The following is a 57005-nucleotide window of genomic DNA, read 5'->3' as shown; positions in this document are numbered from 1 at the left end:
ATCATCGGCGGTGGGCCGTCCGGGCTGCTGCTGTCCCAGCTGCTGCACCTCAAGGGCATCGACACCATCCTGCTGGAGAAATACAGCCGCGACCACGTGCTGGCCCGGATCCGCGCCGGCGTGCTCGAGCACGGCTTTGCGAAGCTGATGCGCGAGGCGCAGTGCGGCGAGCGGATGGACCGCGAGGGCGAGATCCACAACGGCTTCGAGATCGCCCATGACGGCGTGCTGTCCCATATCGACCTGCACAAGCATTCCGGCGGCAATTCGGTGCTGGTCTACGGCCAGACCGAGCTGACGCGCGACCTCTACGAGGCGCGCGACCGGGTCGGCGGCAAGGTCGTGCACAATGCCGAGGACGTCACGCCGCACGATCTGACGTCGGATCGGCCCTATGTGACGTATCGCTCGAACGGGCAGACGATCCGCGTCGATTGCGACTACGTCGTCGGCGCCGACGGTTTCCATGGCGTCAGCCGCAAGTCGATCCCGAAGGACGTGCTGCGCGAATATGAGAAGGTCTATCCGTTCGGCTGGCTCGGCGTGCTGTCGCGCACGAAGCCGGTATCGCCCGAGCTGATCTACGTGAAGCACGAGCGCGGCTTTGCGCTATGCTCGCTGCGCTCGCAGGTGCTGAGCCGCTATTACATCCAGGTGCCACTGACGGACAAGGTGGAGGACTGGAGCGACGATGCGTTCTGGGCCGAGCTGAAACGCCGCCTGCCGGACGAGGTCGCCGGCCGCCTGATCACCGGGCCGTCGATCGAGAAGAGCATCGCACCCCTGCGCAGCTTCGTCGCCGAGCCGATGAGCTATGGCCGCCTGTTCCTCGCCGGCGATGCCGCGCACATCGTGCCGCCGACCGGTGCGCGCGGGCTGAACAGCGCCGCGTCCGACATCTATTATCTCTATCACGCGCTGCTCGCGCATTATCAGAGCGGCGACGATGCCGGTCTAAAGGGCTATTCCGCTAGGGCGCTCGCGCGGATATGGAAGGCACAACGCTTCTCCTGGTGGATGACGATGATGCTGCACCGCTTCCCCGATCGCATCGAATACGAGGATCGGCTGCAGCAGACCGAGCTCGACTATCTGCTCTCGTCCGAGACGGCGCAGCGGCTGCTTGCGGAGAACTACACGGGGCTGCCGTTTTAAGTTAGCTGCGCCAGCGCTGGTGTTTTTCCTTCTCCCCTTGTGGGAGAAGGTGGCGCGAAGCGCCGGATGAGGGGTTGCTTCGGCGAGCTCTAATGCGAGAGTTTCGCGCGCGGAAAGAGACCCCTCACCCGTCTCGCCGCTACGCGGCGAGCCACCCTCTCCCACAAGGGGAGAGGGGAAGTTCTTCGCTGCGTTACTTTCCTTCCAGCGTATTGACCGGTGTCCAGTCCGGCGGCGGCGGAGTCTCCGTCAGCACTTTCGCGCGCTTGGCGAACCGAGCTGACGCGGGATCGATCTTCGCGACGCCGTCGAACGCATCGGCCGCCTTCGCAAACTCGCGTCCCCGCCAGCACGCCAGCCCTTCCGCATATGCTGCGGCCACCTTCGCCTGCTCGGCGCTCTCCGCGCCGGTTTCCGCCAGCGGCTCGAACACCCTGATCGCCTCGCCGCGGCCCTGCACCCTGATCGCATCGAGCTCGCGCCAGGCGAAGCTATCGCCGGTCTGCGCCATCGTGGTTTCGGAGGCCATGATCGCGGTGCCGTAATATTTGTTGGCGCCCTCGAGGCGCGAGGCGACGTTCACGGTGTCGCTCATCACCGTGTAGTTGAAGCGGCGCCGCGAGCCGATATTGCCGACCACGGCCTCGCCGCTGTTGAGCCCGATGCGTTGCGACAGGCCGTGACCGGCGAAGGCGGGATGGCCGGCATTGAGCTCGGCGAGCTTGTCGTGGCACTTCAGCGCGGCACGCACCGCGTTGCGCGCGTGGGCGGGATCGTCGGCCGGTGCGCCGAACATGGCGACGATGGAATCGCCGATATATTTGTCGACGTAACCGCCATGGCCTTCGATGATGTCGGTCATGGCGGACAGATATTCGTTCATCAGCGTCACCAGCTCGCCCGGCGTCATCGTCTCGGCGATCGACGAGAATCCGCTGAGGTCGGAGAAGAACATCGTGACGTTGCGAGTCTCGCCGCCGAGCGCCGGCATCTTGCCGGAGGCGACCATGGTCTCGATCACCTCGGGCGCGAGGTAAAGGGCAAAGCTCTTGCGCAGGAAGCGCTCGTCGCGGTCGGCCAGCACGAAGCGATAGCCGATCATGATCGCGAGCGCGGCAAGGCTGGCGAGCGCCGGCTCGGTCAGCGGCAGCGCCAAGGCGTGGACGAATGCGCCGACGGCAACGACCAGGTAGACGATGGTGAGGCCGAGCCAGGCGATCAGCGCGCCACTCGGTGCGAGCACGCCGGCCGCGCAGGCGATGATGGCCGCGAATGCGATCGTGAGAAGGGTCCGCGCGGGGAAGCCGAGCTCGGTCACGGCATCGCGCTCGATCAGGTTCCGGACCGCAGCGGCGTGCACGAACACACCGGCGACGTCGCTGCGGGCCTTTTGCGCGGTGCTGGCGGGCGCGGGCAGGGCACATCGTGCCGACGGTGTGCCGTCATGGCCGCCGGACAGGCGCATCGAGGTGAGCTTGCGATCCTCGAAGTTGAGGACGGTCCCGAGCAGAACGACCTTGCCCTCGAAGGCGCGCCGGAAGAAATCGCGGTCGCCTTTTTCGACGCAGGCGCGCAGGTCGGCAAAGGAGAAGGTCGGTACGTCGCGGCTGAGGCCGCGGAAGTTGAGCGTCAGCGTGTTCGGCACGGCGCTCGGGATCGCGTAGCCGGATAGCTCGGCCGCACCGGATGGCGCAATCTCGAGCTTTGCGCCGAGCGCGCGGGCGGCGAGCTCGACCGCCATTGCGGGCACCGCTTTGCCGTCGATGTCGAAGGTGAGCGGCATCCGCCGGATGACATCGTCCGTATCGGTGTGGACATTGAGCGCACGGACGTTGTTTCGCACCGCCAGCTGCTGCGCACGGTAGGGCGGTTCTGGATGGTCGTTGCTCAGGATCTCGCCGAGCACCAGCTTGCCATTGTCCGAGATCTGCCGCAGCGCGATCAGATAGTCCCGGTCAAATCCCCTCACACGGCTGCCAAACGATGTATCGCCAAAGGGAATCTCGGACTGCTCGATCGAGTTCTTGAAGATGACGTCGAAGCCGATCACCTTGGCGCCGCCGTCGCTGATGCTGCCGAGCACCCGGCCGATCTCGCGCGTCCAGGTCTGCGTCGGCGATCCCTTGAACGGCGGAGTTTCGTAGGTTTCGCCGTCGATGGCCACGACGACAACCGGCGATGTCGCGGGATCGCGGCGCTCGCCGATGAGCTTGCCGCGCAGCGCGGTGAGGATGTCGAGCGAGAGGCCTTGCAGCGTTTGCAGCGGTCGGGACGTGAAGATCGCGCCCGCAAGGAGCGCGATCAGAATCGCCGCAACGATGTCCCGTCCCCCGATCCGCCGCATTGCCCCGTCGCTAGGTCCGCCTATTCGAGCCGCAGCAGGCGGCCGATGATCGGGGTCGGCGAGGAGGTGGCGCTGGCGTCGATCTGGAAGGTGTAGCGCTTGGCACCGAGAATGGCGAGGTAGCTGCCGCCCGGGGTCAGTGTCTTCCCGGCCTTGGCGAAATCATAGAACTTGCCGCCGACCATGGCGTCGCCCTTGAGCGGCACGCTGATCGTGGGCTCCTTGCCGTCGGTGCGCTCGATCACCAGCGTGCCGCCGGCTTTGGCTTGCACCAGTGGCGAGACGCCGTAAAGCGTCGGCAGCTTGGCCGGCCCGCCCTTGGCGTCCGAGCGCATGGTGCGGAAGGTCGTCGCGGCGCTCTGGTTCGCCTCGCGCTCCGACAGTTTTGCCGCATTGGTATCGCACGGCACCTTTTCCCGCTTGACCTCGCCCAGCTGCACGGTGCTCTGCTCAGCGCCGACCAGGACGACACCCTCGCTGATGGTCTCGCGCTGGCAGGATTTCAGGTAGCTGAGCGTGATGCTCGCCTTGGGCCCGAGCTTGATGATCTTGCCCGGCGCCACGTAGTCCATGAACGCGATGCCGTCGACCTTGCCCTGGATGTCCTCGACGATCGCAGCGGGAGTCTCCGCCAAAGCGGGGGCCGCAAGGCAGAATGCGCCGACACAGGCGCCGATCAGGCTTTTCATGGGAATTCTCATCCAATTCGACGATGCTCTGGTGCCCCGTCCTGGTTCGATGCCTAGCAGCACGGCGCCGGGGCAAGTGTGACCAGAATCACTCATAGGTCTTGGTGCCACTTTAGCAGGAACAGGTTCAAGCCGGCGACCGGAGAAACAATGTCAAGCCGCGGCAAGATGTTGGCGGATTGATCGGCTCAGGCGGTCGGGACGGCCTCGGTCGGGGTGTCCTCGTCTGAAGAGATTTCCGCCGCACTCTCCTGACTGGGAGCGAGAAGGGCCTCGGCGCTCGGCAAAGGAATCGTTCGCGGAGCGCCGGCGATCTCGACCACCTCGTCCCAGCGCGACAGGAAGGCCGCCACGCAGGCCGGATCGAACTGGCGCCCCGCGTTCTCGACCAGGTAGCCGCGCGCGACCTCGAGCGGCATCGGCTCCTTATACGGCCGCCGCGTCGTCAGGGCATCGAAGACGTCGGCGACCGCCACCACGCGCGCGGCGATCGGGATGTCATCCGCCTTCAGGCCGCTCGGATAGCCGGCGCCGTCCCAGCGCTCGTGATGGCCTGCAGCAATTTGCGCGCCGAGCCGGATCAGCTCGCAGCTGGAATCGGCCAGGATGCGCTCGCCGATCGTCGCATGCGTCCGGATCACCGCCATCTCCGCGTCGGTGAGCCTGCCCGGCTTGAGCAGGATCTTGTCGGGAATGGCGACCTTGCCGACGTCGTGCAGGGGGGCGGCGAGATAGATGTCGCGGCAGAGCCGGGCCGGCAGGCCGAGCTGCTCGGCGATGATGCGGCTGTAGCGGGCGACCCGCAGCGTGTGCTCGCCGGTGTCGTTGTCGCGGTATTCGACCGCGAGCGCGAGCCGCAGGATGATCTCCTCCTCGCGCTCGCCGAGCTTTCGTGTCGCGACCGCGACTTCGCTGGCCAGATGCGCGGCGCGGTCGTTCAGCTTGCGTACGGCTGCACCAAGCTGAACCAAATTCCGCAGCCGCACCGTCATCTCGACGCTCTGCGGCTGCTTGGGCAGAAAATCGGTTGCACCGGCCTGCAGCGCTTCCATCTTCACGTCATCGGTCTGACGCGAGGTGATCATCGCGATCGGGATGTCGGCGCGGCCGGGAAGCCTGCGGAAGGTGCGGATGAAGCTGATGCCATCCATGTGCGGCATCTCGTAATCGACCAGCACCAGATCGAAGGCGCGCTCCTGGGCGCAGGCCAGCGCCTCCACAGGATCGAGGAAGGTGGTGGCCTCGACCAGACCTTCAGCCTCGATGTGGCGTTTCAGGAAGTTGAGGACGGAGCGGCTGTCGTCAACCAGGAGCGCTTGGGTGAGCATCGGGCTCTGTTCGCTGGCAAAGGCACGAACCCGAGCCATTACCGAAGCGGATTTAACACGAAGCAAATTCGACGCGGATGTGCGTGTCCAGCCCACAATGTGGGCAGGTTGTGCACGTCTGCATGCGGTTGCGCGAATTCCGGAAGAATGTGACCCGTAGTTGTACGGATGCCCGCGTTAGGAGTTTGCTCACCGGATTCGCGTCAAACGAGTAGTGGAATTTTAGCAAAGGCGGATGCTGCGATGTCGCTCAACCCCACGGAGCCGAAGTGGTCGCTGCGGTTGCCCGCCGATTGCAGCATTGCGGCGATCCGCAATGTCTATGATCTCATTCGCGAGGCATTCGGCCGCCAGGAGCGGCTCGAGATCGACTGTTCCAGCGTCGACAAGGCCGACGTGACCTCGATCCAGCTTCTGCTGTCGACCGCCAAGACCGGCGAGGCCCAGGGCCGTCCGGTGGTCCTGACCTCCTTTTCACAATCTTTGCGCAACACCCTTCGCCGCGCCGGCTTCGCCAGCGAGGCGATGATCGATCAGCATTTCCCGCAAAAGAAAGATGGCACCTGATGGCCACGATTTTGACCGTCGATGATTCTCCCAGCATTCGGCAAATGATCAAGGTCGTGCTCGAGCCGGCCGGTCACAACGTGATCGAGGCCGGCGACGGCGCGCAAGGGCTCGCCAAGGCGCAGGCTGGCAAGCTCGACCTCGTCATCACCGACCTCAACATGCCCGTCATGAACGGGCTGGAGCTGATCCGCGCATTGCGCAAGCTGCCGAGTGCGGTCGGCATGCCCATCGTGTTCCTGACCACCGAATCCAACGACACGGTGAAGCAGGAAGCCAAGAGCGCCGGCGCCACCGGCTGGATCACCAAGCCTTTCAAGCCTGAACAATTGCTCGCCGTGGTCGGCAAGCTGGTGCGCACATGAGCGCAATGGACCCGACCGAGGTCTTTCGTCAGGAAGCTAGCGAGCTCTTCGAAGTTCTTGAAGGCGCCTTGCTCGATCTCGGCCAGCGTCCCGACGACCGCGAGCTGGTCGATTCCGCCTTCCGCGCCCTGCACACGATCAAGGGGTCGGGCGCCATGTTCGGCTTCGACAAGGTCGCCTCCTTCACCCACGAATTCGAGACCGCCTTCGACCGCGTCCGCAAGGGCGAGATCAAGCCGACGCAGGAGCTGATCTCGGTCGCGCTCGCCGCCAAGGACTACATCCGCGCATTGATCGAGGATCCTCAGTCGACCGACGACATCATCGGCGAAGCCATCCTCGACGACCTCAAGCGCTTCGTCGCGGCCGACATGCCCGTCGCCCTTGAGGTCGAGGCCCCTCCGCTGGCGCCTGCCGAGAGCAAGCAGGCCGGCTGGCACCTCTATCTGGAGTTCGAATCCCACATCCTGCGCAACGGCTCGAATCCGCTCGACCTGTTGGAAGATCTCTGCAAGCTCGGTCCCTGCTTCGTCGTGCCCGTCACCGACGGCATCCCGTTCCTCGACGAGATGGATCCGGAAGACTGCTATCTGAAGTGGGACGTCAAGCTGCACGCGGCCTGCGACAAGGATGCGATCGACGACGTCTTCATGTTCGTCCAGGACGAGATGAAGCTGACGCTCTCGCCTCTGGAGCATGTCGAAGCGCCCGCGCCGGCCCCGCTGTTCCAGCTGCTCGACGAAGATCCGGCGATCGCTGAAATGGCTGCGCCTGTGGTGGAGGCCATCGCCGAGTTGCCCGCCGCAAGGGCCGAGCCCGAGTTCGAGGCCAAGCCGGACGTCAAGCCGGACGTCAAGTCGGACGTCAAGCGCGAGACGGCACCCGCCCGCCGCGAGGACGCCAAGCAAGAGCGTAGCATCGCCACCGTTCGCGTCCAGGCCGAACGCCTCGACGAGCTGATGGACCGCGTTGGCGAGCTCGTCATCGCCCAGGCGCGGCTGACCCAGCTCGCCGCCTCCGGCTCCGACCTCTCGATCAAGATCATCGCCGAGGAGATCGAGCGCCTTGCCTCGTCCCTGCGCGACACCACGATGGGTGCGCGCATGGTGCCGATCGGCTCCTTGTTCGGCCGCTTCCGCCGCCTCGTGCACGATCTGTCGCGGGATCTGTCAAAGCCGGTCGAATTCGTCACCTCGGGCGAGGATACCGAGCTCGACAAGACCATGATCGAGGCCCTGGCCGATCCGCTGGTGCATCTGATCCGCAACGCCATCGACCACGGCGTCGAGGACACCGCCACGCGCGCCGCCAGTGGCAAGACCGAGCAGGGCCGGATCGAGCTCGCCGCCGTGCATTCCGGCGCTCAGGTGCTGGTCACCGTGAAGGACAATGGCGGTGGTCTCAATACCGCGCGCATCCGCGCGAAGGCGGAAGAGCAGGGGCTGATCGCAGCCGGTGCCGTGCTCAGCGATCACGAGATTCACCAATTCCTGTTCCACCCGGGCTTCTCGACCGCGCAGACCATCTCGGCGCTGTCGGGTCGCGGCGTCGGCATGGACGTGGTCAAGCGCACCATCGAGAACATGCGCGGCTCGATCGACCTGTCGACCCGCCCGGGCCAGGGCACCATTGTGACGCTGCGCCTGCCGCTCACGCTCGCGATCATCGAGGGCCTCCTGATCCGCGTCGGCGAAGGCCGTTACATCATTCCGCTGTCGGCGGTCGAGGAATGCGTCGAGCTGACGGCCGAGGACGAGCGTTCGCGCGGCCGCAACTTCCTCAACGTGCGCGGCAATCTCGTGCCCTTCCTGCGCCTGCGCGAGCTGATGGCCGCCTCCGGCGCGCCGGACCGGCATCAGAAGACGATCATCATCTCGACCGGCGAGACCCGCGTCGGCCTCGTCGCCGACCAGATCATCGGCAACCACCAGACCGTGATCAAGTCGCTGTCCAAGCTGCACTCCGACGTCACCATCTTCTCCGGCGCGACGATTCTGGGTGACGGCACGGCCGCGTTGATCCTCGACGTCGCGCAGCTCGTCGCAATGGCGCAGTCGAAGGTTGAGAAGCAGCATATCAGCGAGGCGGCGTGATGAACGACGGTTTGGCGGGCGAGCATCAGTCCGGCGCGATGCAGGTCGTGATGATCGGCCTCGGTGAGGAGAAGTTTGCACTCGACGCCGGTCTCGTGCGCGAGATCATCGATCCCGTCCCCGTGACCAGGGTGGCCGGCGCGCGCGCCTTCGTTCCCAGCGTGATCAACGTGCGCGGCAACGTCATTCCGCTCGCCGACCTGCGCATTCGCTTCGGCATGCCGCAGCTCGACAACTCGGCCGACACGCGCATCGTCGTCATCGAGCTCGAGCTGGACGGAGAGCCGGTTCTGGTCGGCGTCACCGCCGACAAGGTCTACGAGGTCACGGAGATCTCGCAGACCGACGTGCAGCAGACGCCGCGCGTCGGCATGCACTGGAAGCCGGAATTCATCCGCTTCATCGCGAAGTGGCGTGAAGAGTTCGTCATCGTTCCGAACATGGAACGCATTCTGAATTGAAAGCAAATCCAATCGCAAGATTGAGGGGCTGAGGGGCTGCACATGCGATTTACGGTCAAGGCTAAGCTTGCAAGCGCGTTTGGCGTCGTCCTGGTGCTGTCCATGGCCGCAGGCGGCGTTGCGTACGTGAAGCTCAACGACATGATCGTCGCCGCAGAGGGGCTGGTCTCGCGTGCTTCACGAATAGCGCATGCCGCCGACCTTGAAAAAGGCATCCTGTTCCAGGTCCGCGCGGAAAAGAACGCGATCCTTGTGCCCGAGTCGGAATCCGAGAGGTTCCTCGCGGAGATCGCCAAATTGCGCAGTGGTGTCCTCAAGACGAAGGACGAGATTTACGCGGTGGCGACGCCGGAAGGAAAGAAGCTTCTGGAACGGTTCGGCGCCGCCTACGCCCGCATGAACGTGGTGGAAGACGACACGCTCAAGGTCGCGAAGACCGACAAAGTCAAGGCGACGGAGCTGTCGATGACGTCCGTCCGCAGCGCCGTTGGGGAATCGATGGAGGCTGCCGAGGCCTATATCGCTTACGTGAAGACGGCGATGGACGAGCAGACGGCCCATGCCCGCGAGGAGAGCAGCAGAGCGCAGTTCATGCTGATCGCATTCGTTCTCGGCTCGCTCGCGATCGGCATCATCGCGGCAGTCTGGATCTCCGTCAGCATCGCCCGCGGGCTTGGCCGCGCGGTTGGTCTCGCCGGCGCGGTCGCGGCGGGAGATCTGAGCCAGACCATCAACACCGGCAGCAACGACGAAATCGGAGATCTCGTCAAATCGCTCAACCTCATGGTCGAGAAGCTTCGGCAGATCGTCTCCGAGGCGCTCACAGCCGCGCAGAACGTCTCCGCCGGCAGCCAGGAGCTCTCGGCAAGCGCCGAGCAGCTGTCGCAGGGCGCGACCGAGCAGGCCTCTTCGGCGGAAGAGGCGTCGTCCTCGATGGAGGAGATGGCGTCCAACGTCAAGCAAAACGCCGACAATGCCAACCAGACCGAGAAGATTGCGGGTCAGTCGGCGAAGGACGCGGAAGCCAGCGGCGCTGCGGTGAGCCGCGCGGTCGAGGCCATGCAGACGATCGCGGAAAAGATCACGATCGTGCAGGAGATTGCGCGGCAGACCGATTTGCTCGCTCTCAACGCCGCTGTCGAGGCCGCGCGCGCCGGCGAGCACGGCAAGGGCTTTGCCGTCGTCGCCTCCGAGGTGCGCAAGCTTGCCGAGCGCAGCCAGGCCGCGGCCGCCGAGATCGGCACGCTGTCGAGCGAGAGCGTGAAGGTCGCGCAGGAGGCGGGACAAATGCTGTCCAAGCTCGTGCCCGACATCAAGAAGACCGCGGAGCTGGTGCAGGAGATCACCGCGGCCTGCCGCGAGCAGGACGTCGGCTCGGCCCAGATCAATCAGGCGATCCAGCAGCTCGACAAGGTCGGTCAGCAGAACGCCAGCGCCTCCGAGCAGGTATCCTCGACCTCCGAGGAGCTCGCTTCGCAAGCCGAGCAGCTCCAGTCCACCATCTCGTTCTTCCGCATCGAGCATGCCGGGCGGGAAGAAGCTGCTTCGCCCGCGCCGATCGACCGCGCTGTCAGCCAGCTGCGGGCCAAAGCCGCGCACATGGCGGCGGCGGATCGCGGCACCAGGAAGCCGGCCCCCGTTCGCAAGCCGGCCCGTGCGATGAAGGTCGCCGGTGGCGGTGGCTTCGCCTTCGACATGCATGACGGCGAGGACGAGCGCGACGCCGAGTTCCAACGCTGATCAGCCGGTCCGGCTCTCATGCCGGGCCGCATTCATTTGCAACCATCGGATCCCTGGACTGCATCATGGCCGCAACCTCGCAATATCTGACGCTCGGGCTCGCCGGCGAGACGTTCGGCATCAGCATCCGCAATGTCCGTGAGATCCTCGACATGCGTCCGATCTCGCGGCTTCCGCACGCCCCGAACTTCCTGCTCGGCATGATCGACGTGCGCGGCAGCGGCTATCCGATCGTCGACCTCCGGACCAAGCTCGGCCTGCCGAGCGTGCCGGCCACCGAAGCCACCCGCATCATCATCCTCGACGTGCCGATGAAGGACCGCCTGGTCGGCGTCGGCTTCGTCGCCGATTGCGTATTCGAGGTCACCGACATCGACGAGCAGGCGATCGAGCCCATCCCCGAGGTCGGCGGCAAATGGCAATCCGATTATGCCGCCGGCATCGGCCGCAAGGGCGAAAAGTTCGTCGTCATCTTCGACCTCGCCAAGTTGATGGCGAACGACAAGATTCCGGAAGGGCGCGACGCCGGTGCGGACGCGCCTCGCGCCGCCTGAGTTTGCGAGAGTGAAGCGTGGTCAAGCGTAAGCACCCCAATTCGAACCAACGAGACTGACATGAGATTCACCGTCAAAGCCAAGCTTGCCAGCGCATTCGGCGTCGTCATCCTGTTATCCATCATCGCCGGTGCGGTCGGTTACATGAAGCTGGCCGACATGGTCGGCACCACCGAAAGTCTGGTTAGCCGCGCGGGCCGCATGGAGAAGGCCTCCGGGCTCAAGGAGGGTATCCTCTTTCAGCTTCGCGCCGAGAAGAACTCCATCCTGGCTTCGGACGCCGAATATGACCAGTTCGTCGCGGACCTCGCCAAGACCCGTGAGCAGCTGCTGAAGCTCAAGGAGGAAATCCACGCCGCGGCCTCGGAAAACGGCAAGAAGCTGATCGACGGCTTCTCTGCTGCGTATTCCAAGATGAATGCCTATCAGGATGAGACGGTCAAGCTGGCCAGGACCGACAAGGCCAAGGCGATGGATCGTTCGATGCATGACGGCCGCAAGGTGGTCGCGGACGCGCTGGACGCGGCAAACGCCTACATCCTGAACGTCAAGAAGAACATGGCTGACCAGGCCGAGCAGGCCAGACAGGACGGCTCCCGCGCGGAGATCATACTGATGAGCCTGGTTCTCGCCTCGCTCGTGATCGCTGCCGTTGCCGCGACCTGGATCGCGCTCAATATCAGCCGCTCGCTGGGGCAGGCCGTCGGGCTTGCCGATGCAGTTGCGATCGGCGATCTCAGCCGCAAGATCGAGTCCTCCAGCAATGACGAGATCGGCGACCTCATCAAGTCGCTGAATGCGATGACGGTGAACTTGAATGCCACGGCGGCGGTCGCCAACGAGATCGCACAAGGCAATCTCATGGTCGAAGCCAAGCCGCTGTCGGACAAGGACACGCTGGGCCTCGCGCTCGAGCGCATGGTCGAGAAACTCCGGCAGATCGTGTCGGAAGCGCTGACCGCGGCGCAGAACGTCTCCGCCGGCAGCCAGGAGCTCTCCGCCAGCGCCGAGCAGCTGTCGCAGGGTGCGACCGAGCAGGCCTCGTCCGCCGAGGAGGCCTCCTCCTCGATGGAGGAGATGGCCTCCAACGTGAAGCAGAATGCGGACAACGCCAACCAGACCGAGAAGATCGCCGCGCAGTCCGCCAAGGACGCGGAAGCCTCCGGCGCCGCCGTGGGCCGCGCCGTCAACGCGATGCAGACCATCGCCGAGAAGATCACGATCGTGCAGGAGATCGCGCGGCAGACCGACCTGCTCGCGCTCAACGCGGCGGTCGAAGCCGCGCGTGCCGGCGAGCACGGCAAGGGCTTTGCAGTGGTCGCCTCCGAAGTGCGCAAGCTCGCCGAACGCAGCCAGGCGGCCGCGGCCGAGATCGGCACGCTCTCGGCCGATACGGTGAAGGTCGCGCAGGATGCCGGCGCGATGCTGGCGAAGCTCGTTCCCGACATCAAGAAGACGGCCGAGCTGGTCGAGGAGATCACCGCGGCCTGCCGCGAGCAGGACGTCGGTTCGGCCCAGATCAACCAGGCGATCCAGCAGCTCGACAAGGTCGGCCAGCAGAACGCCAGCGCATCCGAGCAGGTGTCCTCGACCTCGGAGGAACTGGCCTCGCAGGCCGAGCAGCTGCAGTCGACCATCGCCTATTTCCGCATCGAGCAGGGCGCAAAGAGCCAGGCGGCCGCGCCGATCGACCGCGCGGTCAACCAGCTGCGCGCCAAGGCGGCGACCATGGCGGCGGCCGAGCGTCCGGCCAAGAAGCCGCAGGCCAAGCCGGCCCGCGCGCTGAAGGTCGCCGGCGGCGGCGGCTTTGCTTTCGACATGAACGACGGCGAGGACGACCGGGACGCCGAGTTCCAGCGCTGATTGTCTTTGTGGGATCGGCCTCCCAATTTGGGGCCGATCCGTCTTCAGTCATTGCGTAGACGTGTAGGATTCAAGATGGCCAGGATGGCCCCACATTCAGTGCAGGCGGCCGCCAGGAACCAGGATCGTCGTCCATGATGCCCGCCCTGCAGGATACGGCCGTGCATCTGTCCGACCGCCATTTCCGGACCATCGCCGAATTGATCGAGAGCCAGGTCGGCATCAAGCTGCCGCAGGGCAAGCGGCTGATGCTGGAGGGGCGGCTGCACAAGCGCGTGCGTGCGCTGAACTTCACCGGCCTCAACGAATATGTCGAGAACCTGTTCGAGGTGGATCATTTCGAGACCGAGCTGACCCATCTCATCGATGTGGTGACGACCAACAAGACCGACTTCTTCCGCGAGCCGCAGCACTTCACGTTCATGAGGGACGTCGCGGTCCCCGCTTTGCTCAGATCGCATGGACGCAAGGATGCCAACCTGAAGATCTGGAGCTCGGCGAGCTCCACCGGCATGGAGGCCTACACCACCGCGATGGTGCTGGACGACATGACGCGGAACGGCTCGCGCTTCCAGTATCGCATCCTCGGCACCGACATCTCGACCGCGGTGCTACGCCTCGCCAGGACCGCGATCTACACCCGCGACGTGCTCGCGCCGGTGCCGGAGCCGTTCGTGAAACGCTATTTCTCGTCCTCGCGCGACAAATCGCGCGGCGAAGTGCGGATCATACCCGAGCTGCGGCGCGTGACGCACTTCATGAGGATGAACCTCATGGACAAGTCCTATCCCGTCGATCGTGACGTCGACATCATCTTCTGCCGCAACGTCCTGATCTATTTCGAGCGCGAGACCCAGCGCAAGGTGGTCGAGCAATTGTGCGGCCATCTGCGTCCGGGCGGCTATCTGCTGGTCGGGCATTCGGAGTCGATGATTCACAGTGCGGTGCCCGGGCTGAAGCAGGTTCAGCCAACCATCTTCCAGGTCTAGGCGGAGCGCAACGACAATGCCAGGGGAGAAAGTTCGCGTGCTGATCGTGGACGATTCGGCGTCGGTGCGCCAAATCCTGCTGACGATCCTGTCCGAAGATCCCGAGATCGAGGTGATGGCGACGGCGTCCGACCCGTTCGTTGCAGCCAGACGGCTCGAGAAGGAGCTGCCCGACGTCATCATCCTCGATCTCGAAATGCCGCGCATGGACGGCCTGACCTTCCTGCGCAAGATCATGGCGCAGCATCCGATCCCGGTGATCATCTGCTCCTCGCTGACGGAAGAAGGCTCGAACGTGATGTTCGAGGCGTTCGAGGCCGGTGCCGTCGACATCGTGCCGAAGCCGAAGATCGACACGCGGCAGGCGCTGCTCGAATGCTCGACGCGGCTGCGCGAGGCCGTGAAGTCGGCCGCGCGCGCGCGGGTGCGTCCGCGGGCGGAGCGCCGCGCCATCGAGAAGAAGCTGACCGCCGATGCCATCATCCCGCCGCCGGTGCAGGGCAGGGTGCGGCCGACCACGGAACGCATCGTGTGCATCGGCGCCTCGACCGGCGGCACCGAAGCGCTCAACGACGTCCTCGAGATGCTGCCGCCGCATTGCCCGCCGCTTCTCATCGTCCAGCACATGCCCGCGGGCTTTACCGCCGCCTTTGCCAAGCGTCTCGACGGCATCTGCCAGATCAGGGTCAAGGAGGCCGAGGACGGTGAGCCGGTGCTGCCGGGCTGGGCCTATATCGCACCCGGCGCGCGGCACATGCTGCTGCAGCGCATCGGCCTGCGCTACCAGATCGCGATCAAGGACGGCCCGCCGGTGTCGCGGCATCGCCCTTCCGTCGACGTGCTATTCCGCTCTGCCGCCCAGCATGCCGGCGCCAACGCCCTCGGCGTCATCATGACCGGCATGGGCGATGACGGCGCGCGCGGCATGCTGGAGATGAAGAAGCTCGGCGCCGCGACGCGCGCGCAGGATGAAGACAGCTCCGTGGTATTCGGCATGCCCAAGGAAGCCATCGCCCATGGCGGTGTCGAGAAGATCGTTTCGCTGCACCAGATCCCGCGCGAGATCATGCTCTGGTACCAGGCCGGACATCCCGCGGTGGCAGGCTGACGGCAATGTCGCTCATTCCAGCCAATACGCTCACCGAGGCGATCGCAGGGATCGAGGGCGTCTCCTCGCGCATCGAGGACGTGTTCGCGCGCGTCGGCCACGAGCTCGGACGCGGCCATCTCATCTTCAAGGAGCTGAACCAGGGTCTCGCGGCGCTTTCCGCCGAGCTCTCCGGCGCAGAGATCGAGGGCGCCGCGACGGCGCTGCAGGAGATCGCTGCGCGGCTCAGCGAGCTGGCGCAGGCGCTGCCGGCCGAGACCGCCCTGCTCGAGACCATCGGCAAGAGCACGGCGGAGGCGTCTACTCTGCTCAAGCCGCTGTTCAAGCACATCCAGATGATCACCATCATCGCCCGCAGCGCGCGGATCGAGGCGGCCTCGCTCGACGGCGATCGCGAGGGCTTCCTCGCCTTCACGCAGGAGGCCTACGATCTCGGCAAGGCGGTGCAGGGCGCGATCGAGGGCTGCGCGCGCGATCAGCAGCGGCTGTCCGAGGCGGTCGCCACCGCATCCGGCCGGCAGAAGGAGTTCGAGAGCCGTTACCGCAATCAACTGGCGGCGGAGAGCGCCGAGCTCGGCTCCGCCTATGCCGGATTGCGCGATCAGCGCAGCAACAGCAGCCATCTCGCCGATCTCGCGAGCGCCAGCACCAGGAAGATCGCCGAGGCGGTCGGCAGCGCGATCATCTCCTTGCAGGCCGGCGACAGCACGCGCCAGCGCCTGGAGCATGTCGCTCACGGCCTCAGCCTCGCTTCGGGGCCCGCCCCGAGCCTCGCTCCCGAACCTGTCGCGAGCGAGGACGGCGCGCGCACGATCTGTCAATTGCAGGCGGCCCAGCTCAGGGATGCCCAGCGCGAGTTCGGCGGCGACATCGGCCAGATCGTTCGCGCGCTGACCGCCATCCTGCACGACGCGGGCAGTGTCGTCGGTCATGGCCGCACGCTGTTCGGCGGCGAGGACGGCGGCGCGTCCTCGTTCCTGGCGCGCATCAAGCAGACGCTGGCGCACGCCTCGACGCTGATTACGACCTGCGAAGGCGCCGGCCGCTCGGTCGACGAGGCGCTCGCGATCGTCGAGGACACGCTGACGAAATTCCGCCAGGCGATCGCCGGGCTCGCCGAGGCGACCGTCGACATCACGCTGATCGGCATGAATGCGGGCCTGAAGGCCAGCCATCTCGGCAGCCGCGGCAGCGCCTTCGTCGTCATCGCCAACGAGCTGAAGGCCACCGCCGACCAGGTCTCGCTGGGCGCGGGACGCTTGAGGCCCGTGCTCGACGGCATCGAGCGCTCGGCGAGGGAGCTGAAGCAGCTTCGCGTGCAGGGCGATCCCACCCGGCTCACCCAGCTCGAGCCGCAGATTCTCCAGGCGCTGCGCGAGGTCGAGGCTGGCAATGAACGGCTCGGCAAGCTGATGAGCCGGCTCGTCGATGAAGGTGCGGAATTCGAGCGGCTGATGAATTCGGCGCAAGGCCTGATGAGCACGCTCGGCGAAGGTTCCGCGGCGTTGCCCGCGGTCGCTGCGCGGCTCGAGACCGCGAGCGCGGGCGGCCAGAAGCCGCGGCCGCAAGCGCAGGACGAAGCGATGCTCGATGCGCTGTTTGCGCGCTACACGATGGAGCGCGAGCGGGACGTCCACCGCCAATTCCTGCAGACGCTCGGGCTGACCTCGGTTGCCACCGCATGCCGGGCCGAGGCTGTCGAGGCTGCCGACGACGGCATCGAATTGTTTTGACGGTGCTGCGGGCACCACCTCGCGGCGCCCTGCAGCAATTGACGGATTGGTTTTGCAGGGCATTAACCGTGGCGGAATGCTCGCCGTGTCGGTCATTGTCGCGGCTCGAGCTTCGTTGCAAATACGCGTGGAAATCACGGGTGGATGTTTCCATGCTGAAAGAGGGCAAATACGCGGCGTGGTTCAGAACCGCGCACGCGCAAGGCACGGGTATCGTGCATCTGGCCCAGGGACGAATCTCGGGCAGCGACAGCTTCTTCAACTATGGCGGCTCCTATCAGTTCGAGGACGACCGGCATTTCACGGCCGTCCTGACCACGCGGCGACATGCGGACGGGCCGCCGACCGTGTTCGGGCTCGACGAGGTCGAGGTCGAGCTCTCCGGCGTCTATAGTGGTGCGATGGCGACCTGCTCGGGAACGGCCCGCGAAGCGCCCGACGTGAGCTTCGAAGTGACGCTGATCTACAGCCAGGAAGAGGCGCCGGCTCCCGACGCCCGAGGCGCGGTCGTCAAGCTCAAGGCCGACAAGCTGCCCAAGAGGCTCGACAGCCGTTCACGGCCGCGGCATCGGTTCACGACGGGTTCGCCGAAGTAAAACCGGATCGGCAACAATTCCGCGCAATTCCATTCGCGCCTGCCGCCCGGTTAGCATCGCATTGACGTTGTTGTCCCGAATTCGCGCTGCAGCAACTCTGCCTTTAGAAGCGAGAGCTATCCAGTCCGCGATCGATCGAGTGTGGTGGAAGAACATGCCTCAAATCTGGATGACATATGACGAGCTCGGCGCGCTTTGCGGCTGCGGTGCAACGGAAGCCCGGAACCGCGCCATCCATCTGTCGCTCGATCGTCGCAAGAGCCGCGACGGCGCAACGCGTGTCAAGCTCGATCTGGCACTGACGGCCAAGTTCTTCGCGTCGGTTCGCGAGGCGGATTTCGATCTCGACTGCGCCATTGAAGCGCTGCACGACACCCACCGCCAGATGGCCGAGCTCCTGGTTCCCTCCGGGCGTCACACGAGGCGCGGGGCGGCTTGAGCCGGCGCGTGATGCGCTTGTGAAGGTCTAATTCCCGCAAGCGTTGTCCCGAATCAGCATAAGCTCTGTGGTGGAATGTCCGGCAGTCCTCGGTGTTTTCATCGCGGGACGAGCAGAATCCGCAGGAGGAAGTGCATGAGCAAAGCCGTGTGTCGACGGTCCGTGGCGCTGTTGGGAGCGCTGGCGCTGGTCGGAGGCGTCAGCGCGACGGGCGGAACGGCCGGTGCGGAGGTCGTGAAGCTGCAAGCGGAACTCAAGGGAAGCAACGAGGTGCCGCCGAACAGCTCGACCGGATCGGGCAAGGCGGAGGCGAGCTACGACACTGAAACGAAGGTCCTGACCTACGTCGTCACCTTTACCGGGCTGACGGGACCGGCGATGGGAGCGCATTTTCACGGCCCCGGCGAGGCCGGAAAGAATGCCGGCATCGCCCTGCCGTTCAAGACGGCGCAAAGCCCGATCCAAGGCAGCGCCACCCTTACCGACGCGCAGGCGGCAGATCTGTTGGGCGGAAAATGGTACGCGAACATTCACACCGCCGCGAACCCAGGCGGTGAGTTGCGCGGTCAGATGATGAAGTGAGGACCGGGGCGCCCGGTCATTGCGCGGAGGCAATGCGCGCCGCTTCAGGACGGTGGTCTGGGCAGGAACGCCAGGATCATCTGTGCGAGCATGACGCCCACGGTGCCTCCTGCCGCCTTCTGCAGCACGTCGAGAAAGCCTGGATCGCGGTCGGGTATGAACGCTTGCATCAGCTCCAGCCCCATGGCGACCGCGATGACGAGCGAGCATGCCAGGCTGAACCGTCCCGGCAGCAGGAACGACAGCAGGAAGCCGAGCAGGCCATAGGCGCTGAAGCGCTCGATCACGACGACCCAATAGGCCTCGTGGTGCCCTAGCAGCGCAGGCCGTCCCGACAGCTTCGCCAGCGTGGCATAGACGATCAGCGCCAGACAGATGCTCGCGGCTGTTATGAGGTGGCTCCTGCGCATGGCCCCAACATACAAGCTTGCTCGCCGCTCCGGTTTGAAAGCGGAAAATATCGTTAGAAAGTATCGTTAAAGCCTCGGCGGCTATGAGCGCCGGCAATCAGGCCACCAAAGCCGTCGTACCGGATGTCGCCGCGCCCGACTGCGCAACCCGGCGCGACTCGAGGAGCTCATTGAATTTTGCGGCGGGCAGGGGCGGCGCAACCAGATAGCCTTGGCCTTCCTCGACGCCGGAGGCGAGCAATGCGCGCAGCTGCTCCTCGGTCTCGATGCCTTCCGCGACCACGCTCATATTGAGGTCTTTCGCGAGCGCCACCAGCATTTCCACGATCGTGGTCGTCGATGCGTCCACCGTGATCGTGTCCACGAAGAACTTGTCGATCTTGATCGTATCGGCGCCGAGGCCCTTCAGCCGCGACAGTCCGCTATGGCCGACGCCGACGTCGTCGATGGCGACGCGGAAGCCGCGGTCTCGCAGCTCGGCCACGACCGAAGCGGCGCGCGCCAGATCATCCAATTCGTCGCGCTCGGTGATCTCGACCACGATCTGGCGCGCGGAGATTCGTGCCGTCAGAACCGTGCGCCGCAGCGTTTCGACGAAGCCCGCACTCAGGAGGTGCTTGGGCACGACGTTCAGCGACAGCTTGAAATTCTTGTCGGCCCTGAGCAATGGCCTGAGCTCGGTGAGCGCCGATCCCAGGATCTGCCAGGTCATCGCCTGGATGCGTCCGCTGGATTCGGCGAGCGGAATGAAATTCATCGGCGGGACGACCGAGCCATCGCGGCGCAGCCAGCGAACCAGAATCTCGCAACCCTTGATCCGACCGGTCCGGAGGTCGAAGATGGGTTGGTAATATGGCTTGAATTCGCCGGCCGTCAGCGCCCGGTCGAGATCGGCGACTGGTCCCTCCATGCGACGGCTGCGTGCCAGCAGGATGCCGAAGATCGCGCCAAGTCCGAGGGCCACTGCGAGCGTGGGCCAATAGGCCTCGTTATTCCAGCTCGACAGCACCGCGTGCTCGAGCTGGATCGTGGCATGAAGCGGCAGCCGAGCGGACGTCCGCTCGAAGCTGATCGGCGCCGGCAGAGACTTGCCGGCGTCGGTCTGGAATTCGCCGAGCTTCTCGCCATTGCTCAAGGCGAGGATCACCTGGCTGTGCGCGCGCAGCTCGGCCGGCATGATATCGAACAGGCTGGCATTGATGCCGACAATGGCGACCAGAGCGGAGCTGCCATCGACGTCCCTGAGCACGCCCAAGGCGTCGCCGCCGAACTGCTCGACGCGGAACAGCGAAAGCGTCTTGTCGCGCGAAGGCAGCATGTCGCGGCGGTCCACCCATCCCTTGTCGAATTCGAGCGTCTCGGAATAGGCCGAGCAGATCACCGAGCCGTTCGGCTTGACCAGGCGGACGTCCTTGATCGCCGAGCGCTGGTAGACGTGCAGACGGATGGCTTGCAGCGCCGCCGGCTCGCAGCTGGCGAAATTGCGCCGCGCGAGTTCGTCCAGGCTGCCCGCGGCAAAATCGACGGCAAGCTCCGATCGGCGCAGAACGACCTCGGTCAGCTCGTTGAGCTGATGCGCCTGTTGATGGCGGATGACGGCCTCCGCGGCGAAATGGCCCGCCAGCCCAAACGCCAACATGCTCGCAAGCACGAGCGCCGCAAACGGAAGGCTTGGTCGCAGCAATCTCATCCGGTTTCAGGCGAATTAGGGCAAGGCGAAAATACGAGCAGGCTTGGAGATTGATCCTAGCCAGCGGGGGCTAAGATAGGGTTTAACGGAGGGACCAGCCCGAACGGGCGGCCGCGCAATGCCCTGGCCAATGGTCAGGCGGCTCAGGGCTAGAAACAAGCAGGGAAAGTTGAGCAGTATGATCAGGACGTTAAGCCTCGTCGTGGCGTTGACAATCGGAAGCTCCGTGGCCTCGGCGCAAGGAACCAAGGACCAGCCATCGGGTACTCAGCCCACGTCCGCGACCCGCAGCGGCACGGGCACCAACTCCGGATCGGATCCGATGGGCGGAGCCTTCAAGGGAACGGGGACGCCCAGCTACGGAACCAGTCCCGGGATGGGGTCCCAGAAGCGGACGCAGAATTAGGTTGCGGCGGCTGGGCGGGCCACCGCAGGCAACCCGCTCAATCGACCCTCACTGTCCGAGACGATGGCGGACGGGAACGACCCAGGGGATAGGAGCAGGGCTACCGCATATGACTTGTGGCGGCGGTCTGCGCGCACGCCTCGTCCTTCGAGACGGCGCTGACGCGCCTCCTCAGGATGAGGCTAATCAGGTCAGTGCCCGTTGAAACTGCTGCCGCGCACTCCGACCTCATCCTGAGGAGCCCGCCTCAAGCGGGCGTCTCGAAGGATGGCCGCAGGGAAAAACTCTCAAATGCGATAGCCCTGGGGATAGGGGCGGCTGGGCCTGTCGATGCGGGGCGTTGCGGACTCGCAGGCGGCCCGCAGCCGGAGCACCACGAAGGCGATGTTGAGCGCCAGCCAGACCAAGACTGCGGAAATGGCAAAGTGGAGCACTGCCAGACCTCGCTGTGAGAGCCGGACCAACATCCCAAGGTTGATTTGGTTCCTCCCACCGAGGCGACGGCTTTGCCGCGCTGCCTGACGCAAAGTCCGAAAGTTCTGTCTTGGCCGGCGGGCTGAAGAAAGCTCAGTGCAGGAATTTGCGAAGCCGCTTTTGCGCTTTGGCCTCCATGACGGCCCGTTGTCTCATCGGCGACGTCACTGGACGTTCACTGCAGCGGCCGGCCACGAAGCCGAGGCGAGCGCCGCTGCACTGCTACGATCAGCTCTTCTTAGCCGCCTTCGACTTCAACGAAAGACCAAGCCGCAACGCCATGCGCTTGACCGCATCAGGCGAGCGCCCGAGAGCTTTTGCTGCCTGCTCCAGCGAGGCTGCAGACTTGGCCAGCTCCATGAGCCGGCGATCTTCCTTGAACGACCAGGGCCTGCGCGCCATAACCGAAATGATCCTCTCGTCGACACAACGACAAAGCCGCCAAGCGGACCCATGTTCGCTCGACGGCTTTGCTTGGGTGGGGCCGAGCTTGGGGGAGCCCGGTACGAGAGATGGATAAGCAATCGCTGAGAGTTCGCAACAAACAACGCGGGTTAAGCTAACCTCTCAACCTTACCGCGACGAAGTTGCCGCATGACGCTCCGTAGAACAACGGATGCTGCGTCGGCACTGGCTTCGCGATGGCGGCCAGATGCCCTTGACGAGGTGTCAGTGCCTGTTCTGCAGATCGCGGCATTGCCCGAGTACCGCGCATTCCACCGTTTCGTTCGAGGCTGCTGCCGCAGTGAACACGGGTTAACATCGTGGGCTGGATATCTCCCTCGAACGATGAGAGATTTCGTCATCCCCTGGGGCTCGTGGTTCTTGCAACGACCAAACTTCAAGCATCACGTTGCACAAACTTCATGTTCCTCTGACAAAACTTTCAGCGCCGATGATCTTGAAGTCGTCACAACATCACGTTGAAATGAGCCGGGAGGAGCGTTCCGATCATTGGGAACATTCCAAATGTTTGCAATTCTGGTTTTGATTTCGATCTTTGCAGCCGGCTTTTGCTGCGGCTATGGCGTGCGGGCGTGGCGCTCCCGCAAGCGGTCGGCACGATATCGTCTCTATGCGCCCTACACGCCGGCAGCGACGGGCGCCAAGCAGAGCGAGCATCCATCGTAGTGGCTCGGCCATGGGCGGATGTGAGCGCAAGCTGATCTCGCCGTGCGGCCCGGTCGGATAACCATGCGCAGTTAGGTTAACGTGATGCGGTTCTTGAGAGCTTCGGAAAGGCAACCTAGAACGTAGCAATTCATGGCGAGACTTTACTTTAGCCGCCTCCATATTTTCGCGGCTCGCATAGGTGGGCGTGAATGGCGTATTTGATTGCGTTGCTGGGCGCGACCTGCGTCCTCGTTTTGATCGCGTTTGTTCGTAGCTTTGAGCGGCGGCTGAAGGATCGCCCAGGGCCATGGATCATGAATGAGGGCCCTGCGCATGACTGATCCAAGGCACAACGCGCCGCGCAGATATTTCGTCGACGCCCAAGGGCATCGTGTGCTGATCGGCCTGTCTCCGGAGGAGACGGCGGAGTTCGAAGCACTGGACCTCGCATCGAACGAGACAGGACAATTCACATCCGAGGTCCGCGCACGGGTAGGCGCCGCTGCGGACGGCGAAGTCCGCTGGCTCGAGCTCTATGCCAGGCACGAGGGAGCTTGGCGGGCATGGATCGCACAAAGCCAGACCGGACGGGCGCCGGATTCAGGATTTGTTAACTACGTCTGACCGATGGTACCCGCCTGGATCTCGTATGTGGGATGGCCCGGATGTTTCAGCTGTTCCTGAGAGCGCGCGCACACAATCTCCTCGGCTCCCGCCGCGAGGACAAAACCTTCAAGGCCCGCTCGGCCGAGCGCGATGCGGAGACCGACCGCGTGCGGATCGGAGCTGTTTTGGCGGCGATCGAAACCGCCTTGCAGGAGGCGGAGAGGGAGCAGGCCGGGCTCAACCGGCGTGTCGACGATGCCCTTGCGCGTGCTTCCGTGACCTTCGGAAACGGCACCGATGAATATCTCGAGCGGGAGGCGCTCGATAATTATCATCAGGATCTCTTCGCGGCCGACATCTCGAACGGCCAGCGCCGGCTCAAGGAATTGGCGAGTACCATTGCTCACTTGAAGTTCGTCAAGACCGCAATGCTCACGCGCTTTCCGGATTTCAAGCCGCCGCAGCTCAACAGCTAGGAGCGCGTCCGAGACGCCCGCTTTCAGCGGGCTCCTCAGGATGAGGACGGAGCGCGCGGCAGCGACAGTTTCAACGGGCACCGTCGCCGATCAGCCTCATCCTGAGGAGGCGCGTTAGCGCCGTCTCGAAGGATGAGGCGCGCGCTCGGAGATGGTGCACAGCCCTGCCGGCACGCAGGGCAAACGCATGACAATTCGGCACCGCTTTGCCGTTTGGCGCCTCGTTCCTTTTTGGTATGGTTCGGCAAGCATTCACCGACTGAAGGAGCGACGAGGTGCCGGTCAAGAATTTGCGGACATTGGTTGGGCTGGCATGCGCTTTGACCCTGGCGGTGCCGGCGACGGCCTCGGCCATTACCGTCGAAGTGGCGCGGGCATGCGATGCGGCGGTAGCCAAGGCCTTTCCGCCCAGACAAATAGGCAACCCCGCAGCGGGGAGCACCAAGGGAACGGGCAAGGACCAGCGCGAGTACTTCCGGAAATGCGTCGCCAACAACGGCAAGGTCGACGACATGCCGGCGGATGCGCCAAAGGACAACAAGCCGGCCAAGTAAAACGGGAAGGCTGCGTTATCGTCGCGGCGGCGGGCAGGGCGAATAGAACGCGCCGTTGATCGCATTGATGCGCTCGACGCATTGGTTGGGATCGGTGATCGTCCCCGCGACCGTGAAGTCGTAGCCCATGCCCTTGACCAAGACGATGTAGCGGCCGGGCGCGAGCGTGAAGCCGTCCTGCTCCGGTTGCAGCAACAGCATTCTCGACTGGTCGTCGATCGGTCCTACCTTGTAGGGGTAGGACATGCTGCGGATGACCCAGGAATCGCCGGCGCTGACCATGGCCGCTTTCCCGGTCGCATCGACGCCCATGGCGCGGGAGACTTTCGCGATCACCCGAACTTCGGTCCCGCCGGCCTCGACACCCCCATCGGGCCTGAACACGATGAATTTGACATCACCGTCCGGCACTGTGGTCACGCTCGGCGTGTTGATGGCGGCCGAGATCGCGACGCGCCGGTCCGGAATCTTTCCGGGTACCGGCTTCAGCTCATGGAGCTGGCCCTCGCTCAAGGCGTAGACGCCGAACGTCGTCGGCAAAGGCATCGAGGGGTGCGCCGCCGGCGCCGGGCTCTCCGGCGTCCGTTCCGGGGTCTCGCCCGCCGCGGGAGTCGGGGTCGCGGTCGGTTGAGGCTCGGGACTTCCAGGCGTGCGCTCGGAGAGCGGCGCCACCTGCGACAATGCGCTCAGTTGGGTCTTCAGCCGTGGCCAATAGACGATCGCGGTGCCGGCCCCGGCGATCAGCAGCAGGATGGCGCTCAATCGCACCAGCGAATTGAAGGCTCTGTTCCGTTTGGGCTGGTCAAGCGAACGTGGCGGTGCGGCAGGATGGCCCGGCGTCTCGGGAGCCGTCGGAATGGGCGGAGGAACAGGGACGTCGACCAGCGGAGAATTCGCCGCGGAAACTGCGGCAGCCTTTGGCGGTGAAGATATTCCGCTTCGCTCAAAGGACCGTTCGACCTCCCGGATGGCGCGTTCGAGGACTTGCTGGAGCTCTCGCGCTTCCCGCGCATCGGCGTGGGTGAATTGTTCCAGAAGCTTGACGCGAGCCAGCTCGTAGACGACATCCCGCATCTGCCTGGGGTCGCCCGAGACTTCGCGGATCCGCTCCGATAACAGGCGGACGAGTCCGGCCTTGATCTCTTGCGCCTGCGAGGCGTTGGCTGCGGTGTCGCCGGTCTCGGTCATCAAGACCGATCAACTAGCCCGGATAGTGCCGTTCCGCTAGGCTTTTTCACCCCGGACCCCGTCGGTCGCGGTGAAACGCGCTGATGCTCCGGCCCCGCAAAGGTCCTGTGCGATCGTCTCGTAGAGCTTGCTTTTGGGCAGAAACCTGTGACATTTCGACCAGCTCCTTCATCCGGTGTGTGACCATGCGCGGCATTTTGACAGCAATCATGTTTTCGGCCTTTCTGGTTCAGTCTGCTTCGGCACAAGGGACCAAGGACCAGGCCAACACCACGAGCTCCAGCATCGTGACGACACCTGAGAAAAAGAAGCAGACCACTCAGGCTGCCTCTCGACCTACCGCCGTCCGGAACGTGGGGAGCCTTCCCACCGGAAAGGCGGCCCAAGGTGTCTGGAGAGATGGCAAGCTGATTGCCGTGCGCCGATGAGGTCGCGCAAGGAACCGTGATGCCGCCGTGAAGGAACGGTGTTCGCCTCCCTGACGTTCTTGCCCGGGAGATCTGGTATGAAACGCTTAGTCTTGATCACACTCGCGCTTGTGGTGCCTGCCGGCGCCTGGGCCCAGGGCGTCAATGACCCCTCGAGCCCCAATCGCAACGTGATCATCGTCAACCCGTCGCAGCCCGCGCCGCCCAACGCGACGCCGAATATTCCGAGCCGGATCGAGCCGCCTGTGACGAGGGGCGGATACGCCCGTCCCTATTACGGGAATAGAACCCGGGGCAGCGGGTCGAGCCGCCGTTAGTCGCGCTGAACATCCGCCACGAGGCGGAGCGGGCTATTGCGGATTGACCTCGACCTCCAGGGTCGATGTCCCCGGAGCGTGACGGTTCTTGCCCGAGATCAGCAGCGTGAAATTGTCGCTGCCGCGCGCCCCGGCTTCTGCCGAATAGCGGAAGCCGGACCCGACCACCGCCAATTGCCCCCGTGATGGCCCGCTCACGACCGATACCTTGAAGATCTGCATGTACGACCAACGCAGTCCCTGGATGCAGTCGGCTCCAGGCGCGATCGACATCGTCCATTTCACGGTGTCTTGCGACAATTCAAACGGTGTACGCTCCTTGACGCAGGCGGGACTGGCGTGAGCCGTAAGGGCAGGCATGGCGGACATCGCAACGGTAACACTCAACAGCAATACCGGTCCTGCATGCATGCACGGCAACTCCATCAGCGAATGCCGAAATCTAGCAGCGATGACCTAACGAGGCCTTGGGACCGAGTTATTGTCTTTGAGGCGCTCATCCGAGGCTGATCGCAAATAGGCCGATTATCGGTCGGCCTCTCTCCAGATCAATGCCATCCTACCCCCGTTTTGCCCGACGGACCAAGTCGGATTTCGGGAAATTCGTAACCCATTGATTTGGCTGGGGTCGGCTACTGTGCATGGGGTTGTTTTTTCGCTTTTTTGATGGGACGGCCGCGGCGTTCCGAAAATGTTGCAATTGGCGTCCGTATCGGCTGAAGTCGCGGCGCCCTCTGGCTGCCGCTCGGCCCGCTTTGGAGTCATCGGAGTGCGCTCCCTTCGCTGCAAGTCCCTGTCAGACCGCCGGACACTGGCGCGCGCGCCGGTTCGGGCGGCCATGGCGGTTGCGGTCGGATTGGCTCTCTATGCCTCACCGCTGTCATGCCGTGCCCAGACCGAGCCGGAGCCGTCCATCAACGACTATCTTCCGTCGAGCGAGCCGGAAGTCTCGCGCGGCGAATGGCGGCAGCGCATCGAGGATGCGCGGCGCCGTGCCAAGGAGGTTGCGCGCGAGCGGCGCGATCATCCGGAGCTCTACAAGCCGATTCCGGAAGATCCGGACCTCGTCGCGACCGAACGCCTGCTTCGCGACGACAGCCTGCAGCGAGGCGACATCGTCGCCACCAAGAAGGGCATGTTCGTGTACCAGGGGCGATCCGACCAGCCGCGCCGCGACCAGGATTTCGTGCCGGTCACCCCGAAATCGGTGCGCTGAGTTAGTACCGCCGCAAGATCTCGTTGAATTTGGGATCGGTCACTTTGGTCGTCTCCAGCAGCAGCGACTTGCCTTGCGGAGTTGCCTGCACATAGGCCGCGATCAGCAGCGGCTCGTAACGCGAGCGGTTGGCCAGCGCCGACCGGATGTCGGATTGCGCCAGCAGCTTGATCTCTTCGTCGGTTGCAGCGGCGCTCGAAGTCACGGTGCGGACGCGTGAGAAGGCAACATCGATCGGCACCGACCCGGTCAAATAGGACATCTTCACCGCGGGCGTGACCGCTTCGCCGGCCTGGGCCTGGAGCGTGCCGAGCGTGAGCCAGAGCGCCGGCCTGATCGGCGAGACTTTCAAGGCCGCGACGACAGCGGCTTGGACCGCCTTGCTCTCGCTGGCCCTTCCGCTTGCGTCGGTCGACGGACGGTGCAGAACGTCGGCGGCCATCGCCGCTGCATAATTTGCCAGGAGGTCGCCATCCCACGAGAAAGACGCCAGGCTACCTGCGGCCTTAAGCTTGGTCTTGTCCGGCGGAATCTCGCCCGAGAACAAGTCGCGGGCGCGAAAGTCCGGCCGTACCAGATCGCCATAGAACGTCATGCCGGCGTGGAGCGCCAGCGCGATCGCGGTCAGGATACCAATGGCGCGAAGCGTCATCACCGAAGTTGCGGCCCAAGCTTTCAAATTGCGAGAAGACTATCGCCTTGGATCGTCAACAGCGTCAAGTTGCCGGTCGCATACGCGCCGGTGTCGATGTTGATGCGGTTCGGTCGGATATCGGGCGCGCTGACCGGCGTGTGACCGTGAACGATGTATTTGCCGAACCGCTCCTCGGACGCCAGGAATTCCTCGCGGATCCAGAGCAGGTCCTCATCCTTCTGGCGATCGAGCGCGACGCCAGGCTTGACGCCGGCATGGACGAAGAAGAAGTCGCCGCAGGTAAAGGACGAGGGCAATTGCTGCAGGAAGGCGAGGTGCTCGGGCGGGATCGCGCGCCTCAGTCCTTCGATCAGCTCGACCTGCTGTTCCGCGGACGGATTCATGGTCGGCGTGACGCCGTAGGAGACCAGGGTCAGGAGGCCGCCATAGTGGCGCCACTCCTGCAGGCGGGCGGGGTCCTTGAGCACCTCGAGCAGGAAGACCTCGTGATTGCCCTTCAGACACACGGTCTCGTGCGACTTCGAGCGTTCGATCAAGAGATCAAGAACGCCGCGCGAGTCCGGGCCGCGGTCGACAAAGTCGCCGAGAAAGACCTGAATGGCGCGTTGGGGGGCCGAGCGGGCCAAGTCGGCGTCGATCACGGTTAACAGCGATTGAAGCAAGTCGGCGCGGCCATGCACGTCGCCGATCGCATAGACGCGAACGCCGTCGGGAAGCCGCGGCTTGGTCTTCTTGCGAAAGCGTGAGGAAAGGCCCATCAGGTCGGTCGAATCGCATCCAGCGTCACGAGCGGAACGTCGTGACCGCTCTTAGCAGAACAAGTCACGCATCGGTATTCTTAATTGTCCCTGACCGAGGCGCCCGCATTTTGATTAAAGCACCGCGCGGCCTTTGAGCCGTATTTCAAGAGGTCTCGCGTAGCGTCTCCCCAACAAGAACGGGGAGCGCGACATGCGCAAAGTTGCAAAGTTCCTGGCGGCCGTCGCCGCCATCGTCGTCACTGCGGGGATGCAGCGGAGCGCGGAAGCCGCCTTTGTCGGCGCGCCCCTGGGGCTGCGCGGTGCCATCCAGTACATCAAGTTCGACCAGCCGACGCTGGCGCCGATGGCGTTCACGCTGTTTTGCCTGAAGTACAAGGACGAGTGCAAGCCGCGGCCGCAGCAGATCGTGTTCCGCGGCGGCCGCCTGAAGCTCACCGCCGAGCGCGTGGCGCAGATGCAAGAGGTCAACCAGCGGGTCAATGCCGCGATCCGTCCCGAGCCCAACCTGGAAGGCCTGCGCGGCGAAAAATGGCTGCTGCATCCGGCAAGCGGCGACTGCAACGACTATGCCGTGACAAAACGCCACGATTTGATCGCCAAGGGCTTTCCGGCGCGCTCGGTCCTGCTGAGCGAGGTCGTCACCACCTGGGGCGAGCATCATCTCGTGGTCGTGGTGCGCACCTTCTCCGGCGATCTCGTGCTGGACAATCTCTCCGGCCACATCATGCCCTGGTCGAAGAAGCCCTATCGCTGGGTCCGCATCCAGTCGCCCAAGAACCCGACCTACTGGGCCTCGCTCGGCGACCGCGCGGTCTAATCAACCGCGCGCTATCGTGATCCGGATTGGCTGACGCTCTGCGACAGTCCGAGGCCCACGATCACCGAAAGACAGAGGATTGCTGCCGGGTGCAGCAATCCGGGACCTGCAAAGCTCTGAACCAGTGCGAAGAGGACGCAGGCCGCGGCCGAAGCGGGAAAGAACGAGTCGCGTCCGCGCTGCAGGGCGCCGAAGAACAGGCGAACCAAAGCCAATAGGCTCACCGCGATCATGGCGATCAAGCCGACCCACCCCATCCCTGCGAACACGGAAATGGCCGCCGAGGGCGTGGTCAGGACGGCGCTGGCATCGCTCTGATAAATCCTGCCCACCGCAACAAAAGTCCCGGCGCCGGCACCGAACCAGCGTGTGTCGGCCAACATCCGCTCGAGCGCAGCCTTCGTCTCGGCCCCCATCTCCGGGACGAGCCGCAGGAGGATCGGTCCGGAGCTCTTCTCGAACAGGAAGGTCAGCACGATCGCCGCGCCGGCCAGAGCTGCTATCGACAACGCGCTCGCGGCCAATGGCGACAGATCCAGTCTGCGGATGACGAGAATCAGCAGGATCAGCACGACGCCAAAGGCCGCTGCGATCGCGCTGTTCGTCCCTGATAACCCGAAGATCGCAGCGGCACTGACCAAGGCTCCGACGAGACCGCAAAGTCCGATCGCGACCGAGCGAACCACCGAATGATGCGTCTCCGCCCGTTCGGCGGCGAGTTGCATCACCGCCAGATTGAGCATGAGGCCGAGCCCGGCCAGGCTCGCCGTGAGGTGGTCATGGGGGACGGTCGCAGCAAGCGCCGGCGAGAGCCGATGTAGGTCCAACATCAAGGCGGAGATCGCGGTGACCCCGCTCAGCACGAACAGAACGAGCTCGGCACGGATGCGGTTGCGGACAACCAGGATCGCGACGCCGAGCAACGAGATTGCGGCAAGCGCCAGCAGCAGCGCATTCACCGTCAAGCCGATATCGGCCGTGATCGGTCCGAGCGAGAGGCCACCGATCACCTCGTGGGCGCTGGTCCAGATCGGATGAGCAAAGCGCAGCGGAAGCGGAGCAAGCTGGGCCGCGATGCACAGCGCAATGGCGATAAGGATCCAGCGGCCCCAGGAGGTGGCACGGACATAATGCTCGTAGTCGGCCTTTCGCGCGCTGAGGGCGGCCGCCAGCAAGCCGAGCGCAGCGGCCAGCGTCCCGAGCTGCGCCCCGAACGTGGCGCCGGCGATGTCGAGAGCGGAAGCGGAAACGACGGAGACGATGAGGGCAAAATAAGCGAGGGACAAACGGCGCGCTCGACAAGGAATCCTGAAACGGTCAGGTCACCATACAAGCGGGCGGTGCGTTTTCAAACAGAGGCCTGCGCCGTGATCAGCGGGTGGCCTTCACCGCTCGACCGAAGACGCGGGTGGCGCGTGCGGCGGCAAGGGCAAAGCGCGCCCCCGAACCGAAGAGGTAACCGCCCTGGAGGGCGATGGCGGCGAACGCCGCAGCCTTCATGCCTTCGAGGAAGCCAAGGCTGGTCATCATGCTGACCGGCAGCATGGTGAGCACCAGTGCAAATGTGACCGGCAGGAGCACGAACACGCGAAAGCGCTGGCCCAGCACGGCACCTACCAGAAAGCTGAAAATCAAAAAGGCGGTCATCCGAAACACTCCCCGTGCTTCGGACCCTAGGTTCCCCACCTTAAAAAGACCCTTAAGTTGTATGGCTAAATTTGGCCTATTGGCCGCAATTTGCCAGCAGCGAATTGTAGGCTTCGCGCAAGCCATTCAGCGCCACCAGTCCCTTGATCTCGCTGTCGCTTTCCCTGACCACCACGGACAGTGAGGCCGTGGTCTGCCACTTGCCCGCGGCAAAGGCCGAGACCTCGTCCGGCAACAGCACGGCGGCGCCCGCGGCCGCCATGCTGCCCTCGAAGCTCAAGGTGCCGCCGCCGCTCGCGGCGATGGTCACCTTGGGGCGGCTGCGGGGCGGGAAGGGCCGGATCAAGGCCACCAGCACATCGACCTTGCCCTTCGGCGCGCAGCGGACGATCAGGCCGGCGAAGTCCGGGTCCGATTGGGTCGTGTCCGCGGTCTTCATGATCGCGGCGAAGCTCTCGCCGTCCTTGGTCCCCTGGGTCCGGGTAAATTTCCAAACGGAAGTGGACGCAGACCCGGCGACCTCAACCACCGCCGCGCCGCGACACCACCCCACGGCGCTGGCAGAGCAGGCGACAGTGGGGCCGGATATGCGATCGGCGGCGCCAAGGAGGGAGCCCGCCAACAGCGGGATCAGAAGGAGGCCAGACACGGGGAGTTCCTATCTTCAACACCCCAGAGTTAGCAGAGGGCGGAGCGGTCAAGAAGCCTTGCGCTCGACACACCGCCCCCACGACTGGGGCGATCTGCTCTCGAACCGAGCACACGAAATACAACAAATGGTCACAAAGGCTTAAACTAAGCCTCAAAGAGTGGCCCGCACGCAACACTGGCCGACGGATTGGTCCGTTAACCACCGGGAACACTTGTCGCACCACCCCCTAGGCCGTACCAATTTACATCAATTGGGGACCCTCGGGCGCGATTCATGTCATCTATTGTCAAGACCTATGCGTTGAAGCCTGTGTTGCTGGCCGCCGCTTTGGCGCTCGGGGCCTGCTCGACCAATCCCGGCTCGGGGCCGCTCACCGACGACGTCAACAACAAGATCCAGACCGAAAACGCGCCGGCCTACGAGCTGGTGCCGCTCAATCCGGCCACCGTGAAGATCCTGCACACCCATGAGCCCAAGGGGCTCGCCGGAGTGTTCACCGATCGTCGTCCGCCCGCCAGCATCGTGTTCGGCATCGGCGACGTCGTCAGCGTCACCATCTTCGAAGCCGCGGCAGGCGGTCTGTTCATTCCGGCCGAAGCCGGCGTCCGTCCGGGTAATTATGTGACCATCCCGGATCAGTCGGTCGACAATGACGGCTTCATCACCGTGCCCTATGCCGGGCAGATCAAGGCCGCGGGCCTGACGGCGGTCCAAATCCAGCGCGCCATCGTCGAGAGGATCGGCAACCGCGCCATCGAGCCGCAGGCGGTCGTGGCGATGTCCTCGCAGCGCACCCAGCTGATCAGCGTGCTCGGCGAGGTCAATTCGCCGGCGCGTTATCCGGCGAGCGCGGCGGGTGCGAAGGATCGCGTACTCGATGCGATCACCCGCGCCGGCGGCATCAAGGGCCAGGGCTTCGAGACCTGGGTCATGCTGGAGCGTGGCGGACGGCGGGCCACCGTGCCGTTCGAGAATCTCGTGATGGCGCCCGAGAACAACGTCTATGTGCGCCCCGACGACAGCATCTACGTCTATCGCGAGCAGCAGAAGTTCATGGCGTTCGGCGCCAGCGGCCAGAGCGGCGAGTTCAACTTCGACGCCTGGCGCATCAACCTCGGCGAAGCCGTCGGCAAGGCCGGCGGTCTCCTGGACGGCCAGGCCGATCCGGCTGCCGTGTATCTCTATCGCCGCGAGCCGCGCGAGGTTGCTGCCCAGCTCGGCATCGACGTGAGCAAGTACACCTCGGAGACGATCCCGGTCATCTTCAACGTGAACTTCCGCGATCCGGGCGGCTTCTTCCTGGCCACCAAGGTCATGATGAAGAACGGCGACATCATCTACGTCTCGAACTCGCGCAACGTCGAAGTTGCCAAGTTCCTGCAGTACATGCGGGTGATCATGGCGACCGGCAGCGATGCCATCAATCTTGGCAACGACGCGCTGATCTTCCGCAACAACATCAAGCTGGCGCCGTAAGACGCCGACTTGACCGACCAAAGACGATGGCACCGGGCTTTGTCCCGGTGCCATTTTCGTTTAGCGATCCAATCGGTAGTGTCGCCGGGCCGGCGGGCAGGTTCGGATGAAGGCGTCACTGAGTAGGACGCGCCCGCCACTGGTCTCCGCGCTGCTGCAAGGGGCTTCATGCGCTTTCGAAGATTTTGCCATCTTCTGGCTCTCGTCCCGCTCGCCTTCGCCCTCGCACCGGTCGGGCCGGTGCTCGGCGCCGCCGCCGAGATGGGCGTCCGCCATCGCATCGACGTGATGGTTTCCGCCGAGCCTGACGCTCCCGTCCTGTCGCGCCTCAAGGGCGCCAGGGGCGAGCTGTCCTTCACCGTCCGCCTCTCGGCGAACTCCAAGGAGAGCAAGTTCTTCGGCATGCTGCGCCCGTCCTTCCCCGACATCGTCGTGCCCGATGGCGCTGGCAAGCCGCTGGTGCAGCAGACCAAGCTCTGGGAGGAGGACGTCTGCCATCAGCGCCGCGGCCTGCCGAAGGTCACCGTGACCCAGCTCGGCGGGCATTTTGCGCAAGGGGAGGGGCGGATCGAGATTTCCGCCATCAACCGGCACATCGGCGTTCTGGTCCCGCCCGACGAATTAACCCCCGGAATAAAACTCGATCGGGGGAGTGATAGCTTTGGACTATTCTATGCGTTCCGGGCGCAGACCCGGAACAGCCGCCTCAACGTGGATCTGAAGATCTATCCGATCGATTGCTTCCTCTAGGCCCAGCAGCAAGCTCGCAAGACATAATGATGCGCCTTTGGCTTCCCAAGATTCGCTGGTCATGGAGCTTGCCCGCGGCCTTCATCCTGTTCTTTGTGGCCGCCGCCGCGCCGTTTCCGTTCGGCTCGACCAATGATCTGTCGATCGCGTTCTGGTGCCTGTGCCTCGGCATCGCGGTGATCTTCGCGCCGACGCGTGATCTGCGCCGACCACATCTCTGGCTGCTCGCCGGCATCGGCGTGATCGTGGCCGCCTATGCCTTCGTGCTGCACGAGCAGCTCTCCGACCATCCCTGGATCGCGCCGTTCCAGCCAATTTGGCAGCAGGCCTCGGATCTGCTCGGCGTGCCGATCGCCCCGTCCGCGTCCATCGTCAAGAACGAGGCCTTCTTCGCGCTCGGCGCGCCGCTTGCCAACATCCTCGCCATCGTGCTCGGCATCACCGTCGGCGCCGATCGGATGCGCGCGCGCCGCCTGCTGTGGGTGATCGCGATCTCCGGCGCGGCCTACGCGCTCTATGGCGTAGCCTCGTTCCTGATCGAGCCCACCATGATCCTGTGGCGGGACAAGACGGCCTATCTCGGCAGCGTCACCGGCACCTTCATCAACCGCAACACGGCGGCGGCCTATTTCGGCTCGGTTGCGGTGATCTGGATGCTTTTGATCCTGGAGGACGTCCGCCGCCGCTTGCCGGAGCGGCACATCGAATGGCGGCGTCTGTCGCTCGACCTGCGCGCGATCCGGCCAAAAGAGATCCTGCCGCAGCTCGCATGCCTCTTGATCTGCCTGATGGCGATGTTCATGACGACCTCGCGCGCCGGCGTGGCCCTGTCGCTGCTCGCGATGATCGTCGCGTTCACGCTGTTCCTGCGCAAAGACCTCCCGCCGCGCACCGGCATCTGGATCTCGCTCGGCTCGGGCCTAGCCGTCGCGCTCGGCCTGTTGCAACTGCTCGGCGGACGCGTCTCCAGCCGCTTCGACAGCCAGGGCCTGGTTGACGAGGGCCGCATCGAGGCCTGGAAATCGACGCTTCGGATCATCGCCGACAATCCCTGGTTCGGCACCGGCATGGGCACCTTCCAATGGGCCTTCCCGCCCTACCGCAGCTCCAACATCTCGATTCGCGGTGTCTGGGATGCCGCGCATTCGACGCCGCTGGAGCTTGCCTCCGAGGTAGGCATGCCGATGGCGCTGCTGGTGGCGCTCGGCTGGGCCATCATGTTAGTGGTGCTGGCGCGGGGCGTGTTCGGACGCCGGCGCGACGTCATCATCCCGCTGGCGGCGGCGGCGACCGCAACGCTCTCGCTGCTGCATTCGTGCCTCGACTTCACGCTGCAGGTGCCCGGCTACAGCATTCCGTTCGTTGCGCTTTTCGGCGCGGGCCTGTCGCAGTCCTTCTCAAACCGGGAGGGCCGCCTTGCGCGGGCGCAGCCCAAGCTTCACAAAAGTGTCTAGATTTGAAGCAGTTGCGCGGTTTACGAAGTCTTTAGAATAAATGGACAGTCCTTTTCTCTTCGGTTAGGTTCCTGCACTGCACAGCCATTTGCCCGGGCCGAGCAAGCAATCGGGCTAGCTGATTTTTTTGGAGGTTGATTTATGAGCGTTATCAGAATCGCGCTTCGCATGGCCGCTGCTGCGGCCCTCGCGGCGACGATCAATTCGGCCGCCAGCGCTGCCATTTATCCGCCGCAGCGCCAGCTGCCGGCCACGGTCATTTCCGAGTTCAAGGCCGCTCCCAACAGCCTGTTGCAGCAATATCCGACCGGCGGTCCGCAGTTGATCTCGCGCGTGCGCGACCTCGGCGCCTCCGATCCGACCACGCTGCCGGGCCTGATCGCCTTGTTGAAGGATCCCGCCACCACCAAGGACCAGATGCGCGCGATCGTCGCGGGCCTCGCCCAGGTCGCCCGCATGGCCGCGCAGCAGGACCAAGCCTATGGCAATGAGATCCAGACCGCGATCGCCGGCACCGGCAATCCCGACGCGATTGCCGCCTACCAGGCCGCGACCGGCGATGTCGCGATCGCCGCGACCGGCGGCGCGGGCGGCGGCGGCACCGGCGCCGGCGGGCCGACGGGTAATAGCGGCCTTGCCAACGGAGGCGGTGGCGGGGGGGCCGTCAGGTTTGGCAACAACACCACGAGCAACAACGCGCCCAACGGCGGCAACGCCGGCGTCGGCAGCGCCGGCAACAGCGTCAGCGCGCGCTGACCGAAATCGGCCCTCCGGCCGGGGACCATGAGACCTCGCGGCAGCGGCGCCACCAGGCGCCGCTTTGCGTTTGCGCCGTTAAGCTTTCTGCAAAAAGTCGCGCAAGGCGCGCTGTGCACTGCATTCACTGCGTTCAATTGCAGGCGGGTTTGTGTTAGTTTTCAGGACAGCGCGGGTTTTGGCATCGGGTTTGCTCCGGTTGCCATTAGGCTTTTGGCCAGCATTGATCCCAAGAACACACAGCGATCCATTTTCAGGAATCTATAGATGTTACAGGTGAACAAGCCGGCCGCGGAGATCAATCGCGAATTCGTTGAGATGCAAGGCTCACAGTCCGAATCGCTCGCCTCGTACCTCAGCATTATCCGCCGGCAGTTCCCGACGATGATCGCAATCCTGTCGGCCTGCATCATCGTTGCGCTGCTATATCTCTTTACCGCCGTTCCACAATACACCTCGACCGCGTCAATGGTGATTGACACGCGGAAGGTGCAGCTTTTTCAGCAACAGTCCATGCTCGGGGACGTTGCGATCGATTCCTCAACCGTGGAGACGCAAGTCGAAATCCTGAAATCCGAAAACATCAGCCTTGCGGTCATCCGCGACCTTCACATGATCGACGATCCCGAATTCACCGGTACTGGTGGCGCCCTGCTTGGGGCCGTTGCTAGGCTGGTTTCCTCGAGCAGCCCAGCTTCCGAATTCGAATTGACCCGAAAGGCGCTGGAGGAGTTCGCTAGGAATCGAGTCATCAAGCGTCTTGGCACCACCTACGTGATGGAGATTGGCTTCACCTCGCGCGATCCCGCGAAAGCGGCGAAGATCGCCAATGCGATCGCGGACGCCTATATCGTGGACCAGCTCGAGGCGAAGTACCAAGCGACCCGCCGCGCCAGTGTCTGGCTGCAAGATCGCATAAAGGAGCTGCGCGCCCAGGCGACCGGTGCGCAGAAGGCGGTGGTCGATTTCAAGATTGCGAACCACATCGTCAATACCGGCGGACGACTGATGAACGAGCAGCAGCTCGCCGAGGTGAACAGTCAACTCGTGCTGGCGCATGCGGCGACCGCAGAAACTAAGGCGCGGCTTGACCGCATGAACAGCATCCTCAAGCAGGAGATCCCGGATGCCTCTGTTGCCGATGCGCTGAAGAACGAGACCATCGTAAAGTTGCGCGCTCAATATGTCGACATGGCCTCCAAAGAGGCCATTTGGGCGTCGAAGTATGGCCACGACCATCTAGCCGCTGTAAACCTTCGGCGGCAGATGGACGAGATCAGAAAGAACATCACCGAGGAGCTCAAGCGCATCCAGGAATCGTACAAGAGCGACTATGATATCGCAGCCACCCGCGAGGAGAGCATCAAGACGAGCCTGAATGCGGCTGTCTCTGAATCGCAGCTCACCAACCAGGCGCAGATCCAGTTACGCGAGCTCGAGAGCACCGCCCAATCCTACCAAGCGATGTACGACAATTTTCTGCAGCGCTATATGGAAAGCGTGCAGCAGCAGTCCTTTCCGATCACTGAAGCGCGTGTTATCAGCGCGGCGACGATGCCGCTGAAGAAGAGCTCTCCGAAGTCTCTGATCGTTTTGGCGGTAGGGCTCTTCAGTGGCCTCATGCTGAGCTTTGGTGTCGCCATGGCTCGCGAGCTCACCGATCGCGTCTTCCGTACGACCCAGCAAGTCGAAGAAATCCTGGGCACTAGCTGCCTCGCGATCCTCCCCGCGGTGGGCAGCTCCGCCGCACGGCCGCTGCCGCTGCTTCCTGGCTCGCTTTCGGACAGGTTTACCGACAAGTCCGGCAACCCCAATCCGGATCTCTTGCGCTATGTCGTCGAAAATCCTCTGTCCCGCTACTCCGAGGCCGTGCGAACCCTGAAGGTGGCCATGGATCTCAATTCAATGGTGCGAGAGAATCGTGTGCTGGCGGTCACTTCTACTCTTCCGAACGAGGGAAAGAGCACGCTTTGCGCCAACCTCGCTCAGCTCATGGCACACAGTGGCGCCCGGGTGATTCTGATCGATGCTGACCTGCGCAACCCCTCACTGTCGCGCGCGCTGGTGCCGGACGCGCGCGTCGGCTTGGTCGAGGTTGTCGCGCAGAGTGCGCGGCTGGAGGATACGTTAGTACTCGATCCAGAGACCAAGCTCTCGATACTGCCGGCGACTACGTCCTCGAAACTCCTACACACGAACGAGATCCTTGCGTCTAAAGCGATGCACAATCTTGTGACGTTGTTGCGCTCGAAATTCGAGTACGTTGTGCTGGACATGCCGCCAATGGCGCCTGTGGTCGACGCGCGCGTCACCGCGCCCTTCGTCGATTCTTACTTATTTGTGGTAGAGTGGGGAAAGACAAACACGGACGTGGCGCGCCACAATCTGCGCGGGGCGCCGGAAATCCAAGGCAAGCTGTTGGGAGCCGTCCTGAACAAGGCTGAGACAAGGCTAATTGCACGCTACGAAGCCTATTATGGTCGCCAATACTACGAGAAATATTACGCAAGGTATGGATACGTGGACTAGCTCGCGCAATGCCGAAGGCATTTGTGCGTGTGATGCTGCTGTTTGTGGCGCTATTTGGCACGCTATGGCCGATGGCTGCCGTTCCCTCCTTCTGGTTGACGGCACCTATCCGCGAGGCGTCGCTACGGATCATGGCCGATGGCCTGTTCAGGCCTGGTGTTTTGGCAGACATGCTGATCCGCTTGAATGCGAATTCCCCGCGGGGTGTAGTGCAACCTGAATTTCGATTTGCACTGGCAGTGGTAACGCTGCGAACCGCAGAAGAAGCGATGCATCGTAAGAACTCCGACGAGGGCGATCGCGCAATGGAAGCGAGCGAGGGCGAATTGCGGTCGGCGCTCCAGGTCATCCCAACTGACTCATTTCTTTGGCTGATGCTCTATTCGGTTGTGACGAGGCGCAGCGGATTCGACTTTGAAAATATCGGCTATCTGGAACGGTCCTATGCCTTAGGACCGAACGAAGGCTGGGTGGTGCTCCGACGCAATCAATTGGCGCTTGCGGTCTTCTCGCTGCTAAGCAAATCTCGTCAAGACGAAGTCGTCGCTGAATTTGCAGCTCTCATCAATAGCGGCTTCATTGAGGAAGCCGCGATCAGTTTGACCGGCGCAGGTTGGGTTGAGCGCGAGCGTTTGTTGGAGAACCTGAAGAAATTGGATGTTGCGTCGCGCGAAATCTTCGCCAAGAGATTGGCGCGCGACGGAGTGAGGGTGAGTATACCTGGGATTGAACAGGACGAGAGATACTGGCGCTAAGGATCAGTACGTTTCGACATTCATTCACGCGCACTTACCGAATGGTCAGTCTGGTCCAGTGCGCCAGCATTAATGATTAAACGAATGCACCTAGGTCGACCTATGGACAACTACCGGCGAGGCGGGATAGGCAACGCCACGAATACTGGAAGCTCAATTGATATCACATGTTTCGTGATCAGAGGGAAGTTCGGGTATTCTCGTCACCCTGAGCGCGCGCTCGACGGTCGGGTAGTGCTTGTAAAATCGTAATTGACCAGCAGATGATTTGCCTAGCGGGTCCTCACGCCTACAGTTTACCGATTTTAACGGGATCAAATGAATAAGCTCCATCCTGAACTCGTTCGGCAAGATCGAAGAGACATCCCCGAAGATAGAAGTGAAATCCGCCTCTTCGCGGTGCTGCGCGATGAAATGTTACGCCTGCCCTACTTTCTAAACTATTACCGCCAACTCGGCGTATCCCGTTTCTTTGTAATCGACAATGAATCCAACGATGGGTCGGGGCAGTTTTTGCTCGATCAATCAGATTGTCACGTGTTTTTCACGGAAGGATCGTACGGAAAGAGTCGCGCCGGTGTCAATTGGCTGAACTCGCTGCTGGATGCTTATGGCACATCACACTGGATTCTTCTCGCTGACGCCGACGAATTGTTTGTCTTTCCCGGTTGTGAAAATGTAGAACTGCCGAAATTTTGCAAGTGGCTGGAACAGCTCGGTTATGAGGCGGTGTACGCTCTTCTGCTCGACATGTACAGCTCGCTTCCTATCCGAGAGGTCAACTATCGGCAAGGCGAAGATTTTAGAGCGACATGTCCTTACCATGACAGCAGCTATGTTGTCGTGCGGCGATACGGCCTCCCGTCTGCTTTCCCGCCCTTCGAGCACATTGGTGGGCCGCGTCTGCGGCTTTGTTTTGAAGATCAGAATACGCCTGCGATCTGGCCTCGTCTGAAGCCAAAATTGGCAAGGCGAGCCTTAGCGATCGCGCACAAGGCTGGATTTTTCCGTCAAAAACGAGCTCAGGTCGTCGCAACGCAGGCATATAAGGTTCCGCTGGTCAAATGGCGAAGCGGAAACGCGTTCGTCAATAGCCATCGGCTCAATGCGGTTAGACTGTCGCCGGTCACGGGCGCTCTGCTGCATTTCAAATATTTCCAGGATTTCGGCAAACGCATCGAGGACGCCGTCGCACACGGAGAACACTACGGCGGCTCAATAGAATACCGCCGGTACGGTGAACTCCTTGCAGCAAATCCCAATTTATCGCTCCTAGGCACGGAAAGTGTCCGTTACACCTCAAGTCGCGAGTTGGTCGACAGTGGCTTGATCCGCACAGACAGTCGTTGGATATCGATCGTTTGAGGTTGTCAGCATTCGTGGTTAGCCGAGCGTCCGATAGTGGTCGAAACTCCTTACAAGAGCCGCTTCAGCCCACGCGCGAGAGGTGGTTGCGCAGGAGCAGATGGCTGCTGCAGCTTTTCCTGATGCTCTTTGAGTTAGCGGCGCCGAATCGGGGTGTGATGGCCAACGGCCTCCCCTCGGGGTTGGGTGTTCACGTGCAGGCATGGCAGATTGACACTGCTGACCTGGAACGTATCCGAAACATTGGCTTCAGCTTTGTACGATGGGGTATGTCGTGGGAAGCAATCGAGAAAAATCCAGGAGAATTCGACTGGGCAACGACAGACGCGTTTTTCGAGAAGGTCAGACATTCGGGTCTTTCCTCCATTGTGATTCTGGCGACTGGAAACCATCTTTATAGCCGCTGGCTAGAACTGCCAGCAGATCCGGGCGTGCGAGAGCGGAAAGTTGCGGCACCACCAGAGAGTGAGGCTGCGATGGCGGCCTTCAGTCGCTTCGCTGCCGCAGCCGCGAAGCGGTACGCTGACGAGTCAGTTACCTGGGAGGTCTGGAATGAGCCGGACTTGCCCATATTCTGGCCGCCCAAACCAAAGCCAGATGCCTACGCGCAACTCGCCGCGATGACTTGCAGCGCAATCAAGATGGTTGCTCCGAAGGCAATGGTGCTTGCGCCGGCAACTGCCAGCCTGCCGATCCGGGCGCCCGCACTCTATGGGGCTCTGGCGAAGACCGAGGCAGCAGGGTGTCTCGATGGCTTGAGTATGCATAGTTATCGCATAAGCGGCGGGCGACGGCCGGATCCGGAGAGCGTGGAAGCTGAGAACCTGGCCAGTCGCGCACTACTTGAGCGCCTGTCCGGTCGATGGCGTGACGTGCCCATGCTGTGCACTGAATGGGGATATCCCTCTTCGGCCGTTGGCCGTGCAACCCAGCGAGCATATTTGGCTCGCGCCTATCTTGCGAACGTCGCCAGTGGCGTTCAGGCAACCGTATGGTACGAATGGAAGGACTCAAGGGACGAGCCTGCCAATCCCGAGTCTCATTTTGGACTTCAGACGGCGCAGGGTATTTTCAAGGTTGAGCCGGATGACGGATTAGTTCGGCGATTAACGAATATGAGGTTCGTTCGCCGACTGGAAGCCGTGGACCCTCAGGTGCAGCTCCTTTTGTTCGAGGAAGGGAAAACAAGTCAGATCGTTGCCTGGCTAAGGTCCGACTCTGCTCGAACCGCCGTTGCCTACATAGCCGGAAAGGCGGTCGTCCTAAGCAACTACCCTGTGATTGTCCCTAGCGACCGGGCTGAAGATGACGGACATGGCCATGCGCGTTAAACTGACTGACTCGATATTCGCGTTGGCCGTGATCGCGATTCCCTTCGACGCGATCGCAGGACTTAAATCCTTCGGAGAACTCGGCAACGAGAGTTCTTTCTATTTCTTTGCGTTGGCCATGGGGCTATATGGGATCAACGCTGCCGGCGCTAGCGTAGCTGGTGAGCTTGTCGAGCGGCCAGGCGGGACCCTTGTCTGGCGAACCGGTGCCGCCATCGTAATCGTTATAGCGATTTCGGCCCTCTGGAATGCGACTGAAATCAGCGCGGCGAGGTTTCATGGTCGCGATGGGCTTGCGAAATTGGTCACCTCCGCGACCGTGGTAATCTACGGCTTAGCGCTCGCATTGTTGACTCGTGCAGTGGTTTTGGGGCGATGGTATGCGCGCCTGATACTGCCCGTTTGTATCAGCGCGGCACTGTGCGTCGGCTTCGGCTTGCTCGAGGCTCTCGATCGAGCTGGGATGAGTCTTCCACTCTATCAGACTGTGAACTCCTTGCTGCACGCGGGCTCGGATCATACTGTTCAATCGTGGGACGGCACCTTGAATTTGAGGCTTATCGAGGGATGGGATAAACGCCTTCGTACCGTTTCGTTCGAGCCTCCATCGTTCGGGAACTTTGCCGGACTTGCATGGCCTTGGCTCTTCGCTGCCATATTCATAACTCGGGGCATTAGGAAGGCCCTCCATATTTTCTTGCTCTTGGCTTTCACGGCCGTGATTGTTGGTTCTCAGGCCCGGACGGGATGGTTGCTCTTGGCAACCAACGTTGTCGCTTTCGGTCTGCTGAAATTTCTGTTCCTGCCCCCGGATGGACGCGTACCGAAGTCGGCGACCTTCATTGGGGCACTACTGCTATTTGTAGTGGTTGCAGTGATCATATTTTCCGCGGCGAGCTTCGACGAGGTCATTCGCGAGGCCGTTGTGGGGACTTCTGTTTCCGATCTGTCGCGTTTGGCCTATCAAGTTACATCGATTAGAATGTTTTCTGAGTACCCGATATTGGGGGTTGGGTTGGGTCAGTTCGCCTTCAAGGCTATCTCATATATGCCGGACTGGGGGTTCTCAAGTTCGGAGGTCAAGGCGTCCCTTCGATTTACCGACGCACCCTGGCCTAACACGTACTCGCTTTACGCCAGGCTTGCCGCTGAACTCGGCTTGATCGGCCTTTTCGGATGGATCTCAATCTGGATCGCGCTTATCGTTTCGGTGCGCAGGGCTGGGTTGATCTACGCGAATTTGGGTCGGAATGTGCCGGTGGTTGCATACCCGATTATCATGAACTGTGCCGATGTTATCGTAACCGGGCTGACCACGGATACCTTTCGAATCCCGATGATCTGGATCACCCTGGGGGCAGGCGCAGCCTTTAGTGCACGGGTGGGACAACTTGCTGGCGGCGCCCTCCAACCATTTACACGTCCAATTCCGAGCCAGACCTATCTCATGTCGTCGCGCAGCTGATCGGGAAAATGGGATGGCACTAGCCTATCACAGTAACCGATTCCGTAGAGGATCTGAGATACATTGGCCGACGCACGGTCTGAACCTGATGCGGATAAGCTGGCTCAGGGCGGTAATCGGATTATGGCCTTGTATTCGGTTGCAGCTCCCGTGAATGAGCGCGCGGAAGTTTGGAGCAGATTGCGATCGAATCCATTGTTTGGCGCCGCGGCTGGGTTGGCAGCGCGCGTCATTCAAATCGGATCCACGCTGGCTCTCGTGCCGATCCTGCTGAGTCATCTGGGCTCCGAGCAATTCGCCGTATGGCTCGCCGCGAGTTCCTTGATGGGCGCTTTTTCCTTCATCGATTTGGGAATTGGATCGGGTCTAGTCAATCACATCGCAGTCTCGAAGGGAGCCTACAATACCGCGCGAACATACCTTTCAAATGCGCTTGTGGCTCTTACGTTGTTCTCAGTCGTCAGTACGACGGTGGTATGTCTGACGTTCTTTTCGAATCGGACGGGTAGTAGCTTCGTTCATTTTCAAGGTACTGGAGCTTGGGAAGCATTCTTTGTGACGTGTCTGACACTTTGTATCGTGTCGCCGCTGAGCCTCGTTTGGAAAATCAGACTTGGCCTAGGTGAAACCGCAATTCAAAGCACTTGGGACGCATTTGCCTCCCTTGCCACGTTTTGCGCGATCGTTGTCAGCCTCCAGTTCAATGCAGGTATCGTCGCCGTAGTGGCTTCTTTCTGCGCGGTGCCTCTAGCCGTTCATTGCCTCAATGGCACTCTATTGCTTCGGCGTCGCCCCGACCTGAAGCCGAGTCTTTCGCTGACAAGTGCGGGGAAGCTGGCAACAGTGCTGAAATCCGGCGCTCCGTTCCTGCTCGTAAACGCGATCAACGCCATCAGCTTTTCCTTCGATTCTGTCTTGGCACTACATCTCTTGGATGCCGAACAGGCGGCGCAATTCGGGGTTGCGCAGAAAATGGCGATCGCGGTCCAGACGTTGCTTTCGATTGGCCTGACTCCGTTTTGGCCTCAGTTCCGAGCTGCAACCGCGGAGCAAAATGCGCGCGGCGCGTGTGGGCTTTTGGTCTCCGCTTTTTCATTGGCCTTGCTTATAGCGGGTTCTGTCTCAACGGTGACTCTCCTGTTTGGAGATGATGTCACGCGTTTTTGGACGCGTGGCAGGATATCGCTTCCAAATGACCTGATCATTGGTGTTGCGATCTGGATTCCGGTTTTCGCCGTTAACGCGGTACTCACGTCACTCATGAGCGTGCCATCGCTGCTGCCTATGCACCTGAAACTAGCGAGTTTGTCTGGAATATGCTGTTTTGTAGCTAAGGTCGCTTTGGCAAAAACGTTGGGGGGAGTTGGGCTGTTCTGGGGAAATAGCTTCGGCCTGTGTGCCTTCTTTATAGTTCCTGCTTCTTTTGTTATCGCGCGCGACCTTCTCAGGATGCAACGGCGTAAAGGCGGTTAAAGTGTCAAAATCAGACAATCTTAACTTGAAGGTCGCGCACTTCACGGAAGCGCCGTTGGGAGGGGTTCTTGCGCATTTGCAGGAATTGATTGCGGAGCAAATCAAAGATTCTGCAATCTCTCAAGTTGTGGTCTTCGGTCCCGATATAAATGACGAGGCTCTATCAAAGCTGGCTCATCCAAAGCTTGTCATCAAGTCGTATCCATACGTTGGGCGATCGATACAGTCCCTGATCAGAGTCCCCTTTGCCGCCGGGGCGCTGATCCAACGCTTTAAGCCCGATGTCGTTCATGTCCACTCTACGTTTGCTGGACTGCTTGTGCGTCCAGTTGCTTTCCTGCCGAAGCGACGTCCAATCATTGTGTATTGTCCTCATGGTTGGGCGTTCCTGCGGGACACAAAGGCGAACCGGCTATATGCGTGGCTTGAGGCGGCATTGTCGCGCTTGTGCGACGGTGTCGTATGCGTATCTTCTTCCGAGCGCGAAGCGGCTGCTTCAGCCGGCATTCCTGTTTCAAAATGTGTTGTGATTCTAAATGGCATCGCGGACGAGGCGATGCCGTCAGCGAACTCGGCGTCAGGCCTTGAGAGGCCGGTCAAAATTCTTTTCGTGGGTCGTTTCGATCGACAAAAGGGATTTGACGTGTTTCTCGACGTCATGTCCGAGCTTGGCGACTTGGCTCAGGGCTTTGCGATCGGTGACTTTGTTACCGATGCCACTACCGCTCTAGAAATTCCCGAGAATGTCGAACTCCTCGGTTGGAGAACTCGGTCACAGGTCGAGGAGAGTTTGGCAACGGCTGACCTGCTCCTGATGCCTTCTCGCTGGGAGGGATTGCCCATGATCGCGATCGAAGCGATGCGAGCGGGCCTTCCGATATTCTCCTCCTCAGTAGGAGGGCTTCCGGAGCTTGTTGAGGATGGAGCGACCGGACGGCTCCTGAAGAGCTTGCGACCGCTGGATATTGCGAATGCGATACGTGCCACTAGCACTGAGGAATTGCGAAGCTTCGCTCAAAACGCTCATCATCGGTTTAGGATGCACTACACGGCCAGATCAATGGCTAGCCGGACAAAGCAACTCTATTTGGATCTCCTGGGAACTCGTGATTTTTACTCGCAAGAAGCCGTCACTACATCTCGAAGTAAGGAAGGCTCGGGAAGCATCCTGCATCGCTCCCTCGATGGGATGGACCGCAACCCGTAGAAAGCTCAAGCTCGCGCGCGCCCAGCTCCGCGCTACTCGTCCGACGCAGACCGAACCTCAAACTGGATTAAGCCCAGAGCAAGGTTAACGAAAAAATCCGGGTCCTTACGAGCGTGCAATGCCTTCTGATTTCATTAAGGAGCGAGCCGGCGCGCGCGAGCAGAGCAAATCGAGAAGCCGCGGGCGAATGATTGCGAAACGTCCATTAAGCACATCAGTTAAAGAGCGCTCGGTTTCCTTAAGCTGAAATGCGCATCGGCCATCTACGGTGGGCGCGTCCAGTTTGAGGAGCGCCAGAGATGTCCAGTTCAGCTTCCACTGCGGATTATGCAGTCAATTCCGCAACGAGCGTGACAAGCTTTATCGATTCGATCGGCATCGCCACTCACCTTGCGTCGTACGATCCGACTCACATCCTGAGCGAGTTATCCTATCTTGGCATTTCGAATGTCCGTGACGGCATCCCGCCCGCCACCGCGCTTTCGACGTATATCGCGCTGGCCGAGACCGGAGTCCGTTTTGTTCTTCTCGAGTCAAATTCCTTCTACGCGGATCAGGCGAGCCAGGTGAATGCGGCAGCCGACCTTGTACGCGCAGATGCTCTCGAAATGGCCGTGCCCGGCAGCATCATTGCGCTGGAAGGATCGAATGAATACACGACCAACACTTACTATCTCAACGGAATTTCCTCTCACGGGAATCTGAGCTGGGGCGCGGCCGACGACGCAGCGTTGCAGGCGGCGATGCGAGCAGATCCGCTGATGGCCGGCGTCAGCCTGATCGCCGCCTCCGAGTGCAGCACACTCGCGATCCCTTCCTTTGGGACATTTGCAGACGCCTCCAACGTCCATGTCTATGGAGGCATCGGCCAGCAGTTGCAGGACGGTATCAATGCCTGGGTCGCAGCCGCTCAGGCGTCCAATCCCGGCAAACCCGTCTACATCACTGAAACCGGCGTCTCCAGTTCGGGCTTCAACACATCGACCTGGGGCGGAGGCGTGGCTGATGCCTACACCCAGGGCATCATCGACACCAACGCGCTGCTGGACGGTTACAAGGCGGGAGCCGCCATCACCTTCCTGTATGAGCTAATGGATGAGCCTAGCGCGTCGAGTGACCAAGAGCAGCACTTCGGCCTCTTCAACGCTGACGGGACTCCGAAACCGGCCGCCGTAGACATTAGCAACCTGACGCATATTCTCGAAGACAAAGGTCCGCCGCTCACATCGCCCGGAACTCTCGCCTATAACATCACCGGTTTGCCGAGCACTGCGTCGTCGATGCTGCTGGAAAAGTCGAGCGGTGCTTTCGACATCGTTCTCTGGAATGGCAATGCTACACTTTACAACGGCACCAGCGTCGTGATGCCGCCAACATCGGAAGTAACGATCAGCTTGCCTAGCGCGGTCTCAAGTATCAAGATTTTCGATCCCATTAAAGGGACTACCGCCATTCAGACCGTTTCCAACGTGAGCAGCATAACCGTTGGCTTATCGGCCGATCCGATCATCATCGAGATCGAGCAATCTACCACGGTAGCGCCCGCTCCGCCGGCTGCGCCCGAGGCCCTGAGTGATGCCAGCATCGTGAACGGATACGTCAATGCGGTGCACAACACGGCGCAACAGGCTATTACCGGGATCGCCGAAGCTGGCGCCGTGGTGACAGTTTACGACAATTCGCTCGCCTTGGGTTCTATCGCTGCGGATGCCAATGGTGCCTGGAGCTTTGTCTTGGGCGCATTGCCGGACGGTTCTCACCAAATGACGGCCGTCGCCTCGAATGGATCTGGCCAAATGAGCGAGGCCAGCGCCGCTCTCAACTTCATAGTTGACACCATTGCACCGGTCCCGGGTATCGTCAACGTTGTGCCGACCGGGTCGAACTCGGTCACGATCAACGGCACCAGCACAACCGACTCGACCATTTCGCTGTACGACAACGGGAAGCTGATAGGGACGACCTTCTCCTCGAACGGCTCATGGAGCTTGACAAGCCAGCTGTCCAAGTCGGCTGTACACAGCTTGACAGAGACCGCGACAGACGCAGCCGGAAACACAGGGATCGCTCTTGGCGTTACTCTTTACTCTAATCAGGCCAACCAGACTCTAACTGGCGGAGCGGGCGCCGACGTGCTAATCGGCCGTGGCGGCGACAAACTGACCGGCGGCGCCGGGGCAGACACTTTCGTCTTCAACCCGGGTTTTGGTAAGCAGGTTATCAACGACTTCACCCCAAGCACCGCCACAATGCAGGGTGACCACATCGACATCAGCCGCGCGATGGTTCCGGATTTCGCCCACTTGTTAGCCGACGCCCAACAGGTGGGAAGCAGCGTGGTCATTACCATCGACAAGTCGGACGTCCTGACCTTGAATCATGTCGCGCTGTCGAACCTTCATGCGTCCGACTTCAGCTTCATCTGACGCTTTCGGTGATCGGCGGTGCGCCAACGGCTAGATCCGGTGGGGCGAACGGAGGCCAAGCCAAGGCAATCTACTCTTCAGAGCTAACGTTTTTGGCTGAGGGACTGCTAAGTTCTTTCAAAGGCGTTTGTTGCTTGGATAAAGGGGCGATCGCCTGATCGGTGCAAGAACCGCAAGTAGAAGCGAAGCAATCGGGCCCGGAAAGCTGCGGGCTATCGATCCTTCGATCCACTCAGATACAACTGTGTTATTCTTGCTTGTGAGGGCCAAGGGCAACTGGTCGAGTCGAAGGCGAGGAGCGATTTCCGAAAACTCACGATGAAACTGGCTGGGTGCGTGGGGGAATGAGCCCATCGCCTCAGCTTCTTTCCGAGTCGGGTGACTAATGAAGGCACGAAGAACGAGAATGGAGGCTTCTGTCAGGTCTGAGCCCAATCCCAAGATGTTCTGACCCGCTATGCCCAAATGAGCCAATACTTCGTCTGTGAATGCCTTAATGATATCGTGCTGTAGTCCAACTCCCCAGACGCTCGCCGGATCATTCTCCGCGTACGGAGCACGGACTGGCCGGGCGGTGCCATTTGCTTCTCTCTCATGGGAAATGGTCGTCCCGTGCTGCGCGGCGCAGATCGCTTCGAACAGTGAGGCGCGTATAAAGGGAGCCAGCGATGCTGCGCGCCCCTCTTTGACGTAGGACTCAAGAGTGCCCACGCCGGCGGGGCGGCTGAGCAGCCGGTAGTAAAACCCGTGAACGCGGTTGACGAAAGTTGGATCGTGCGACTGTACTGCAGCGTATAGAGACCGCTGTAGACCGCCTTTCCAGCCCAAATCGACGATGCCGATCTTTTCCTCGGTGAAGAATCCTTCCTGCCTTAGATAATCGACGAGCACCGCTCGTTGACGTGTTGCGTTCCTGATCACATGTTCCAGATGGCGGGATCTCAATGTGGATGCAAGATCGGAGATTTGTTGAGCCGTTAGCTTGGCCAACGGGGAGTTGAAACCAGCATCGGCCAGCAGCTTCAGAACAGTAGGATCACCGCTCAGACCAAGCCTCGATAAAATTTCGGCGACGGTTTGATCGGTGTGAAACCCCAGTGACTTGATGTCGTCCTCGGAAAGGTCCTGGATTCCGGGAAGGTGCAAGCTTTGACGAGAAACAAACAAATATCTTGCGTCTAGGTCCAATCCAGAGTGTCTTATGATCTTACGAGCCATCTTCAGTAAGATCTGGCCGTCACGCGCAAGAAAATACAGTTTTTTGACGCCGCTCGCTTGTGCACGCGCTAATATCCAAACCACGTATGCGAGAAGCATCACGGCGCTAACACCCGCGGATACTTCGGCAATAGTACGTTGTTGCGAAGTGACAGGGGCGCTCCTTAATCTGGCTGCGCGCGCACTCTCGGCCAAGGCAGATCGCACGATCTTCGGTTTGATAGAATCTGCCTGGGCAAGCAGACTTTCGAAACGAGTGAGATGCTCGTCGTGGCAACAAACAGATGAGCAGTCCCACCCGCCGGCCTGGACAACGTCCGCAAAAAAACTGTCGTCGATTTGCAAATGCTTACTCGAGTTTTTCGTTCTACAGCAGCCGGAGGAGGCCATCGCTGCGGCTCGCCTCAAACAAGTTGGACCGTGATGAATTCGCTCGTCTGAAAAAAGCTCGTTACTTATGCTTCGTTACTCATGCGAGAAGAGAGGATGCAGTAACCTTCGGTCGATATCAGAGGCGCAACTCACCGTATAATCGGGTTTCGCAGGCTAAGTGTCTTTGCTCTTTGTGTTGCGATGTTCCAAGCATGTGAAGTAGCAGGATGAATGTTTTTGTCCTCGTGAAGCATGGCCTTTCGGCCTATGGATAAGTGAATTCCGGTTCGACCGACCGCATTCATCCATGAATAGCTTGCTCCCGCGCCGCCTTCAAAGTGCCGCTGCGCGTAACGACGAGAGTGCGTCAGCAACGCTCAACACCTGCCTCTGTCAAATTACTAGTCGCAAACGTAAACACCGAACGTGCTAAACACAAAAGATGCGCCCCCATCAACCGACCTCTCGATGATCAAAATCTTGACCGGCCTGTTCACCTGTCCGAACAATTCACACAGACCCATGTCGCGGCACTAGGTGAAGCATCCAGACGAATCGTTTCGCCAACGCAACAGGGCTGATTGGAGTTGCCCGAGTGGCGCTTGACCCTTGGATTGCAGCCAACCAGGAACGACATTGGTAGACTTGACGAGCTTCATCACGCGATCAGGATGAATGCCAACGCCGACCGCCGAGAACGGCTTGAGAATCGCCGCTGCAGCTTTCACCGCAGCTTCGGGAAGCAGAAGCTCTCGCGCATTCGGAAAGTGAGTAGTCCGGAATGCCGTAACGATGTCCTCAATCGTATAGCGATCTGGGTAACACGCATTGAACAAGACGAAACGCTCCGGGCATGAACGAGCAAATTCGATCGCATTGATCAGGTCTTCGACATAGAAACAGCCCTTGATCGTGTCGCGTCGCCCTGGATAAACAAAAAAGCCCTTTTGCAGCAGAGTAGCGAGTCGAGTAAAATTCCCGTTTTCTCCTACTCCGAAAACGACTGCTGGTCGAGTAATGACTAGCTTTCGATCATCGCGTTCTGTCATCCATCCTTGAAACACCTGTTCCGCTAGGAGTTTTGACCTGCCGTAACTGGAGCTCGGTGCAGGGGGGGTGTCTTCCAGCTTGGTATCTTCACCAGGGCCATACACGGAGATCGAACTTGTGAAGACGATCTGCGGCACGTGATTGCGTCTGGCCAGTGCAGCGATCTCTACAGCTCCGCCGACGTTGGTCTCATAATATTCGTGGTCGGGGTGCCCAGGCGTGCGGTGTATTGCGGCCAGGTTGTAGATGGTTGTTATCTCGCCGGACGCGCCAAAGTTGCTGAGGTCGCGTACATCGCCGATCTTGTACTCGACGCCAGAGACAGGCATCGCAGGCGCTCGCAAGTCGACGCTCACAATTTTGGCTGTAGAGGTCTGTCGTAATCGACGCAGCAGATGGGTTCCGACGAAACCGGAGCCGCCAAAGATCAAAATGCTTTTTTCCATTACTCCCTCAGCCTCGAAATCTCTTGCCTTCAATATGCATTCGGATCGCGCAAACTTGTGGCTACAGTCAGAAGCAGAATCTTAAGATCAAGTCTGACGGTCCAGTTATTGATATACCAGATGTCGAGCTCGACTCTCTTCTGCATAAGCTCGATCGCGCGGATTTCTCCGCGGTAACCATTAACTTGCGCCCAACCGGTGATGCCGGGCTTGACGTGGTGGCGGAAGGCGTAGTTGCCGATGATCTGCTCATATTCGGTGTTGTGGGCGGCGGCGTGCGGGCGGGGACCGACCAGCGACATGTCGCCCTTGAGCACGTTGAAGAGCTGCGGCAGCTCATCGATCGAGGTCTTGCGTAGCCATTTGCCAATCAGCGTGACACGAGGGTCGTTCTTCTGCGCCTGCGTGATCGTTGGGCCGTCCTCGAGCACGTGCATGGTGCGGAATTTGAATATCCTGAACGCGCGCCCACCGAAGCCGTGGCGGGATTGGCGGAAGAACACGGGGCCCTTCGAGGTCAGCTTGATCAAGATCGCGGTCACCAGCATCACCGGCGCGAACACCAGCAACCCAAGGCTCGCGCCGATGACGTCGAGCGTGCGCTTGAGCGCGCGCTCGCTAGGGGCCAGCGGGGCGCGACGCAGTTCAGCGGTGAAGGTGTTGCCGGTGCCGAAAAGCGGATAGCGCAAAAAGCGCGCCGTGGTCGCGTCCGGCACCAGATGCACCGGGAGCGGCAGGATCTTCAGCGCGTCCAGAATGCTGTCGATCGCATGCTGCCGGCTCCAGTTCATCAGCAGGAAGATGTGCTCGATCCGGTTCTCACGCGCATAGACGATGAGCTCTTCGAAGCGCGGTGCGAGCGAGGAGAGCAATAGCGGCGACGCCAGCTGCCTTGCAGGAATTTCCATGATTCGCATCAAGCGATAGCCGTGCTGGCCGAGGTCGTCGATCGCGTTGGACGAGGTGGCAAGGCCGAACTCGGCGATCATAATCGCCCTCCCGTTGGCGAAGGCGCCGGTGCGCAAGGAATTCGCAGTCCACCGCGCCGCCACGGTCTTCCAGGCGACCAGGGTGGCAAGGCCGACCAGGTAGAACGAGATCGTGCTTCCTCGGGAGAACTCCTCGCTGACCTTCATTGTGAAGGCGATCGCTAGCAGCGCACCGAACAGAGCGGTCCACGTCGCGGTTGTCATTCGCAATGTGCGTGGCAGGTCCGTGATGGTTCGGAGTCGATAGCCCTGCTGCACTACGTTCAGAAGAACAAAATTGACTGCAACCAAGACACTAGCCGCCGCATACACGTCTGCTTTGCCGACGAAGCCCGCGGTCGACAAGAGATAGCCGACCGCGCAGCCAATCCCACTGACCACGATTAACGCTGCATCAACTACGGCCATTGAGTATTCAACAACCTCAGGGCGTAGCCAGCTTGGCGAAAAGCTTATAGATGGTGAAGCAGTTTGCTCGGCCACGGGAATTTCCGTCGCAGAATCAGGAACGGGCAGTGGTCGAGTAGTAATAATTGTCATCCTGCGAAATCCATTGACGCGGAATTTATTACCCGAATAAGCCGTGCTATCGGTCAAAAGCGCTGTTAAAACCAGGTAAAGGAAAAATTAACCTTACCCCCAAGGCGGATTGTAGCTCATCTCGCCTCAAGTGATATGTCAAATTTACAGACCGTTAGGAGTTCTTGTTGCCAACCCAGGACCGGAAGCGGACCCGACGGAAAGGGAGGCGGTACCTTGCTATGGGTCTTGCGGCCATCGCTTTGGTGGGTATCCTGCTTCTCCTTCTTCGTCCTGAAGCGACCCCCATACGAACGCCGACAGCTTCTAAAGCTGTGCCAGTCAAGCTCCTCCTTGACGGGCGATATAGTGCTCGATTTGCCGGCGAACTCGCTGCATCGAGGGGGGGCTATTTTTCCTCCCGCGTTGAGGTCTTGGCTCAGCCCGAAGACCCTGACTTCGTCCAAACCATTGCACGCCAAAGTGCCATTGGCGTGACGAGCAGCCAAAACTTCCTGCTGGCAAGCTGGCGCGGCGTGCCCGTAACTGCCTTCGCTGCAAGCTTGCTTGATACCTCGGCCGCGATCTTCACGCTCGAAAGCTCAGGCTTGCGGCGGCCGGGGGATCTGATCGGAAAAAGAATTGGATACCGTAGAGCGAGCGAGGGGGGCGTCGTTTTCGACGCCATGATGGCGCAGCTCGGGCTTTCCCGAAGCCATATAACCGAGGTCCGAGACCGCGATAGCTTCGAAGCACTGCGGGCGGGGGAGGTGGACGCGATAGTTGCTGCTATTGACGAGCAGCCCGATCCCTCGACCTCTGTGAAGCTGAACATCATCAAACCGCAGGACTACGGCATCCATGTCCCCGGCCAAGTCTATTTTGCGAGCAATGATCTCATCCTCGACCAGCCGTCCGTGATTGCCGATGTCCTCCAAGGCCTCATTCGAGGTTGGCAATTCGTTTATGCTGACTATGCAAAGAGCGTGCCCGTTCTCGCTGGCACCGGCCCGGCCGGCCTGAACCCCGAGCGGCTGAGATACGACCTACAGCTGCAGCGCGAGCTGGTGTTGCCGACGGGCGGCCGCATTGGCGATTACGACGAAAGTCGCTGGCGGACGCTGCGGGATATCCTCATTTTTGCGAAGCTCGGCGAGGAAGATGTGCCTATGGCTCAGACGGTCAACTACCGGTTCTTGCGGGATGCGTACCGCCGTTCACCTGACCTAGCCGCCCCCGGCGTCTTGGGCGTTGAGAAATAGGACCGAGAAGCCACACTCCTGCGCCATATTGACTAAGAATGGGCTCCCCCCCCCGGCATCGGTTGCTTTTCGCCCCGTGGCCTTGGTACATCTGGTTCACTCTTTGGGCCAGTCGCGGGGTGGCTCCGTGACGTTGGCGCTGTAGGATTTGACGACGGCTGAAATCCGCCGAGGCGAGGAGCTTTGGGATGCTTAAGACATCGATGCGAGCTGGACTATTGGCCGCGACCGTTTCTCTATGCGCAATCAGCGGAGCCAGCGCTGCGATGCAAATGCCAGTGCCGGCCGCCCTGCTGACGGGCGAGAGCCTAGCGACGCCTGCTACGTTCTGGGCGCAACCATACCCGTATCGCTACGTGCCCTCGCGCCGTTGCCCGTTGGTGCGGGTCGAGACGCCCTATGGCTGGTACATGGACCGGGTCTGCGCGTCAGTCGGTCCGGTGTTGCGTCGGGCGTATTAGCAACCCGGCCTCCTTACGCGCACACGCTCTTACTTTACCGCCCGCATGATTTGGCCTAGAGAAGTTCCTTTCTCTAGTCGTCAAGCGCAACGGCTAGTGCGAGAGAGAATTTGTTGAGGGTTGCAGATCTCTGCAGCCTTGGCAGACCAAGGAAGTTGCGACTGCACAATATCGAAGCGTTCTTCTCCCAATGCCAGAGCACCGCGGCTTGAGGGTGAACTGCTAAGGCTCGATAAGCGAAGCAACGCTTTCGAAGAAAACATCGATTGGTGATTGCGTGCGTGTGCGCGATTCGGCACATTCTGATGACCTCGGACAGCCTATGAGCAAGCCGGTCGCTCTTATCACCGGTGTGACTGGCCAAGATGGTGCCTATCTGGCCGAATATTTGCTGTCGCTCGGCTATGTCGTGCACGGCATCAAGCGACGCTCGTCCTCGTTCAACACGGCCCGCGTTGACCATCTGTACCGGGACCCGCACGTCGGTGAGGTTCCGTTCCTGATGCACTATGGTGATATGACGGACTCGACCAACCTGATCCGTCTGGTACAGAACATCAGGCCGACCGAGATCTACAATCTCGCCGCGCAGAGCCATGTTGCGGTCAGCTTCGAGAGTCCTGAATATACCGCGAACGCGGATGCGATTGGCGTGCTGCGGCTTCTGGAGGCGATTCGCATCCTCGGCATGGAGAAGGAGACGCGGTTCTACCAAGCCTCCACTTCCGAACTCTATGGCTTGGTGCAGGAAATCCCGCAAAAGGAAACTACGCCGTTCTATCCGCGCTCGCCCTACGGCGTAGCCAAGCTCTACGGCTACTGGATCACGGTGAACTACCGCGAAGCCTACGGCATGTTCGCGTCCAACGGCATCCTGTTCAACCACGAGAGCCCGATCCGCGGCGAGACGTTCGTGACCCGCAAGATCACCCGCGGCGTCGCCCGCATCGAGGTCGGTCTCGAGGATACGCTCTATCTCGGCAATCTCTCGGCCAAGCGCGACTGGGGGCACGCGCGCGACTATGTCGAGGGCATGCATATGATCCTTCAAGCCGACAAGCCTGACGATTTCGTGCTCGCCACCGGCGAGACGCGCTCGGTGCGGGAGATGGTCGAACTGGCGTTCGCGCAGGTCGGCCGCCGCATCCAATGGCGGGGCGAGGGAGTCGAGGAGACAGGCGTCGATGCGGCGAGCGGCAAGACCGTCGTCAGGATCGATTCGACCTACTTCCGACCGACCGAGGTCGATCTTCTCATCGGCGACGCCAGTAAGGCGCGTCAGGTGCTCGGCTGGAAGCCGAAGCGGAGCTTCGCTCAACTCGTCGAGGAGATGGTGGCGAGCGACCTTGCCGAGGCGAAACGGGACGCAGCCCATGGCAAGCGCGCCATTTGAGCTGAAGGGCAGAAGCGTTTACGTCGCCGGCCATCGCGGCATGGTCGGCAGCGCGCTCGTGCGCCGGCTTCAACGGGAGGACGTGAGGCTCGTCACGCTGGACCGGCGCGAGGTCGATCTCCGCAACCAGGCGGCCGTGTTCGGCTGGTTCGCGCAGATGCGGCCGCAGGTGATCTTCCTCGCCGCCGCCAAAGTTGGCGGCATCGTCGCCAACCATACGCTACGGGCCGAGTTCATCTACGACAACATTGCGATCGCCGCAAACGTCATTCACGCCGCGCATCAAAATGGT

General features: G+C 61.7%; 53 protein-coding genes (2 of these 53 cut by a window edge). 36 read left to right on the top strand and 17 right to left on the bottom strand.

Annotated elements, in window-relative coordinates; translation table 11 throughout:
* Positions 1-1155, top strand: partial view of a 4-hydroxybenzoate 3-monooxygenase gene (pobA, locus tag ACNJYA_RS32725; RefSeq protein WP_439401396.1) — the 3' portion only. 18 nt of this gene lie to the left of the window's left edge; 1155 of the gene's 1173 nt are visible here — the last part of the coding sequence; its start codon lies off the left edge, out of view; its stop codon occupies positions 1153-1155.
* A 193-nt stretch (positions 1156-1348) separates the two neighbouring features.
* Here pobA and ACNJYA_RS32720 read toward each other — a convergent pair whose 3' ends face one another.
* The 3 genes from ACNJYA_RS32720 to ACNJYA_RS32710 all read right to left on the bottom strand — a co-directional run bounded on the left by ACNJYA_RS32720 (position 1349) and on the right by ACNJYA_RS32710 (position 5516).
* Positions 1349-3499 (bottom strand): CHASE2 domain-containing protein, encoded by a 2151-nt coding sequence (locus ACNJYA_RS32720; protein WP_439401395.1) that lies wholly within the window; start codon positions 3497-3499, stop codon positions 1349-1351.
* A 20-nt stretch (positions 3500-3519) separates the two neighbouring features.
* Positions 3520-4188, bottom strand: coding sequence for a hypothetical protein (locus tag ACNJYA_RS32715; RefSeq protein ID WP_172785721.1), 669 nt, complete (start codon positions 4186-4188; stop codon positions 3520-3522).
* Positions 4189-4376: 188 nt separating this feature from the next.
* The gene (locus ACNJYA_RS32710) at positions 4377-5516 is read right to left on the bottom strand and encodes an HD domain-containing phosphohydrolase (protein WP_439401394.1); all 1140 of its coding nucleotides are present in this window, start codon (positions 5514-5516) and stop codon (positions 4377-4379) included.
* A gap of 243 nt (positions 5517-5759) precedes the next feature.
* On the opposite strand from ACNJYA_RS32710, the gene ACNJYA_RS32705 reads away from it, so the two are divergent.
* The 13 genes from ACNJYA_RS32705 (at position 5760) to ACNJYA_RS32645 (ending at position 18606) form a co-directional block, all read left to right on the top strand.
* Positions 5760-6083 (top strand): STAS domain-containing protein, encoded by a 324-nt coding sequence (locus tag ACNJYA_RS32705; protein ID WP_271502006.1) that lies wholly within the window; start codon positions 5760-5762, stop codon positions 6081-6083.
* The gene (locus tag ACNJYA_RS32700) at positions 6083-6448 is read left to right on the top strand and encodes a response regulator (RefSeq protein ID WP_100231554.1); all 366 of its coding nucleotides are present in this window, start codon (positions 6083-6085) and stop codon (positions 6446-6448) included. Before ACNJYA_RS32705 ends, ACNJYA_RS32700 begins: the two co-directional genes overlap by 1 nt.
* Positions 6445-8541 (top strand): chemotaxis protein CheA, encoded by a 2097-nt coding sequence (locus ACNJYA_RS32695; RefSeq protein WP_439401393.1) that lies wholly within the window; start codon positions 6445-6447, stop codon positions 8539-8541. Before ACNJYA_RS32700 ends, ACNJYA_RS32695 begins: the two co-directional genes overlap by 4 nt.
* Positions 8541-9002 (top strand): chemotaxis protein CheW, encoded by a 462-nt coding sequence (locus ACNJYA_RS32690; RefSeq protein ID WP_260380468.1) that lies wholly within the window; start codon positions 8541-8543, stop codon positions 9000-9002. The genes ACNJYA_RS32695 and ACNJYA_RS32690 overlap by 1 nt, the downstream gene beginning before the upstream one ends.
* A gap of 42 nt (positions 9003-9044) precedes the next feature.
* Positions 9045-10742: a methyl-accepting chemotaxis protein gene (locus ACNJYA_RS32685; RefSeq protein WP_439401392.1), complete on the top strand. Its 1698-nt coding sequence runs from the start codon at positions 9045-9047 to the stop codon at positions 10740-10742.
* Positions 10743-10807: 65 nt separating this feature from the next.
* On the top strand, positions 10808-11296 hold the full coding sequence (locus ACNJYA_RS32680; protein ID WP_100231558.1) for a chemotaxis protein CheW: 489 nt from the start codon (positions 10808-10810) through the stop codon (positions 11294-11296).
* Between the two features lie 60 nt (positions 11297-11356).
* Positions 11357-13159, top strand: coding sequence for a methyl-accepting chemotaxis protein (locus ACNJYA_RS32675; RefSeq protein WP_439401391.1), 1803 nt, complete (start codon positions 11357-11359; stop codon positions 13157-13159).
* A 134-nt stretch (positions 13160-13293) separates the two neighbouring features.
* Positions 13294-14148 carry a CheR family methyltransferase gene (locus ACNJYA_RS32670; protein ID WP_439401390.1) on the top strand — a complete coding sequence of 285 codons (855 nt, stop codon included), beginning with the start codon at positions 13294-13296 and terminating at the stop codon, positions 14146-14148.
* Between the two features lie 16 nt (positions 14149-14164).
* A complete protein-coding gene (locus tag ACNJYA_RS32665) occupies positions 14165-15256 on the top strand; it encodes a protein-glutamate methylesterase/protein-glutamine glutaminase (protein ID WP_439401389.1) in 1092 nt (363 codons plus the stop codon).
* 5 nt (positions 15257-15261) lie between these two features.
* The gene (locus ACNJYA_RS32660) at positions 15262-16989 is read left to right on the top strand and encodes a chemotaxis protein (RefSeq protein WP_439401388.1); all 1728 of its coding nucleotides are present in this window, start codon (positions 15262-15264) and stop codon (positions 16987-16989) included.
* 152 nt (positions 16990-17141) lie between these two features.
* Positions 17142-17585 carry a hypothetical protein gene (locus ACNJYA_RS32655; protein WP_172785731.1) on the top strand — a complete coding sequence of 148 codons (444 nt, stop codon included), beginning with the start codon at positions 17142-17144 and terminating at the stop codon, positions 17583-17585.
* Between the two features lie 154 nt (positions 17586-17739).
* Positions 17740-18024 carry a hypothetical protein gene (locus ACNJYA_RS32650; RefSeq protein WP_172785732.1) on the top strand — a complete coding sequence of 95 codons (285 nt, stop codon included), beginning with the start codon at positions 17740-17742 and terminating at the stop codon, positions 18022-18024.
* Positions 18025-18159: 135 nt separating this feature from the next.
* Complete coding sequence (locus ACNJYA_RS32645; RefSeq protein WP_439364466.1) at positions 18160-18606, top strand: CHRD domain-containing protein; 447 nt, start codon at positions 18160-18162, stop codon at positions 18604-18606.
* A 44-nt stretch (positions 18607-18650) separates the two neighbouring features.
* Here the strand turns inward: ACNJYA_RS32645 and ACNJYA_RS32640 are convergent, their stop codons facing one another.
* From ACNJYA_RS32640 to ACNJYA_RS32625, 4 genes are all read right to left on the bottom strand, one after another.
* Positions 18651-19016 carry a VanZ family protein gene (locus ACNJYA_RS32640; protein WP_172785734.1) on the bottom strand — a complete coding sequence of 122 codons (366 nt, stop codon included), beginning with the start codon at positions 19014-19016 and terminating at the stop codon, positions 18651-18653.
* 97 nt (positions 19017-19113) lie between these two features.
* A complete protein-coding gene (locus ACNJYA_RS32635; protein WP_439401387.1) occupies positions 19114-20706 on the bottom strand; it encodes an EAL domain-containing protein in 1593 nt (530 codons plus the stop codon).
* A 693-nt stretch (positions 20707-21399) separates the two neighbouring features.
* Positions 21400-21546 (bottom strand): hypothetical protein, encoded by a 147-nt coding sequence (locus ACNJYA_RS32630; protein ID WP_439401386.1) that lies wholly within the window; start codon positions 21544-21546, stop codon positions 21400-21402.
* A 268-nt stretch (positions 21547-21814) separates the two neighbouring features.
* Complete coding sequence (locus tag ACNJYA_RS32625; protein ID WP_257187612.1) at positions 21815-21946, bottom strand: hypothetical protein; 132 nt, start codon at positions 21944-21946, stop codon at positions 21815-21817.
* Between the two features lie 609 nt (positions 21947-22555).
* Between ACNJYA_RS32625 and ACNJYA_RS32620 the strand changes: the two genes are divergently transcribed.
* From ACNJYA_RS32620 to ACNJYA_RS32605, 4 genes are all read left to right on the top strand, one after another.
* The gene (locus ACNJYA_RS32620) at positions 22556-22717 is read left to right on the top strand and encodes a hypothetical protein (protein WP_439401385.1); all 162 of its coding nucleotides are present in this window, start codon (positions 22556-22558) and stop codon (positions 22715-22717) included.
* A gap of 315 nt (positions 22718-23032) precedes the next feature.
* Positions 23033-23323, top strand: coding sequence for a hypothetical protein (locus tag ACNJYA_RS32615; RefSeq protein WP_172785738.1), 291 nt, complete (start codon positions 23033-23035; stop codon positions 23321-23323).
* Between the two features lie 41 nt (positions 23324-23364).
* The gene (locus ACNJYA_RS32610; RefSeq protein WP_172785739.1) at positions 23365-23781 is read left to right on the top strand and encodes a hypothetical protein; all 417 of its coding nucleotides are present in this window, start codon (positions 23365-23367) and stop codon (positions 23779-23781) included.
* A 275-nt stretch (positions 23782-24056) separates the two neighbouring features.
* Positions 24057-24335, top strand: coding sequence for a hypothetical protein (locus tag ACNJYA_RS32605; RefSeq protein ID WP_257187486.1), 279 nt, complete (start codon positions 24057-24059; stop codon positions 24333-24335).
* 15 nt (positions 24336-24350) lie between these two features.
* On the opposite strand, the gene ACNJYA_RS32600 is transcribed toward ACNJYA_RS32605, so the two are convergent.
* On the bottom strand, positions 24351-25523 hold the full coding sequence (locus tag ACNJYA_RS32600; RefSeq protein WP_439401384.1) for a hypothetical protein: 1173 nt from the start codon (positions 25521-25523) through the stop codon (positions 24351-24353).
* 505 nt (positions 25524-26028) lie between these two features.
* On the opposite strand from ACNJYA_RS32600, the gene ACNJYA_RS32595 reads away from it, so the two are divergent.
* The gene (locus tag ACNJYA_RS32595) at positions 26029-26268 is read left to right on the top strand and encodes a hypothetical protein (protein ID WP_172785741.1); all 240 of its coding nucleotides are present in this window, start codon (positions 26029-26031) and stop codon (positions 26266-26268) included.
* A 33-nt stretch (positions 26269-26301) separates the two neighbouring features.
* Here the strand turns inward: ACNJYA_RS32595 and ACNJYA_RS32590 are convergent, their stop codons facing one another.
* The gene (locus ACNJYA_RS32590) at positions 26302-26679 is read right to left on the bottom strand and encodes a hypothetical protein (protein ID WP_439364463.1); all 378 of its coding nucleotides are present in this window, start codon (positions 26677-26679) and stop codon (positions 26302-26304) included.
* Between the two features lie 358 nt (positions 26680-27037).
* Between ACNJYA_RS32590 and ACNJYA_RS32585 the strand changes: the two genes are divergently transcribed.
* Entirely contained in the window at positions 27038-27484 is a 447-nt protein-coding gene (locus ACNJYA_RS32585) for a hypothetical protein (RefSeq protein WP_439401383.1), read from the top strand.
* A 1-nt stretch (position 27485) separates the two neighbouring features.
* Here ACNJYA_RS32585 and ACNJYA_RS32580 read toward each other — a convergent pair whose 3' ends face one another.
* Together ACNJYA_RS32580 and ACNJYA_RS32575 are read right to left on the bottom strand one after the other, a co-directional pair.
* The gene (locus ACNJYA_RS32580; RefSeq protein WP_439364461.1) at positions 27486-28136 is read right to left on the bottom strand and encodes a hypothetical protein; all 651 of its coding nucleotides are present in this window, start codon (positions 28134-28136) and stop codon (positions 27486-27488) included.
* Between the two features lie 23 nt (positions 28137-28159).
* The gene (locus ACNJYA_RS32575) at positions 28160-28897 is read right to left on the bottom strand and encodes a metallophosphoesterase family protein (protein WP_172785745.1); all 738 of its coding nucleotides are present in this window, start codon (positions 28895-28897) and stop codon (positions 28160-28162) included.
* Between the two features lie 193 nt (positions 28898-29090).
* Between ACNJYA_RS32575 and ACNJYA_RS32570 the strand changes: the two genes are divergently transcribed.
* Positions 29091-29717 carry a transglutaminase-like cysteine peptidase gene (locus ACNJYA_RS32570; RefSeq protein WP_439401382.1) on the top strand — a complete coding sequence of 209 codons (627 nt, stop codon included), beginning with the start codon at positions 29091-29093 and terminating at the stop codon, positions 29715-29717.
* A gap of 11 nt (positions 29718-29728) precedes the next feature.
* On the opposite strand, the gene ACNJYA_RS32565 is transcribed toward ACNJYA_RS32570, so the two are convergent.
* The 3 genes from ACNJYA_RS32565 to ACNJYA_RS32555 form a co-directional block, all read right to left on the bottom strand.
* Positions 29729-31003 (bottom strand): hypothetical protein, encoded by a 1275-nt coding sequence (locus tag ACNJYA_RS32565; RefSeq protein WP_439401381.1) that lies wholly within the window; start codon positions 31001-31003, stop codon positions 29729-29731.
* A gap of 85 nt (positions 31004-31088) precedes the next feature.
* The gene (locus ACNJYA_RS32560; RefSeq protein WP_439401380.1) at positions 31089-31364 is read right to left on the bottom strand and encodes a hypothetical protein; all 276 of its coding nucleotides are present in this window, start codon (positions 31362-31364) and stop codon (positions 31089-31091) included.
* A 76-nt stretch (positions 31365-31440) separates the two neighbouring features.
* Positions 31441-32013: a hypothetical protein gene (locus ACNJYA_RS32555; protein WP_439401379.1), complete on the bottom strand. Its 573-nt coding sequence runs from the start codon at positions 32011-32013 to the stop codon at positions 31441-31443.
* Between the two features lie 276 nt (positions 32014-32289).
* On the opposite strand from ACNJYA_RS32555, the gene ACNJYA_RS32550 reads away from it, so the two are divergent.
* From ACNJYA_RS32550 to ACNJYA_RS32495, 12 genes are all read left to right on the top strand, one after another.
* On the top strand, positions 32290-33492 hold the full coding sequence (locus ACNJYA_RS32550) for a polysaccharide biosynthesis/export family protein (RefSeq protein WP_439401378.1): 1203 nt from the start codon (positions 32290-32292) through the stop codon (positions 33490-33492).
* A 168-nt stretch (positions 33493-33660) separates the two neighbouring features.
* A complete protein-coding gene (locus ACNJYA_RS32545; protein WP_439401377.1) occupies positions 33661-34242 on the top strand; it encodes a hypothetical protein in 582 nt (193 codons plus the stop codon).
* A 29-nt stretch (positions 34243-34271) separates the two neighbouring features.
* Positions 34272-35696 carry an O-antigen ligase family protein gene (locus tag ACNJYA_RS32540; RefSeq protein ID WP_439401376.1) on the top strand — a complete coding sequence of 475 codons (1425 nt, stop codon included), beginning with the start codon at positions 34272-34274 and terminating at the stop codon, positions 35694-35696.
* A 141-nt stretch (positions 35697-35837) separates the two neighbouring features.
* Complete coding sequence (locus ACNJYA_RS32535) at positions 35838-36452, top strand: hypothetical protein (RefSeq protein ID WP_439364453.1); 615 nt, start codon at positions 35838-35840, stop codon at positions 36450-36452.
* 267 nt (positions 36453-36719) lie between these two features.
* Complete coding sequence (locus tag ACNJYA_RS32530) at positions 36720-38981, top strand: polysaccharide biosynthesis tyrosine autokinase (protein ID WP_439401375.1); 2262 nt, start codon at positions 36720-36722, stop codon at positions 38979-38981.
* A gap of 8 nt (positions 38982-38989) precedes the next feature.
* Positions 38990-39736, top strand: a complete 747-nt coding sequence (locus tag ACNJYA_RS32525) for a hypothetical protein (protein ID WP_439401374.1) — start codon at positions 38990-38992, stop codon at positions 39734-39736.
* A 318-nt stretch (positions 39737-40054) separates the two neighbouring features.
* The gene (locus ACNJYA_RS32520) at positions 40055-41101 is read left to right on the top strand and encodes a glycosyltransferase family 2 protein (protein ID WP_439401373.1); all 1047 of its coding nucleotides are present in this window, start codon (positions 40055-40057) and stop codon (positions 41099-41101) included.
* Between the two features lie 86 nt (positions 41102-41187).
* Positions 41188-42432 (top strand): cellulase family glycosylhydrolase, encoded by a 1245-nt coding sequence (locus ACNJYA_RS32515; protein WP_439401372.1) that lies wholly within the window; start codon positions 41188-41190, stop codon positions 42430-42432.
* The gene (locus ACNJYA_RS32510; protein WP_439401371.1) at positions 42422-43897 is read left to right on the top strand and encodes an O-antigen ligase family protein; all 1476 of its coding nucleotides are present in this window, start codon (positions 42422-42424) and stop codon (positions 43895-43897) included. Before ACNJYA_RS32515 ends, ACNJYA_RS32510 begins: the two co-directional genes overlap by 11 nt.
* A 63-nt stretch (positions 43898-43960) precedes the next feature.
* Positions 43961-45370, top strand: coding sequence for a lipopolysaccharide biosynthesis protein (locus tag ACNJYA_RS32505; protein ID WP_439401370.1), 1410 nt, complete (start codon positions 43961-43963; stop codon positions 45368-45370).
* Position 45371: 1 nt separating this feature from the next.
* Entirely contained in the window at positions 45372-46577 is a 1206-nt protein-coding gene (locus ACNJYA_RS32500) for a glycosyltransferase (protein WP_439401369.1), read from the top strand.
* Positions 46578-46876: 299 nt separating this feature from the next.
* Positions 46877-49003 (top strand): Ig-like domain-containing protein, encoded by a 2127-nt coding sequence (locus tag ACNJYA_RS32495; RefSeq protein ID WP_439401368.1) that lies wholly within the window; start codon positions 46877-46879, stop codon positions 49001-49003.
* 117 nt (positions 49004-49120) lie between these two features.
* Here ACNJYA_RS32495 and ACNJYA_RS32490 read toward each other — a convergent pair whose 3' ends face one another.
* From ACNJYA_RS32490 to ACNJYA_RS32480, 3 genes are all read right to left on the bottom strand, one after another.
* Positions 49121-50566: a hypothetical protein gene (locus ACNJYA_RS32490; RefSeq protein ID WP_439401367.1), complete on the bottom strand. Its 1446-nt coding sequence runs from the start codon at positions 50564-50566 to the stop codon at positions 49121-49123.
* Between the two features lie 560 nt (positions 50567-51126).
* Positions 51127-52089, bottom strand: coding sequence for an NAD-dependent epimerase/dehydratase family protein (locus tag ACNJYA_RS32485; protein WP_439364443.1), 963 nt, complete (start codon positions 52087-52089; stop codon positions 51127-51129).
* Positions 52090-52118: 29 nt separating this feature from the next.
* The gene (locus ACNJYA_RS32480; RefSeq protein ID WP_439401366.1) at positions 52119-53486 is read right to left on the bottom strand and encodes an undecaprenyl-phosphate glucose phosphotransferase; all 1368 of its coding nucleotides are present in this window, start codon (positions 53484-53486) and stop codon (positions 52119-52121) included.
* A 545-nt stretch (positions 53487-54031) separates the two neighbouring features.
* Between ACNJYA_RS32480 and ACNJYA_RS32475 the strand changes: the two genes are divergently transcribed.
* The 3 genes from ACNJYA_RS32475 to fcl form a co-directional block, all read left to right on the top strand.
* Entirely contained in the window at positions 54032-54859 is an 828-nt protein-coding gene (locus ACNJYA_RS32475; protein WP_439364441.1) for an ABC transporter substrate-binding protein, read from the top strand.
* 783 nt (positions 54860-55642) lie between these two features.
* Entirely contained in the window at positions 55643-56713 is a 1071-nt protein-coding gene (gmd, locus tag ACNJYA_RS32470; protein ID WP_439401365.1) for a GDP-mannose 4,6-dehydratase, read from the top strand.
* Positions 56694-57005: the beginning of a GDP-L-fucose synthase gene (gene fcl / locus ACNJYA_RS32465; protein ID WP_439401364.1), read on the top strand. The gene runs 630 nt beyond the window's last position; the window shows 312 of its 942 coding nt (coding positions 1-312); the start codon lies at positions 56694-56696; the stop codon falls past the right edge of the window. Before gmd ends, fcl begins: the two co-directional genes overlap by 20 nt.

Origin of the sequence: Bradyrhizobium sp. BLXBL-01 (genome assembly GCF_051853025.1) — a bacterium.
Classification (GTDB): domain Bacteria; phylum Pseudomonadota; class Alphaproteobacteria; order Rhizobiales; family Xanthobacteraceae; genus Bradyrhizobium.
This window is presented reverse-complemented; position numbering and strand designations above follow the sequence as displayed.

What these genes read in the sequence shown, in the direction of transcription:
- ACNJYA_RS32640 (WP_172785734.1), bottom strand. Translation starts at nt 19,016, where the DNA reads ATGCGCAGGAGCCACCTCATAACAGCCGCGAGCATCTGTCTGGCGCTG.
- ACNJYA_RS32715 (WP_172785721.1), bottom strand. Translation starts at nt 4,188, where the DNA reads ATGAAAAGCCTGATCGGCGCCTGTGTCGGCGCATTCTGCCTTGCGGCC.
- ACNJYA_RS32540 (WP_439401376.1), top strand. Translation starts at nt 34,272, where the DNA reads ATGCGCCTTTGGCTTCCCAAGATTCGCTGGTCATGGAGCTTGCCCGCG.
- ACNJYA_RS32695 (WP_439401393.1), top strand. Translation starts at nt 6,445, where the DNA reads ATGAGCGCAATGGACCCGACCGAGGTCTTTCGTCAGGAAGCTAGCGAG.
- ACNJYA_RS32570 (WP_439401382.1), top strand. Translation starts at nt 29,091, where the DNA reads ATGCGCAAAGTTGCAAAGTTCCTGGCGGCCGTCGCCGCCATCGTCGTC.
- ACNJYA_RS32550 (WP_439401378.1), top strand. Translation starts at nt 32,290, where the DNA reads ATGTCATCTATTGTCAAGACCTATGCGTTGAAGCCTGTGTTGCTGGCC.
- ACNJYA_RS32520 (WP_439401373.1), top strand. Translation starts at nt 40,055, where the DNA reads ATGAATAAGCTCCATCCTGAACTCGTTCGGCAAGATCGAAGAGACATC.
- ACNJYA_RS32590 (WP_439364463.1), bottom strand. Translation starts at nt 26,679, where the DNA reads ATGCATGCAGGACCGGTATTGCTGTTGAGTGTTACCGTTGCGATGTCC.
- ACNJYA_RS32720 (WP_439401395.1), bottom strand. Translation starts at nt 3,499, where the DNA reads ATGCGGCGGATCGGGGGACGGGACATCGTTGCGGCGATTCTGATCGCG.
- ACNJYA_RS32670 (WP_439401390.1), top strand. Translation starts at nt 13,294, where the DNA reads ATGATGCCCGCCCTGCAGGATACGGCCGTGCATCTGTCCGACCGCCAT.
- ACNJYA_RS32690 (WP_260380468.1), top strand. Translation starts at nt 8,541, where the DNA reads ATGAACGACGGTTTGGCGGGCGAGCATCAGTCCGGCGCGATGCAGGTC.
- ACNJYA_RS32620 (WP_439401385.1), top strand. Translation starts at nt 22,556, where the DNA reads ATGTTTGCAATTCTGGTTTTGATTTCGATCTTTGCAGCCGGCTTTTGC.
- ACNJYA_RS32495 (WP_439401368.1), top strand. Translation starts at nt 46,877, where the DNA reads ATGTCCAGTTCAGCTTCCACTGCGGATTATGCAGTCAATTCCGCAACG.
- ACNJYA_RS32665 (WP_439401389.1), top strand. Translation starts at nt 14,165, where the DNA reads ATGCCAGGGGAGAAAGTTCGCGTGCTGATCGTGGACGATTCGGCGTCG.
- ACNJYA_RS32575 (WP_172785745.1), bottom strand. Translation starts at nt 28,897, where the DNA reads ATGGGCCTTTCCTCACGCTTTCGCAAGAAGACCAAGCCGCGGCTTCCC.
- gmd (WP_439401365.1), top strand. Translation starts at nt 55,643, where the DNA reads ATGAGCAAGCCGGTCGCTCTTATCACCGGTGTGACTGGCCAAGATGGT.
- ACNJYA_RS32635 (WP_439401387.1), bottom strand. Translation starts at nt 20,706, where the DNA reads ATGAGATTGCTGCGACCAAGCCTTCCGTTTGCGGCGCTCGTGCTTGCG.
- ACNJYA_RS32660 (WP_439401388.1), top strand. Translation starts at nt 15,262, where the DNA reads ATGTCGCTCATTCCAGCCAATACGCTCACCGAGGCGATCGCAGGGATC.
- ACNJYA_RS32645 (WP_439364466.1), top strand. Translation starts at nt 18,160, where the DNA reads ATGAGCAAAGCCGTGTGTCGACGGTCCGTGGCGCTGTTGGGAGCGCTG.
- ACNJYA_RS32530 (WP_439401375.1), top strand. Translation starts at nt 36,720, where the DNA reads ATGTTACAGGTGAACAAGCCGGCCGCGGAGATCAATCGCGAATTCGTT.
- ACNJYA_RS32685 (WP_439401392.1), top strand. Translation starts at nt 9,045, where the DNA reads ATGCGATTTACGGTCAAGGCTAAGCTTGCAAGCGCGTTTGGCGTCGTC.
- ACNJYA_RS32510 (WP_439401371.1), top strand. Translation starts at nt 42,422, where the DNA reads ATGCGCGTTAAACTGACTGACTCGATATTCGCGTTGGCCGTGATCGCG.
- ACNJYA_RS32610 (WP_172785739.1), top strand. Translation starts at nt 23,365, where the DNA reads ATGTTTCAGCTGTTCCTGAGAGCGCGCGCACACAATCTCCTCGGCTCC.
- ACNJYA_RS32535 (WP_439364453.1), top strand. Translation starts at nt 35,838, where the DNA reads ATGAGCGTTATCAGAATCGCGCTTCGCATGGCCGCTGCTGCGGCCCTC.
- ACNJYA_RS32680 (WP_100231558.1), top strand. Translation starts at nt 10,808, where the DNA reads ATGGCCGCAACCTCGCAATATCTGACGCTCGGGCTCGCCGGCGAGACG.
- ACNJYA_RS32560 (WP_439401380.1), bottom strand. Translation starts at nt 31,364, where the DNA reads ATGACCGCCTTTTTGATTTTCAGCTTTCTGGTAGGTGCCGTGCTGGGC.
- ACNJYA_RS32600 (WP_439401384.1), bottom strand. Translation starts at nt 25,523, where the DNA reads ATGACCGAGACCGGCGACACCGCAGCCAACGCCTCGCAGGCGCAAGAG.
- ACNJYA_RS32675 (WP_439401391.1), top strand. Translation starts at nt 11,357, where the DNA reads ATGAGATTCACCGTCAAAGCCAAGCTTGCCAGCGCATTCGGCGTCGTC.
- ACNJYA_RS32710 (WP_439401394.1), bottom strand. Translation starts at nt 5,516, where the DNA reads ATGCTCACCCAAGCGCTCCTGGTTGACGACAGCCGCTCCGTCCTCAAC.
- ACNJYA_RS32525 (WP_439401374.1), top strand. Translation starts at nt 38,990, where the DNA reads ATGCCGAAGGCATTTGTGCGTGTGATGCTGCTGTTTGTGGCGCTATTT.
- ACNJYA_RS32580 (WP_439364461.1), bottom strand. Translation starts at nt 28,136, where the DNA reads ATGACGCTTCGCGCCATTGGTATCCTGACCGCGATCGCGCTGGCGCTC.
- ACNJYA_RS32700 (WP_100231554.1), top strand. Translation starts at nt 6,083, where the DNA reads ATGGCCACGATTTTGACCGTCGATGATTCTCCCAGCATTCGGCAAATG.
- ACNJYA_RS32615 (WP_172785738.1), top strand. Translation starts at nt 23,033, where the DNA reads ATGACTGATCCAAGGCACAACGCGCCGCGCAGATATTTCGTCGACGCC.
- ACNJYA_RS32485 (WP_439364443.1), bottom strand. Translation starts at nt 52,089, where the DNA reads ATGGAAAAAAGCATTTTGATCTTTGGCGGCTCCGGTTTCGTCGGAACC.
- ACNJYA_RS32625 (WP_257187612.1), bottom strand. Translation starts at nt 21,946, where the DNA reads ATGGAGCTGGCCAAGTCTGCAGCCTCGCTGGAGCAGGCAGCAAAAGCT.
- ACNJYA_RS32595 (WP_172785741.1), top strand. Translation starts at nt 26,029, where the DNA reads ATGAAACGCTTAGTCTTGATCACACTCGCGCTTGTGGTGCCTGCCGGC.
- ACNJYA_RS32480 (WP_439401366.1), bottom strand. Translation starts at nt 53,486, where the DNA reads ATGGCCGTAGTTGATGCAGCGTTAATCGTGGTCAGTGGGATTGGCTGC.
- ACNJYA_RS32650 (WP_172785732.1), top strand. Translation starts at nt 17,740, where the DNA reads ATGCCTCAAATCTGGATGACATATGACGAGCTCGGCGCGCTTTGCGGC.
- ACNJYA_RS32545 (WP_439401377.1), top strand. Translation starts at nt 33,661, where the DNA reads ATGCGCTTTCGAAGATTTTGCCATCTTCTGGCTCTCGTCCCGCTCGCC.
- ACNJYA_RS32655 (WP_172785731.1), top strand. Translation starts at nt 17,142, where the DNA reads ATGCTGAAAGAGGGCAAATACGCGGCGTGGTTCAGAACCGCGCACGCG.
- ACNJYA_RS32705 (WP_271502006.1), top strand. Translation starts at nt 5,760, where the DNA reads ATGTCGCTCAACCCCACGGAGCCGAAGTGGTCGCTGCGGTTGCCCGCC.